The organism is Gilliamella sp. Nev5-1 (genome assembly GCF_001690895.1).
In the GTDB taxonomy this organism is placed as follows: Bacteria; Pseudomonadota; Gammaproteobacteria; order Enterobacterales; family Orbaceae; genus Gilliamella; species Gilliamella apicola_C.
On sequence record NZ_LZHO01000056.1, the window covers coordinates 57,672 to 104,002 of the forward strand.

General features: G+C 35.5%; 39 protein-coding genes, 5 pseudogenes and 1 CRISPR repeat array (1 of these 45 only partly in view). Of the genes and pseudogenes, 10 read left to right on the plus strand and 34 right to left on the minus strand.

The genetic code is table 11. From position 1 onward, the window contains the following. Positions 1 to 828: the 5' portion of an acetyl-CoA carboxylase, carboxyltransferase subunit beta gene (gene accD, locus A9G41_RS07615; protein ID WP_065582527.1), read on the minus strand. Its footprint begins 63 nt before the window's first position; 828 of the gene's 891 nt are visible here — the first part of the coding sequence; the start codon lies at positions 826 to 828; the stop codon falls past the left edge of the window. Between the two features lie 318 nt (positions 829 to 1,146). On the opposite strand from accD, the gene tmaR reads away from it, so the two are divergent. After that, on the plus strand, positions 1,147 to 1,467 hold the full coding sequence (gene tmaR, locus A9G41_RS07620) for a PTS system regulator TmaR (RefSeq protein WP_065566879.1): 321 nt from the start codon (positions 1,147 to 1,149) through the stop codon (positions 1,465 to 1,467). 61 nt (positions 1,468 to 1,528) lie between these two features. On the opposite strand, the gene yciH is transcribed toward tmaR, so the two are convergent. The 7 genes from yciH to tmk form a co-directional block, all read right to left on the minus strand. Further along, positions 1,529 to 1,849, minus strand: a complete 321-nt coding sequence (gene yciH / locus A9G41_RS07625) for a stress response translation initiation inhibitor YciH (protein ID WP_065582528.1) — start codon at positions 1,847 to 1,849, stop codon at positions 1,529 to 1,531. A gap of 7 nt (positions 1,850 to 1,856) precedes the next feature. Beyond that, positions 1,857 to 2,561, minus strand: a complete 705-nt coding sequence (gene pyrF, locus A9G41_RS07630) for an orotidine-5'-phosphate decarboxylase (RefSeq protein ID WP_065579681.1) — start codon at positions 2,559 to 2,561, stop codon at positions 1,857 to 1,859. A gap of 29 nt (positions 2,562 to 2,590) precedes the next feature. Beyond that, positions 2,591 to 3,754, minus strand: coding sequence for a GDSL-type esterase/lipase family protein (locus tag A9G41_RS07635; RefSeq protein WP_065582529.1), 1,164 nt, complete (start codon positions 3,752 to 3,754; stop codon positions 2,591 to 2,593). After that, positions 3,747 to 4,964, minus strand: a complete 1,218-nt coding sequence (locus A9G41_RS07640) for an SGNH/GDSL hydrolase family protein (protein WP_075539524.1) — start codon at positions 4,962 to 4,964, stop codon at positions 3,747 to 3,749. Before A9G41_RS07640 ends, A9G41_RS07635 begins: the two co-directional genes overlap by 8 nt. 12 nt (positions 4,965 to 4,976) lie before the next feature. Next, entirely contained in the window at positions 4,977 to 6,377 is a 1,401-nt protein-coding gene (locus tag A9G41_RS07645) for an MBOAT family O-acyltransferase (RefSeq protein ID WP_075539525.1), read from the minus strand. A 62-nt stretch (positions 6,378 to 6,439) separates the two neighbouring features. Continuing rightward, positions 6,440 to 7,435, minus strand: a complete 996-nt coding sequence (gene holB, locus A9G41_RS07650; RefSeq protein WP_081302188.1) for a DNA polymerase III subunit delta' — start codon at positions 7,433 to 7,435, stop codon at positions 6,440 to 6,442. Continuing rightward, a complete protein-coding gene (gene tmk / locus A9G41_RS07655) occupies positions 7,435 to 8,073 on the minus strand; it encodes a dTMP kinase (RefSeq protein ID WP_075539526.1) in 639 nt (212 codons plus the stop codon). The genes holB and tmk overlap by 1 nt, the downstream gene beginning before the upstream one ends. A gap of 560 nt (positions 8,074 to 8,633) precedes the next feature. On the opposite strand from tmk, the gene A9G41_RS07660 reads away from it, so the two are divergent. Further along, positions 8,634 to 8,891 carry a tail fiber assembly protein gene (locus A9G41_RS07660; protein WP_075539527.1) on the plus strand — a complete coding sequence of 86 codons (258 nt, stop codon included), beginning with the start codon at positions 8,634 to 8,636 and terminating at the stop codon, positions 8,889 to 8,891. Positions 8,892 to 8,893: 2 nt separating this feature from the next. On the opposite strand, the gene A9G41_RS07665 is transcribed toward A9G41_RS07660, so the two are convergent. The 9 genes from A9G41_RS07665 to casA form a co-directional block, all read right to left on the minus strand. Then, positions 8,894 to 9,187: a helix-turn-helix domain-containing protein gene (locus A9G41_RS07665; RefSeq protein WP_082259639.1), complete on the minus strand. Its 294-nt coding sequence runs from the start codon at positions 9,185 to 9,187 to the stop codon at positions 8,894 to 8,896. Further along, entirely contained in the window at positions 9,180 to 9,500 is a 321-nt protein-coding gene (locus tag A9G41_RS07670; protein WP_075539528.1) for a type II toxin-antitoxin system RelE/ParE family toxin, read from the minus strand. Before A9G41_RS07670 ends, A9G41_RS07665 begins: the two co-directional genes overlap by 8 nt. Before the next feature lie 69 nt (positions 9,501 to 9,569). Continuing rightward, positions 9,570 to 11,371: a CRISPR direct-repeat array (repeat unit 29 nt; unit sequence CGGTATATCCCTGTACATACAGGGAACAC). 84 nt (positions 11,372 to 11,455) lie between these two features. Next, entirely contained in the window at positions 11,456 to 11,749 is a 294-nt protein-coding gene (gene cas2e, locus A9G41_RS07675) for a type I-E CRISPR-associated endoribonuclease Cas2e (protein ID WP_065582533.1), read from the minus strand. Between the two features lie 2 nt (positions 11,750 to 11,751). After that, positions 11,752 to 12,669: a type I-E CRISPR-associated endonuclease Cas1e gene (gene cas1e, locus A9G41_RS07680; protein WP_065566910.1), complete on the minus strand. Its 918-nt coding sequence runs from the start codon at positions 12,667 to 12,669 to the stop codon at positions 11,752 to 11,754. Positions 12,670 to 12,680: 11 nt separating this feature from the next. Beyond that, positions 12,681 to 13,352, minus strand: coding sequence for a type I-E CRISPR-associated protein Cas6/Cse3/CasE (cas6e, locus tag A9G41_RS07685; protein WP_065582534.1), 672 nt, complete (start codon positions 13,350 to 13,352; stop codon positions 12,681 to 12,683). Beyond that, positions 13,353 to 14,096, minus strand: coding sequence for a type I-E CRISPR-associated protein Cas5/CasD (gene cas5e, locus A9G41_RS07690; RefSeq protein ID WP_065582535.1), 744 nt, complete (start codon positions 14,094 to 14,096; stop codon positions 13,353 to 13,355). Between the two features lie 13 nt (positions 14,097 to 14,109). Next, positions 14,110 to 15,174, minus strand: a complete 1,065-nt coding sequence (gene cas7e / locus A9G41_RS07695) for a type I-E CRISPR-associated protein Cas7/Cse4/CasC (RefSeq protein WP_065582536.1) — start codon at positions 15,172 to 15,174, stop codon at positions 14,110 to 14,112. A gap of 5 nt (positions 15,175 to 15,179) precedes the next feature. Next, positions 15,180 to 15,803, minus strand: coding sequence for a type I-E CRISPR-associated protein Cse2/CasB (gene casB, locus A9G41_RS07700; protein ID WP_065582537.1), 624 nt, complete (start codon positions 15,801 to 15,803; stop codon positions 15,180 to 15,182). Positions 15,804 to 15,824: 21 nt separating this feature from the next. Further along, positions 15,825 to 17,351 (minus strand): type I-E CRISPR-associated protein Cse1/CasA, encoded by a 1,527-nt coding sequence (casA, locus tag A9G41_RS07705; protein ID WP_065582538.1) that lies wholly within the window; start codon positions 17,349 to 17,351, stop codon positions 15,825 to 15,827. An 842-nt stretch (positions 17,352 to 18,193) separates the two neighbouring features. Between casA and A9G41_RS07710 the strand changes: the two genes are divergently transcribed. After that, a complete protein-coding gene (locus A9G41_RS07710; protein WP_065582539.1) occupies positions 18,194 to 18,604 on the plus strand; it encodes a hypothetical protein in 411 nt (136 codons plus the stop codon). 14 nt (positions 18,605 to 18,618) lie between these two features. Next, positions 18,619 to 18,975 (plus strand): fumarate reductase subunit FrdD, encoded by a 357-nt coding sequence (frdD, locus tag A9G41_RS07715; protein WP_065582540.1) that lies wholly within the window; start codon positions 18,619 to 18,621, stop codon positions 18,973 to 18,975. A 70-nt stretch (positions 18,976 to 19,045) separates the two neighbouring features. Here frdD and A9G41_RS07720 read toward each other — a convergent pair whose 3' ends face one another. The 5 genes and pseudogenes from A9G41_RS07720 to A9G41_RS07740 all read right to left on the minus strand — a co-directional run bounded on the left by A9G41_RS07720 (position 19,046) and on the right by A9G41_RS07740 (position 25,727). Beyond that, the gene (locus A9G41_RS07720; protein WP_065582541.1) at positions 19,046 to 19,900 is read right to left on the minus strand and encodes a hypothetical protein; all 855 of its coding nucleotides are present in this window, start codon (positions 19,898 to 19,900) and stop codon (positions 19,046 to 19,048) included. Between the two features lie 182 nt (positions 19,901 to 20,082). Next, positions 20,083 to 21,657 (minus strand): annotated as a pseudogene (yejF, locus tag A9G41_RS07725) (microcin C ABC transporter ATP-binding protein YejF); the annotation flags it as partial. Further along, complete coding sequence (locus A9G41_RS07730; protein ID WP_065582543.1) at positions 21,654 to 22,685, minus strand: ABC transporter permease; 1,032 nt, start codon at positions 22,683 to 22,685, stop codon at positions 21,654 to 21,656. The gene A9G41_RS07730 and the pseudogene yejF, both read right to left, overlap by 4 nt. Next, positions 22,685 to 23,773, minus strand: a complete 1,089-nt coding sequence (locus A9G41_RS07735; RefSeq protein WP_065582544.1) for a microcin C ABC transporter permease YejB — start codon at positions 23,771 to 23,773, stop codon at positions 22,685 to 22,687. Before A9G41_RS07735 ends, A9G41_RS07730 begins: the two co-directional genes overlap by 1 nt. Position 23,774: 1 nt before the next feature. Continuing rightward, entirely contained in the window at positions 23,775 to 25,727 is a 1,953-nt protein-coding gene (locus A9G41_RS07740; protein WP_081295761.1) for an extracellular solute-binding protein, read from the minus strand. 307 nt (positions 25,728 to 26,034) lie between these two features. Here A9G41_RS07740 and A9G41_RS07750 point away from each other — a divergent pair, with 307 nt between their 5' ends. Further along, complete coding sequence (locus A9G41_RS07750; RefSeq protein WP_065582546.1) at positions 26,035 to 28,752, plus strand: CRISPR-associated helicase/endonuclease Cas3; 2,718 nt, start codon at positions 26,035 to 26,037, stop codon at positions 28,750 to 28,752. A gap of 17 nt (positions 28,753 to 28,769) precedes the next feature. On the opposite strand, the gene A9G41_RS07755 is transcribed toward A9G41_RS07750, so the two are convergent. Together A9G41_RS07755 and A9G41_RS07760 are read right to left on the minus strand one after the other, a co-directional pair. Continuing rightward, positions 28,770 to 29,003, minus strand: coding sequence for a Pathogenicity locus (locus A9G41_RS07755; protein WP_065582547.1), 234 nt, complete (start codon positions 29,001 to 29,003; stop codon positions 28,770 to 28,772). Between the two features lie 76 nt (positions 29,004 to 29,079). Continuing rightward, positions 29,080 to 29,568 carry a hypothetical protein gene (locus A9G41_RS07760; RefSeq protein ID WP_065582548.1) on the minus strand — a complete coding sequence of 163 codons (489 nt, stop codon included), beginning with the start codon at positions 29,566 to 29,568 and terminating at the stop codon, positions 29,080 to 29,082. A 119-nt stretch (positions 29,569 to 29,687) separates the two neighbouring features. Between A9G41_RS07760 and A9G41_RS07770 the strand changes: the two are divergent. Together A9G41_RS07770 and A9G41_RS15055 are read left to right on the plus strand one after the other, a co-directional pair. Continuing rightward, positions 29,688 to 30,808: pseudogene (locus A9G41_RS07770) on the plus strand (IS3 family transposase). Between the two features lie 19 nt (positions 30,809 to 30,827). Beyond that, a pseudogene (locus tag A9G41_RS15055) lies at positions 30,828 to 31,096 on the plus strand (IS481 family transposase); the annotation flags it as partial. Between the two features lie 255 nt (positions 31,097 to 31,351). Here A9G41_RS15055 and A9G41_RS14750 read toward each other — a convergent pair. From A9G41_RS14750 to xerD, 8 genes and pseudogenes are all read right to left on the minus strand, one after another. Further along, a complete protein-coding gene (locus tag A9G41_RS14750) occupies positions 31,352 to 31,480 on the minus strand; it encodes a hypothetical protein (RefSeq protein WP_255307300.1) in 129 nt (42 codons plus the stop codon). A gap of 527 nt (positions 31,481 to 32,007) precedes the next feature. Further along, entirely contained in the window at positions 32,008 to 33,339 is a 1,332-nt protein-coding gene (locus A9G41_RS07775; protein WP_065582550.1) for a hypothetical protein, read from the minus strand. Between the two features lie 431 nt (positions 33,340 to 33,770). Next, a pseudogene (locus tag A9G41_RS07780) lies at positions 33,771 to 34,852 on the minus strand (IS3 family transposase). A gap of 67 nt (positions 34,853 to 34,919) precedes the next feature. Continuing rightward, entirely contained in the window at positions 34,920 to 35,219 is a 300-nt protein-coding gene (locus A9G41_RS07790) for a helix-turn-helix domain-containing protein (protein WP_075539530.1), read from the minus strand. Positions 35,220 to 35,270: 51 nt separating this feature from the next. Next, the gene (mpl, locus tag A9G41_RS07795) at positions 35,271 to 36,665 is read right to left on the minus strand and encodes a UDP-N-acetylmuramate:L-alanyl-gamma-D-glutamyl-meso-diaminopimelate ligase (RefSeq protein WP_065581707.1); all 1,395 of its coding nucleotides are present in this window, start codon (positions 36,663 to 36,665) and stop codon (positions 35,271 to 35,273) included. Positions 36,666 to 36,771: 106 nt separating this feature from the next. Next, positions 36,772 to 38,508, minus strand: a complete 1,737-nt coding sequence (gene recJ / locus A9G41_RS07800) for a single-stranded-DNA-specific exonuclease RecJ (RefSeq protein WP_065581708.1) — start codon at positions 38,506 to 38,508, stop codon at positions 36,772 to 36,774. A 70-nt stretch (positions 38,509 to 38,578) separates the two neighbouring features. Further along, positions 38,579 to 39,271 (minus strand): bifunctional protein-disulfide isomerase/oxidoreductase DsbC, encoded by a 693-nt coding sequence (dsbC, locus tag A9G41_RS07805; RefSeq protein ID WP_065581709.1) that lies wholly within the window; start codon positions 39,269 to 39,271, stop codon positions 38,579 to 38,581. 25 nt (positions 39,272 to 39,296) lie between these two features. After that, entirely contained in the window at positions 39,297 to 40,211 is a 915-nt protein-coding gene (gene xerD / locus A9G41_RS07810; RefSeq protein WP_075539531.1) for a site-specific tyrosine recombinase XerD, read from the minus strand. 170 nt (positions 40,212 to 40,381) lie between these two features. On the opposite strand from xerD, the gene A9G41_RS07815 reads away from it, so the two are divergent. Then, positions 40,382 to 41,026 carry a Pr6Pr family membrane protein gene (locus A9G41_RS07815; protein ID WP_065566518.1) on the plus strand — a complete coding sequence of 215 codons (645 nt, stop codon included), beginning with the start codon at positions 40,382 to 40,384 and terminating at the stop codon, positions 41,024 to 41,026. Beyond that, complete coding sequence (gene grxB, locus A9G41_RS07820) at positions 41,007 to 41,657, plus strand: glutaredoxin 2 (RefSeq protein ID WP_075539532.1); 651 nt, start codon at positions 41,007 to 41,009, stop codon at positions 41,655 to 41,657. Before A9G41_RS07815 ends, grxB begins: the two co-directional genes overlap by 20 nt. An 879-nt stretch (positions 41,658 to 42,536) precedes the next feature. Here the strand turns inward: grxB and A9G41_RS07825 are convergent. Further along, the gene (locus A9G41_RS07825; protein WP_065581713.1) at positions 42,537 to 43,577 is read right to left on the minus strand and encodes a tagatose 1,6-diphosphate aldolase; all 1,041 of its coding nucleotides are present in this window, start codon (positions 43,575 to 43,577) and stop codon (positions 42,537 to 42,539) included. Between the two features lie 412 nt (positions 43,578 to 43,989). Here A9G41_RS07825 and adhP point away from each other — a divergent pair, with 412 nt between their 5' ends. Next, positions 43,990 to 45,018 (plus strand): alcohol dehydrogenase AdhP, encoded by a 1,029-nt coding sequence (gene adhP, locus A9G41_RS07830; RefSeq protein WP_065579780.1) that lies wholly within the window; start codon positions 43,990 to 43,992, stop codon positions 45,016 to 45,018. 50 nt (positions 45,019 to 45,068) lie between these two features. Here adhP and A9G41_RS07835 read toward each other — a convergent pair. Then, positions 45,069 to 46,331, minus strand: a pseudogene (locus A9G41_RS07835) (IS1182 family transposase); the annotation flags it as partial.

A 46,331-nucleotide genomic window follows, 5' to 3' on the forward strand; every position in this document is an offset into this window, starting at 1 on the left:
TAAACTGGCAATCTTAGGTCGCATATCTTTACGATGAATAATCATATCAATGGCGCCTTTTTCAAGTAAAAACTCACTCCGTTGAAATCCTTCAGGCAATACTTCACGAACAGTTTGTTGGATCACTCGTGGCCCAGCAAAACCAATTAACGCTTTAGGTTCAGCTATATTAATATCGCCTAACATTGCCAAACTTGCCGATACCCCTCCCATTGTGGGGTCGGTCATGACTGAAATATAAGGTAAGCCTTCATCTTGCATTTTGGCAAGAATAGCACTGGTTTTTGCCATTTGCATTAATGAAAATAATGCCTCTTGCATTCGAGCTCCACCGCTTGTTGAAAAACAAATTAACGGGCATTTATCGGCAATAGCTTGTTCTGCTGCACGAGTAAATAATGCACCAACAACAGAGGACATCGATCCACCAATGAAAGAAAACTCAAAACAAGCGACAACGACAGGTGTACCAAACAATGTCCCCTTCATTACCACCATCGCTTCTTTTTCGTGAGTTTCTTTTTGTGCAGCAGTTAAGCGATCCTTATATTTTTTAGTATCTTTGAATTTTAAGATATCTTTAGGCATAAGATCTGTGCCAATTTCGACATCTGAACCATCGTCTAAAAAACGGTATAAGCGCACACGGGCGGGAATATGCATGTGGTGATCGCATTTTGGACAGACTTCTAAATTAAGATCCAGTTCAGCCTGATAAATAACTTGCTCACAGTTACTGCATTTTGTCCAAACCCCACCAGGAATATTCGCCTTTTTATGATCTGACGATATATTATTTTTACTAAGAATTTTTTCAATCCAGCTCATTATGATTCTCTCATTCTGGCACTCTTTACAAATTTCGGAGTATTGTACAATACTTTATACTAATTCTTAATAGTTGTTTTTGTTTTTATCTTATTTTGTAAATAAATTTTGCTAGAAGATATAACCTTTAAAGAAAAATGTGAAGCAAAATATGCCATCAAAGCCAAATTAAATGCAATTGATGTGCAAGTAGGCATTTATAGTTAATGTAAAAAATATCATTTATTGCTTAATAAATATAATAAATATGACCAAAAAAAAATATTAGTATATAATTAGTAGAAGTTTATTTTCCATTTTTCAGATAAGGGGTTATAGATGGACAAGGAAAAAGCAAGCGCATCGTCATTTCAAGATGTATTAGAATACATTCGTCTATCACGTCGTTTAAATAAATTAAAGCGTGAAATATCAGACAATGAAAAGAAAATTCGTGATAACCAAAAACGTGTACTCTTACTTGAAAACTTAAGTGAATATATTAAACCTGATATGACTTACGAAGAGCTTCAAGCAATTATTGCGAATATGAAAAGCGATTATGATGATCGTGTTGATGATTATATTATTAAAAATGCCGAAATATCTAAAGAACGCCGTGAAATAAGTAAAAAAATGCGTACTTATCGATCAAATTAATATCTATGTTTTTATAAGTAGCGTCCTTTTTAGTTGTGGACGCTATTTTTATAGCATGAAATTAGCCTCCAGCTAATTTTACTTTGAATCCTTTTTCTTCTAACAATGATTTTAGTAAATCTCGTTTATCACCTTGAATTTCAATAGCACTATCTTTAACTGAACCACCACAACCACAGCGCTTTTTTAATTCAGCAGCTAACTGTAATAATTGTGCATCGTCTATCTCAAATCCAGTAATTACACAAACACCTTTACCTTTACGGCCTGAAGTTTGTCGCTGAATTCGAATAATGCTATCTCCCTTTGGGCGTGAAATAGCTGGCTTTGTCGGTTTAATTCGACCTTGATCGGTTGAATAAATAATCGGGTTGTCAGACATAATTTAATTAACTCTTACTTGTATCAAGTGTGGCCAAAATTGTTTTTAACGCTTTAGCTGGATCTTCGGCTTGAGTAATTGGCCGTCCAATGACTAAGTAATCAGAGCCAGCAGCTTGAGCACGTTGAGGTGTCATAATACGGCGTTGGTCATCAGGGTTACTACCCGCTGGTCTAATACCTGGTGTCACTAATTTAAAGTCACTACCTAAACGCGTTCTAAAACTTTGTACTTCTTTTGCTGAACAAACTACCCCATCAAGTCCACAATTTTTAGCTAGCATAGCTAATTTAGTTGCTTGCTCTAAAGGCGATGCATTAATACCTATTTCTTGTAAATCAGTCGATTCCATGCTGGTTAATACTGTCACAGCGATTAATATTGGCGCATCTTTACCATATGAATAAAGAGCATCTTTAGCTGCTGTCATCATGCGCGCCCCACCACTCGCATGTACATTGGTCATCCATATACCTAAATCAGCCGCAGCAGTTACGGCTTTAGCAACCGTATTTGGGATATCATGAAATTTAAGATCTAAAAAAACGTCAAAACCTTTTTGCATAATTTGCTTAATAAATTCGGGACCTGCATGTGTAAAAAGCTCTTTACCTATTTTAAGACGACAATCTTTTGGTTCAACACGATCAATAAAATTCCACGCTGATTTTACATCTGCAAAATCAACAGCAATAATAATAGGTGATGGCATAACTTATTTATTCCTTTTAATCAAAATTTTTAGCTATTTTTTCTAACAAATTCATTCAAATCAGCATAAAAGATACGAGCACTTTCTTTATATCCTTTTAATGTTTGGTGAACTAAATCTGCACGCGCAAGCCCACGTTTTCGCCACTGTTTAATAGAAAACTGACCACCCATTGCCACTTGCCAATCCCAAAATAACGTTTTTTCAGATTTAGCAACTTGCTTTTGAATAGTCATTATCTTTGCAAAAGATTTAGGCATATTTTTTTCATTTGCCATAGTGTCTGGGGGTGTCATTATTAAAATAGCAGCATTAGGCAATGTTTCGCGAATCATTCTGATATTATTCACTAAATTTTTTCGATATTGATTACTGTCTAATGTTTCATCAAAACTTTCATTGGTACCATACGCTAGAATCACTAAATCACTTTGCGATACAGCAAGTTCTTTAAACCAGTTTTTTCCCCACTTTTGCCAAATGGTTTGTTTAGCGCCATTAGTCGCAATGGGTGAAACAACAACACCAGATTGTTGATTGCAAGTTAACCAAATACCACCCAGTTCCATCTCTTTTTGACCTTTGATAACTAAAGGCATTTTAGATAAAACCGATGCAGTTTGCCAAACCTTTGGGGTTGGTGTATAGCTGAAGTTAATTTTATTGTTATTAGCATCATAAAGCGATAGTAGGTTTGAGTTGTTTTTTAGTGTTTTAAAGGTCAATTTAACTTGCCAATTTTTATTGCAAGATCCTCTTGCTGTAATTTGGACAGTAGCAGAGTCTTTAATGGGTTTAGCAATAAAACCACCCATGGGAAAATCAAGATTACTTAAAGTTCGGCTACTTAACATATCCCAATCTCTAGCTCGCCATGTAACCGCTGCATGGCTTTGCCCTTTTATCGCTATAGGCGTTATCCAACCAATACCTGCGTTGCCATACTTTTTTTGCATTAATGTTCTAAATTCACCAGTAAAAAAGTCGGCTGCCACATGTGAATCGCCAAATTGAGTAATATTGATTACTCGGTTAGTTTTTTTATGATCCGCTAATGAGTTCAAATGCACTGCAAATTGTTTAGCGTTAGGATCCCCAAAATCAACAACAGTAGATGTTTTACTTTCAGCTACACTACATCCAGTAATCGTTATTGCAATGATGGCTATAATATATTTTAAAAATTTAATCACTATGGGTATCCTCTAATTCTTTATAAATTATTTTTTCCATAATGGCCTTTGCTAGAATTTTTTGGCCTGTTGGCGTAAAGTGAACACCATCATCAACCCTTACCTTAACTTTTGCTTTATTGCTTTCTACGAAATTACTAAATTTTTGATACGTACATCCCAATAAATCATTTGTCATTAAGAAATGTTGTTGGACTTTTTCTAATTCGGACTGATATAAATTATTTAGATAAACCATCGCATTATTTAATTTTGGTTTGCGCATACAAGGCGCTGCTAGCCAAAGTATTTGAACATCATGCTCTATGGCACTATTTAAAATAGATTCAATACGCAAACGGTAGTGTTCTTCCCACAAGTCGGATTGGAATTTAGCATATTTGACATAGCCTTTAACTGGAAAATCCCAAGGATCATTTGCGCCAAGAAAAACAACAAGCAATTTAATTGAAGGATCTGCAATTAGATTATCACTAATGGTTTTTGGCCAATCAAAAGCACTCGGATAAGCAAGCCCTGTGCTCTGTTTGCTCAAATCAAGGCTTTCTATTTTATACTGCTTGAATAGCATTTTTTTAACATATGGTGCAACACCTTGCATTAAAGAATCACCAGCAAAAAACACCTTATCATTGCTTGTTAATATAATGGGTTGTGGCTCAACTGGTACCGTATCTTTTTGTGCTTTTTGATTTTCATCTTGCTGTGCTAGGTCTGTTTCGGACACATTGTCAGTATTGACTCTTTGTCCGCTTTCAAGTTTTGTATTTTTTAAAGCATCAATTGTTTTATTTTCAGTATCTTTCACCGCAACATCAAGCAACTGAGAAAACGGAGGAAGTATTTTTATTGATATATATTTTTGAAAATCTTGTTCGTCATCTTTGCTTGTTTCAAGTTCTTGTATCAAACTTTCTTGGTTTGCAAGCGTATTACTATTCAACAAATCGGTATGATACACTTGCTCGCAATAAATCAATATTGATTTGTAGTAAATGGCTATTAACGCAATAGCGGTAACAAACATTATCAAAAATACATAACGAGTAGGCAAAAGATTGCTAGTAATAACAAGAGGTGAATTTGTTTTCTTATTTTTTTTACAATCTTTTTTAAGCGTATTTTTATGTTGTGATTTATTACGTTGCCGTTTCAAATTCGGTTTGGATTTTTTATTATTTTTTGAAAACGATTTTTTATATATTTTCATAATTAAGCATCATTAAAAATTAGCGTAAATAAAGTTTGGCATTCCTGATGGTGCAATATAAATCGTCAGCCATAAAATCAAAATAAAAACTAAAGGTAAATAGTAATTCGGTATTTTAGTCAACTGTAAAATAAACCACTCAGTCAAATTTTTACACATTGGGTAGGCAAGGTAGATGACACAAATAACCAAAAACGCCCCAGCATGATGCGGTTCTATCAATAAGTTATGCGTTAATGCTGTCAAATAATCTACAGCATCAGATAAACTTTCACTATTAAAAAACAGCCATGTAAAACAAATATAGTGCCATGTTAATAACCGTGCCATCAGTGGCGAACGCGCGGTTATCCAACCTTGCCCCAGATAACGGTCGCCAATATTAAGTACCACAATACCAATACCATGACATGCCCCCCAAATAATAAAATTAATGCCAGCACCATGCCACAATCCCGATAATAACATGGCTAACATGACATTAATTTGAGTGCGTATAAATCCTCGACGGCTTCCGCCTAAAGGAATATAAATATAGTCACGAATCCAACGTGATAAACTAATATGCCAACGTACCCAAAACTCTCTCAAATTTAATGACAAATAAGGAAGATTAAAGTTGATTGGTAAGCAAAAACCTAATAATAAAGCAATGCCAGTAACTAAATCGGTATATCCAGAAAAGTTTAAATAAATTTGTATTGCATACGCATAAAGGCCAACTAATAAATCAACCACACTAAATTCTAGTGGGTTAGCAAATATAGGTGTAACCCAATGCTCATTAACTAAACCACCTAAACAGTAAACTTTTATCACAGCTAAGATAAGTAGCGTAAAAGCGCGAAATGGCTCTAAAATTTCACGAGGTTGATTAACATTAATTTGAGGTAGAAAGTCTTTAGCTCGGTTAATAGGGCCAGCAATAATACTTGGAAAAAAGGACAAAAATAAGGCAAAATCCCAAAAATTAGCAACAGGCAACTCCTGCTTTTTTACTGAAACTAAATAACTTATTGAATGAAAGGTGTAAAATGAGATCCCAATAGGGATTAATACCGTGATAGCGGGAAGCAAAATCGGCAAATCTAATAAATTAAACAGATCTTGTAACTCGTAACGGAAAAAATCAAAATATTTAAATAATGCTAGATTAATTACAGATACACATAACCCTAAAATTAACCATCGCTTTGCATGACGTTCTGATGCTGCGATCATCACAGAAAAAAAATAGATCACACAGGTATAAATAAAAAGGATAAGTGAAAATCGCCAGCTGTAACTACCAACAATCAGGTAACTTACAACTAAAAGCAGAATATTTTGTGTTTTGGGTGATAAGCGACAACCCCAATACAAGGCAAAAAAAGCGATAAAAAGTAAACAAAATTCAATAGATAAATAACTCACTACGATCCTTTTAGCTTAAATGTGTGCTTTTTTGAAGCATTAATAAAATTTTTATAAACAGCTTAGCTTTTTGCCTCGCTAATTAATTCGGATTGAGCAAGTACATTATAAATAATCAGTTCCTTATTCAATCCTGTAATAGTCAATAACTGATTTCTTGCTTGTAACCATAAATGATAAAGAGCAGAAAGCTTTTCATTATTTTGAGTCGCAAGTAATCGAACTAACGGGACTTGATCACGATTAACAATAAAGCGCCCCGCTTTTTGCTTTGCTTTAAGCGCATCGCTTAATAAAGCGCAAAACCAAATAATTCGTTCAATAAAATCTTCATTATCAAAGGTCTTTGCTAATTGCCAATAATTATTTTGAGGAATAACCTCTAATAATTGGCTACAAAACACGTTTCTTTGTTGCCACTTTTCTGGTGCTAATAGTGCGATAGCTCTTAGTGGCGCATTTTCGCTCAATAATAACGCCGAAGCAAGCTCATTATCACTGTATTGTTGATCATGTTTGTTTTTTAACCACTCAATAGATTGTTCTAACTTTGGAGTTGGTAAAAAATAAGAAAAACAACGGCTATGAATCGTAGGCAATAATTGGCTATTATGCTCATCACTTAAAATAAAATATGTACTGTCTGGCGGTTCTTCTAACGTTTTTAGTAGTGCATTAGCCGCTGCTTCAGTCATTAAAGTGGCATGTTTAATCCAAATAACTTTATTACCACCTTGTTGGGATTTTTCGTAAATCTTGCTAGATATATTACGTATTTGATCAATACCTATTGATTGCTTACCTTGTTCATTAGTTATCGCATAATAATCAGGGTGATGATGAGACAAAAACAATTGGCAACTGTGACATTTAAAGCACGGCTCCAATTGCTGTGAATTTTGGCATAACAAACGGTTGACAAGATTTTCAATAAATTCATTTTCACCGCTACCTTGGACATAATTAATTAATAGCGCATGATGAGCACGCTTATGCATAATACCAAAAGCCAATTGCTGATAAGGTAGCAAAAGCCAAGGATAATCACTTAACATCATTAAATATTAACCTGTTTTGTTAACCAATCTATTAAAATTTGTTCAATTTGCTCAGCTACATTGTCAATTGATTTTGTAGCGTCAACCACCCTAATCGTTTCATCTTGTTTAGCTAGTTCTAAATAGCGTTGATGAACTCGCTTAAAAAAAGGTAGCGACTGTTGTTCAATACGATCGAGATCGCCTCGAGATCTTGCTCGCCACAAACCACTTTCAGGATCAATATCCAAATACAAAGTCAAATCAGGTTTAAAATCACCTAATACTTGTTCCTTTAGTGTCATCATAAAAACTTTATCTAACTGACGCCCTCCACCTTGATAAGCTTGCGTGGATAAATCATGACGATCGCCAATAACCCATTTACCCGCATGCAGTGCTGGTTTAATCACATTGTCAATCAACTGAATACGTGCGGCATATAGCATAAGTAATTCGGCTTTATCAGTCAAAGGCTCATTATCTAAACCATTTTTAATAATATTACGTAAAGCTTCAGCTATCGGCGTTCCACCTGGCTCACGTGTAAATTGCAAATCACCAATATCGTGTTGATTCAAAATGCGAGCAACAGTATTAATAGCCGTTGTTTTACCAGCCCCTTCAAGCCCTTCAATGGCAATAAATTTGCCTGTCATACTAATTTCCTAAATTATTTATAATATTTATATGCCATTATATTGTACGCCATTTTTGCTAATTATTTTAGACAGCATTATTAATAATTTCTTTTAGTTTTACAGTAAATATTATAATAACAACTATATTGTTAAACTTTCCGTTAATTGTAAGCTATTTATAATAAAGAGAATATTAAACTTATAATTAATACAATAACAACCAACCTATAGATATTTAATGTAGAAATAAAAATCATTCAGAAAAACCATTGATTTTATTGAAGTTTTTATTTTATTTAAATTTCTATAAAATAAATGAAACATATAACAAATACAGCTTTACCTCTGTGGGTACAAGGAACACAGCTTCAGAGGCTTTCTGAGTTAATTTCTCAACGGTTTATCCCTGTACCTACAGGGAACACACATTTTATAACGCAAACACCAACGGTTTTTATGATTCTAATATGAGTGAACCGCCGATAGATTCTATAGAAATCACTCGAGAATATCATTCTGAATTACTACAACAATAATATGCCGGTTTAGTTATACAACCTGATGTTTCTGGATATCCCGTGGCTGTAAAACGAGTATTAACAGCAACAGAGGTTACAGCAATAAATAAATCAAAAAAACAGCAATTAATTAATGACGCTAACGCTCACATAATATTGTTACAACAAGCTGTTAAATATAATAAAGCTACAGAGCCTGAAAAACAGTTATTAGAAAATTTAGAATTGTTTACGATTGATGTTGCACGCATTGATACAACAGATATTAACGTTATTTCCCCAGATTTGCCAAAAAGTAGTGCTGATGCACTACTTTAAATTTATAATGTAGATAAATTCATATCTATTTTTGCATTACACGCGTTTAAATATTTTAAAATCGTTTTTATGTTTGTGTTCAACGGAGCCCGTTCAATTCTGTTTATGTTAGACGGTGCAATATCTAAACGTTTTGCTAGCTCAGTTTGAGATAGTTTTGCTGTTTCTCTCGCTGTCAACAATAATTCACGTAATTTCCACTCGTCCTCTGCATCATCATATGCCGCACGCGCTACAGGATCTGCTAGCGCGATATCTTTGATTTCACTAAATGTTGTGCTGTGTTTTTTATTCATTTTCAATCATCTCCTTCAGTCGGGTTCTCGCTATTTGCATTGCGCCAACTGGTGTTTTTTGTGTTTTTTTAACAAACGCATGTAAAATAAAAATCGTTTGCTCTTTTTGATAAACATAAATAGTTCTAGCTATATTATTGCGCTCTAACGCTCTCAATTCAAACAACCCTCCCCCCAACGATTTACTATGTGGCATTTGCATTTGTCCAAATTGTTCTAGTTTTTCAATCAATTTAATTGTTCGACCTCTTAATTCTGCGGGTAAATCTAGAATTTCAGATTTAGCATCATCATGCGTTTTTATCGTAAACATTTAATCAATCTGTTTTGTTATTTTTAATAATTGTATCAAATTTGATAAAAACATCAATGAAATTTCTATCGGTTTATCCCTGTACCTACAGGGAACACTTATTTCGTTCTCGTCGTCATTTTTTTGTGCTCGGTTTATCCCTGTACCTACAGGGAACACTTTCGCCATCATGAACGGGGATAACATCGAAATCGGTTTATCCCTGTACCTACAGGGAACACATTAAGTCGCTCTCGTGCTGTTTGATAGCGTTCGGTTTATCCCTGTACCTACAGGGAACACATCTACATTTCTTATTGGTATTTTTATAAATACGGTATATCCCTGTACATACAGGGAACACGATTGATGGCTCGGTTACGTGCTAACGCTATTTGGTATATCCCTGTACATACAGGGAACACTGTAACTGGCGTGTACGGCAGAACCATTAGCACGGTATATCCCTGTACATACAGGGAACACCAATCTGTTAGTTCTGTTTTGATTACATTCTGCCGGTATATCCCTGTACATACAGGGAACACATTAAATTTGATTTTAATGGTCATCAAGTTGGCGGTATATCCCTGTACATACAGGGAACACGTTTTTAACTATAGCCAGCGTTTTAATTAAACCGGTATATCCCTGTACATACAGGGAACACCGAATCAATTTCATTCACATACTCATCAATAGCGGTATATCCCTGTACATACAGGGAACACTACAACGCAATCAGTAAGGGTTTCTGGCAACTCGGTATATCCCTGTACATACAGGGAACACGCATTTACCTAGTTTTCTACATAGAGCCAGTTCGGTATATCCCTGTACATACAGGGAACACTTATGTTGGATTAAAACTGATTGCTGAAAGAGCGGTATATCCCTGTACATACAGGGAACACATCAGTATTTTTTTATCCAGAGGCTTGGATTGCGGTATATCCCTGTACATACAGGGAACACAGTTTGATACAACACCAGCGATTAGCGCAAGACGGTATATCCCTGTACATACAGGGAACACGGCGATACGATTCTAGTTGTGTAGCCGATATTCCGGTATATCCCTGTACATACAGGGAACACAAGCTATTTTGGGATTCCTCAAACTATCAGGGCGGTATATCCCTGTACATACAGGGAACACAATGGTGCGCACGATTGGCGTTGTTGCTTTTACGGTATATCCCTGTACATACAGGGAACACTTGTGAGGAAAACTGCATTTGCAAACCTAATGCGGTATATCCCTGTACATACAGGGAACACTTGTTTAGAGCACATCAAGATTCAAGGCAATACGGTATATCCCTGTACATACAGGGAACACTATATTCAACGTTACAAAGTAAGCCATAAAGTCGGTATATCCCTGTACATACAGGGAACACTGTCCACGGCTGTACTGATTGTCTAGGTATTTCCGGTATATCCCTGTACATACAGGGAACACTTAAATTTAGAAACGCCGTTATAGCTATTGTGCGGTATATCCCTGTACATACAGGGAACACCGAACAATCGAACAGCGAAATATTTTGCATACCGGTATATCCCTGTACATACAGGGAACACGCTCAAATCAAAGCACTTATTCATAGAGTGTGCGGTATATCCCTGTACATACAGGGAACACTATCAATCGGTTTTCCTGCAACAATCTGACAGCGGTATATCCCTGTACATACAGGGAACACATATTGCCCAAGCATTGACCAGTAAATATTGACGGTATATCCCTGTACATACAGGGAACACTGGCTGAATTGGTTATATACAAAGCCAACGAACGGTATATCCCTGTACATACAGGGAACACGGTTACACCTGTGACAGCCACAAAAAGCCTAACGGTATATCCCTGTACATACAGGGAACACTCTAAATATAGATATTTGTTTTATTTAAACTTATATCTGCTATTAAATCCTACCAAATTTTTCTAATTTTTAAAGAAAATTAACTTATTGATTTTTAATAGGTAAAAATGATACTAAGCGTAGCCCATCAAGATCTACCGGAACTCTTCTATTTGTACCATAGGTTTGAAAATCAAATCCTGATTCAGTATTAGTTGCCCAAGCAAGGACAACATTACCGTCTTCTGCAAATTTAATAATTTGTTGCCATATCATTTCTCTTATCGGTCTTGATATATCACCAATATAAACCCCAGCCCTAATTTCAAGTAACCAAATGGCTAAACGGCCTCGTAATCGAGCCGGAACATTTTCAGTTACAACAACACACATGCTCATTATTAGCGACTCCTAAAACCGCTATCGGCAAGAGATTGAGGTTCGGGAATAGCGGGGGGTTGAACATTGTCTGGAGGTGGCGGTGGTTCAATGCCACCGGCTGATAAAACTTCTTCAATAAGAGGAATTAATGTTGCTAATGTTTTCTGGCTTCTAAAAATTTCGCGACACGCAATTCTAACTTCGCGATCAGGATCGCTCTTGTTCTTTGCGGCGATTTCGAAAGCTTTGGGAACGACAGTATCAAATTTAATAATATCAGCAATATCATAAACAAATGATAGTGGCTTGCCACTATGTACAAAACCAATTGCCGGAGCATAACCTGCTGCCAAGACAGCGGCTTCCGTAATGCCATATAAGCAAGAGGTGGCTGCACTTATACATTGATTAATGGTATCGCCTTTTTGCCAATCTTTGGGATCATACTTTCGCCCATGCCATTTTACGTTATAACGTTTAGCCAATAAAGAATAGGTTTCTCGCACTCGTGCGCCTTCAATTCCTCGTAATTGTTCAATCGAACGACGACTGGGTGCAAGTTCACCAAATCGCAATTCAAACATCTTTTTAACCACTTTTAAACGTAAATTATCATCTAAAGCCAATTTAGCTTGATAAAGCAGTTTGTCAGATCTTGCTCCACCGGGTTGACCTGACGAATACATTCTTACGCCAGCTTCACCGACCCAAACAAGCAAGGTTCCGACCGTTGCTGCTAACTTGACTGCGGCATGTGAAACCCTAGTTCCAGGCTCAAGCATTATGCATGCTATAGAGCCTACTGGAATATGTGTTCTAATACCTGTTTGATCAATTAATACAAATGCCCCATCTAAAACATCAATTTGTCCATATTGTAAAAAAATCATTGAGGTTCTATTTTTTAAAGGAATAGGATTAAGAGGAACATAAACCATAGCACCCCATCCTATTGATAATGTTTTATCAAGAATAAGCCACAACCAAATCCTTTACTTTTACCAATACCTCGATAAATTGTGTTTAAAAACAATTCTGCATCCGTCACCGTTAACACCCCTTGATAATCAACAGTACTATAAGTAATCGGTTTGAGATCACTTCTTTTACTAAATTGCTGTTGGTTATAACTAATTACAGTGCAATGTACTTGTTGATCATCCGTTGTTAATAATGAAAATCCTCTGGTTTCACTCTGTTTTATTAACCAGTTGATTGCTGCATCAATTTGTCGGATTTTTATCTCTTTTGAACTTAAACCTTGTTGTTTTGCTAGATATTTAGCATTCATCATTACATCACTACGTTTACCATTTTTAAATACCACAGGATTAGCTCGTAAGGAAAAAATCAATCTCATTCCAACAGTTAATTTGGGTTGATATGGTTTAGTTTCTATTGAAAATAAATCATGATTTGAGAGTGGCTCGGTTTCCGATAATAAATAGTATTGATAACCTTTACCTATTTGTTCCTCATGGAATAAAAAGGCGCGTTTATCTTGATTAGGGAAGAGTTGCCATAACCATTGATGAATTGCATAAGGTCCTGAATTTTGCATTTTCTGATGTAAAACATCATGAAACCGATTCAGTTTTAAAGTAACTCGAGAAAAATACATCTATTCACTCCCTTTCAAATGGCCTGAAAACTGCTGACGGTTAATAAATTGCCATCGATGACGATTTATTGGTTGATCTTGTCGGCACTGAATTTTAATGACATCAAATCGATCTTCTTGATTATTCTGTTCCCAATAATATTCATCCGCAGTGCCTTGTAATAATTTATTGATAACAGGATCTTGACGATGGCAATCTTGGTAATGTTTATCGGCAAAAATAAAAGCATCGCTCAATGTGCCTTGGCACAAGATAGGCGATAATGGCAGTGATAATGGTGAGTTTTTTCTGCCTGCATATAATGGAAAAACGGGCTCAAGTAATGCTTGTTGTATTTGCTCTAAACGATAGGGCGCCTTGTCGGTTTCAGACATGACAATTTGATAATAAACGTCATTATAATATTCACGCTGTGATAATAAGGTTTCTAGCTCAAGAGGGCTTTTTCGTATTTCGTCAAAACGGGTATGCCATACTTGCTTTTTGTTCGCTTTAGGTGCTTGTACCGTTTGAAAATCTCTAAACCAACTATTATTAGCAATAAAAGGACGAATAGCAAAATGATAATGCAAATTAAAGTTATCAATTTGTTTATCATCACGCCTTATACCAAGTGCGGCAGCCACTATTCCTAATAAAGCCGAACGTGAAGGGATGATATTGCTGTGGCGAACTTCACCAACAGCCGGTTCGCCCCATGAGGTAAAAGGGGCATAAATCTGAAAAATAAGATGGTTTATCATCTTGTCCGCTCTCCTATTTTTGCGCAACAAAATCTAATGCAGCACTCAGTGTTCCTTCTCCTGTTTCACTGTTGAGAATATAGCGGCTATCGGCACATTGCCCATAAACTTTATCAAATTTATCACGTTGCTCTTCTAAACGGGTAATCGCATCATTCACCATATCTTGGCCACGAATTGGGTTAAAATAGGCCACAGCTAAAGAGCGCGGTTGTTGGGAGCCTTTTTCTATTAATAGATAAGAGGTATATGCTCTTGAGGCAAAACTGTTTTGCATACCAGTTGGAGCCACTTTTGTTGCCGATTCGGTTAAAGCTTTTAAGGTTTTTTCTACTAATGCTTCATCACCATTTAAATTTTCTAGCAGTAAATCACGGCTGATACAAACATAGGTGTAAAATAGTGCTGAAGCAAATCCTCGCTCACCCAGATGAGCAGAACCAGCATCAACATCGTTATTATTTAAATCATCAACAGCAGTAAAGAAATCATCTTCTATCGTAACCGTACTTACACCTAATGCATGAGAAACTTGGCACGCGGCTTCAATATTAAATGCTGGGCTATCTGCTAGCATTCGTCCAAATAATGCCACATCAACACTACTATTTTCTTTACGTAGTAATTTCACTTCATCATCGCTAGGCTCACGTTTTTCATTAATCAATAATTCCACTAATTGATTGATTGCTTGTTGCTCATTACTGCTAATATGAACCAATTGTTCAATCTCTAAATTAGTTAATGGATCTTTAGGTGATTTTTCATTTTTTACTTTACCAAACTGGCTTGCTATTTTGATGGTACTGTCTTTGGCTATTTTTTCAGAAATACCACTCTCAATCATTGGCGTATATACCCAATCTCGAGCAAAACGACGTGAGCGAACACCAATATGATCGCTTAATGATTGATAAAAAAAGTCCGAGGTTCGCCAAGCTCGCTTTAAACTTTGTGATGAAATACGTAAACGATCGGTGTTGCCCATTTTGGCTGTTTTTGGTCGCCCTAAATCATCACGGTTTAAATTTGAAGGCGCATAAGCAGTTAATAAGTGTAATTGAATAAATGTAGTCATGATGATTATTCCTTAGAATTATTTTTTGTTGAAAAATAGTCCATTGCCCAACGAACAGAAAGGCGTTCAAACGGATTAGTTTTGGCTGATGAATTATGCTTATACTCTCGCTCATACCACTCTTGCATCCATAAAAAGATGCCGTCGGCAAGTGAAATAAGGTTAACACCTTTTTCGCCACGTATTTTTACCGCACGAATCAAGCGACGACAAAATTCTTCAGGCGTTTGACTTTCGCAAAGCTGTTCAAATCGTAACGGAGATAAAAAGCTACGTTCACCACCTTTTACTTTTTCACTTAATTGTGCGGCAAATGGGGCTTTGTCATTATTAGCTTGAGCAAAAGCAGCGGCATTGACAAATATCTGTAGTGCTTGATACTGAACATCCGTTTGCGGCAATTTGCTATCGTTATGAATAAGTGCCTTGGCTAAAATCATATAGCCTTCTTGTAAGATTATAAATTCAGATAGTGCATTCCGACGTAATTCAGCACGCAATTTACGTCCATTGTAGCTAATACCATTAAATGTACATTGCCTTAGCTGCAACATAGAAAACCACTCATCGATAATCTTTTTATGGTTATCATTTAAGATCATCAGCTTTTTTTGGATAGTGCCTGACATGTTGTTCTCCCCCACATGCAATCAAGACGATTTGTTATTTTTAATCTTTTTGATATTTCTCAATTTATTAAAAGCTTTAATTAAGTTTTCTCTTGCGGTGATTTTTTCAGAGCTAATCATGAGTTGATCTGGGTCAGCAAAAGCAGCTTTATCATAAACTTGTGTGATATATTTCAATAAGGTATTGGTCCAATCGAATAACAAAGGAAAGCGACCATTTGGGTTGTCTTTCTCTTCAATCAATTGTTTAATATATTGATAAAAAGGCGTTTCAGTTTCCTTCCAATAAGCGATATCAACGGTGCTTGATTGCTTGTTAATACTACTCATCGCTTTACGGAGTATTGGCAAGGTATCTTTGCTGAAATCTAGCGCAAGTGTTATTAGTTCTTTAATATCGCTATCCAAATCATCAAATATTGCATAAACAGGGAAAGTATGTTCATACCAACAACGAGCCTTCATATTGTCAAAATCATAGCCAAAACACCAAAGATGATATTTTTCTGAAGCTCTCAATCCACGCGAATAATGAACTGCAACTAATCGGGCTGACTGAGTTTCGTCATTGGTACTGACCATACCTAACCAATCACGATAAATTAATCCTCCCGGTTGGCCTTTAATCGCAATCGGTTCCCCCGTTTTACTGTCGGTTCGATAAGGTGATAACGGATGTCGCCAATTTTTATATTGAACACCGTAATTTTTTGTTTGATACTGACTAATAAGCTCGGGCGATTTTTCACCACAAAGGTCACAATCGCCTTGCGTGGTATTTTCAAAATCAAGCTCAATGCGGCGAGGCATCCCCCAATATGCTTGACAGCAATTAGCTTGCTCAGGGAATACACTTAAATTTTTGGGTGGTTCGCTAGTTACTGTTTTGTTTAACCACGGGAAGACGGTTTCATCATAATGTTGAGGTTTTTCGTCATCATCGAGAGGCATCACATTTAGCCATAACTTTTTCCATAATGGCGTTGATGTATCGAGTGCAGGCATCATTAAAGTGGTAATCGGCCCACCACCTCGCAAACTAACGCGATGCCCTTGTCCTCCCGATGGCGCATTAGTTTGCAAAGTAAACAGTGCCATAACAGCGCAATGCGGGCAGATCGCTTTGACAAAATCACGTTTGATAAAATGGTCAGTATTTTTCTTTAATGCGTTTTCACCCGGTGCTTCAACCAATAAGCCCGATATTGGTACTTTATTACCATCTAATGGCGTAAAATCTTGCATAAATGCCGGTTTATGTTCACCAAATTGCATGGCCTGTTTAGCTGGTTTGAATGCTTCATCTAATTGTGATTGAGTAATACCTTCATGCCAATATTCTAACCATTCATCATTATCTTCAGGAGAAAAAGTGGTTTGTAGCAAACCGATAAGAAATTGGTATGCAGCACCTTGGAAGTCAGGTCTAAAATAGGCCAAATCGGAGAGGGTTTCGTCAGCAATTTGGCTAGGCTTAATTTTACTTATTTGACCATTAAAATGTCTCACGGGGATCCATTCTTCGTCTAGAAGAGATAAACAGAACAAAACTCACTCCTTCTTATTGACAATAAGCGATACACTATTATACCGCTTATCTTTTTTATATTAAATTAAAGTTTTAATGAATTTGTTTTTTTATAGTTAAGCTACAAGATCTAATTTCTTGTTCATTTATCTTTTGTTTAACTTCAAATATCAATGTTTTTTTTAATTTATTATTACGTTGCATTCTAGATTTAAAAATTAAAAAATATTTTATTAATCTCATTTTTTTACCTTCAAAATAATTCATTGAAAATATTAGCAACGTATGTATACTCAAAGTTCCTACACTTAGGCTATTACATACTGTGCTAATAATATACGGCTAGTTTGTTCTAGCCTGAACTAATTTAGCATACTCGTCATAGCAAATCAAGAAAACAACAAAGTAGTTAGCAATTATTATATTATACTTGTTCATAAACATAAAACATCTTTACGTTATATGTTACAATGGAATTTCAGAATAAACGTTCCTTATATTAATAGGGATAAACCGTAGTTAGCAATAATTGCGATCCGTTCCCCACTTTTGTGGGGATTTTTATTTTATCGTCAGTGAGTTAAGCGGGTGTTATTAGTCTAACGAAAATTAACCTAAAAAAATGTGATCTTAGCTTCTTTTTTAAAAAACTTATTTGTTTGAACTTGGTTGGATATTGACCATAAAAATAATATATCGATTAAACCAACGCACTTTCTGCATAGGCTATTACATGAAAAACCGATATCATGCATGACTTTAATTTGACTGCTTCAATGGCTTAGTGTTTATAATATTGCATAAAATACTAACCACTCGAAACATCAATTACATAATAATGTTACACACATTGAGAAATGTTATGATTAAAAAAAATAATGATCTAGATAACAGCAACAGTCCATCTGAGCGCCTTGATTCACCTAAAGAACAGTCTTCAATTCTGTCAATCCTTAATAAATTAGTTCCCTTTTCAATGATTTGGGTCAGTTTAGTTTTAATGTTTGGTGTTATTTGTATGTACACCAATGCCATGGGGCAAGACGAGTTTTATCGTTTTATCTTCTTTTTACGTAGTCCTTTTGTTATTGTGCTCAATAGCATTGCATTGTTGGTCGCTATTTTTCATTCAATCAGTTGGTTTAATTCCATTCCTAAAACGATATTTTTATATCGTACTGCTAAAAAATCACAAGCTTATTTAATTATTATAGGGTTGTGGATAGCGACAATTTTTGTGTCAGCCTATTTGCTGTTATTTATCTTAAGATAAGTGGTATTTAATCAATGAAAAATCAAGAAATCCAAGCTAGAAGCACCAATGGAAAAGTTGTAAAAGGGCTATTTGTGCTAGGGGGTACATGGGCGGCTGTTTTTTCTCCCATTGTGCTAATAACTATGATATTTATCCTCCCTTTTGGTGATGCAGCAACACGTTCTTATATTCTTAAAATAGCCAATACGGAATTTGGCAAAATCTTTTTATTTTTGATGATTTCACTACCTATCTGGTGTGGATTACAACAAATTTTAACCATTTTGCACAAGTATAATATTCACCCAAAACGCGAAAAACTACTTACTTTTGGTTTAGCATTGGCATGGACAGTTCATGCCATTTATGTCTTGTTTATTCGGATATAGCAAACATTTGAAAATTGCGACAAAATAAAAAGCGTTATTAATCAATTAACGCTTTTTTTATTTTTGGAAACTAATAATAAGTAATTTCGCGAATAATATTAGTTTGTTTGTTATTTTTAGATTTTTTGGCTGTAAGCCAATCGTTTTTTTCATTAAATGTTAAAAATTGAGTGACATAATGTGCTAATTCTTTACCAGCAGATAAATAAGATGTTTCTATAGTTGTTAAACGATGAAGGTTGTTATCATACTGATACAAAAAATCACTCTCGTTTTGCATATTATTACTAAATTGATAGCGCACTTTAGCTAATTGGTGTGTTTGGTATTCAAATGTGTAGGTTGAAGCTCCTTTTTGCTCTTTCCCTGTATATTTGCCATTCTCATCAATTTCTTTGAGTTGCCATTGGACATTTTTATTGATAAGGCAATTATTATTATCGTAAACGTAGTTATCGGTTTCAAAAAAAATGAAATCAACCGCTTTTTTAGTCTGTTGTGATACAATAATTTTACCTTGTTCATCAGTATTAAATTGGGTAATGCTATTAGTTTTATCTTCGACATCTTCAATAATATTTTCCCAACCCGATTTATTTTTTTGTAGGTGTTCAGAATAGATTCGAACGTTTTTATCTAAATAAAGAGCATAATGGCTTTTTATTATTTCTCCGTTAGTATCATATTCTAATGCATGTTTAGCGTTCGTACTGTTAGTTTCAGTAGTTAATTTAGTGGTTAATGTTCTCACCTCGTGTCTAATGCCTTGTATAGGGGAATCAATATAATCAAGGATCTGAAAAATATAGTTATTGGCATTCGCTGTATTTTGAGTAGGATTATCACTACAAGTTAACGCCATGGCGTCTATTGATGTGAGTGATAAACAGAGCGTTAATAAAAAAAATCGTATTTGTTTTTGCATCGTGTTCCTGCTGAATAATTTATTGTATGCTTTTACCTTTTGCCCATTAATAATGCATCATCCCAATTCACTTTTTTACCTTGTTTTTTATTTGATTGGCTGTCATCTTGATGAGTAAATTTTTCTTCTTTGTTTTCATCTATCAACGTGTTACTCGCTCTACGAGGTGGTTTATCTAAAAAAGAAAGTAACTCTTTGGTGTATTCTTCTTCAGGAGAATAGAAAATCTTTTCTCGCGAGCCTTGCTCTATAATTCTACCCTCTTTCATAACAACAACTTGATGACACATTGAGTAAACCAGCGCTAAGTCATGGCTAATAAACAGGTAACTGAGCTGATGTTTTTCTTGCAATGATTTCAGTAAATTAATAATTTGTTTTTGAATTGTATGATCTAAAGATGAAGTTGGCTCATCTAAAATTAACAATTCTGGCTTTAAAATTAAAGCTCTAGCAATAGCTATTCGTTGGCGCTGCCCACCAGAAAACTCTGTTGGATAGCGATAACGCATATCGGGATCTAGACCCACTTCTTGCATAATATCAATAACGGCCTGCTCACGTTGTTTCTTACTTTGTTTTTTGTGCGTCATTAATCCTTCACTAATAATCTGTTCAATATTAAAACGAGGATTAAGTGACGAAAACGGATCTTGGAATACGACTTGGATACGACTTCGGAATGGCAATAATTTTTTGCCAGTTAGATTTTGTATCGGGTGGCTATCAAATACAATATTACCTTGTGATTTAATCAACCGCAAAATAGCTAGTGCCGTTGTGCTTTTACCGGAGCCCGATTCCCCCACAATACCGACCGTCTCGCCTTGATGTACAGCAAAACCAACATTATTGACAATTTTCTTTTTAGTTTTTTGAAAAAATCCCTTTCTAGCGATTACCTCAACATCCAAATGGTTAACATTAAGCAGTATTCCTGGCGTATTAGGCAATGGCGCGGGATCGCCACTCGGTGCTGAATTTAATAAGGTGCGAGTATATTCATGTTCAGGACGTAAAAAAATGCGTTGCCTATTGTTATACTCAACGATTTTTCCTTGCTGCATAACAGCAACTTTATCCGCTAGTTTTTTGACAATGCCAAGATTGTGTGAAATAAATAATAGACTCATATTTAATTCATTTTTTAGCTCTTTAAGCAGGCGAATAATTTGTGCTTGTACCGATACATCTAGGGCTGTAGTTGGCTCATCGGCAATTAACAATTTGGGATGAGTTAGAATGGCCATGGCAATCATAACTCGTTGCCGTTCTCCGCCCGACAGTTGATGAGGGTAAGAGGATAATTTGCTTTTTGGCTCTTTAATGCCCACTCGATCAAGATATTGCAAAATTTCATTACGTGCGACATTTCGGCGCATACCTCGATGTAATGACAGCACTTCATAAAGCTGTTTTTCAACCGTGTGTAGTGGATTAAGTGACACCATCGGTTCTTGGAAGATCATGCTAATTTGATTACCACGCACATTTTGCAGTGTTTTGTCTGTTGCATGTAATAACGATTTTTCTTCAAACAAAATATCCCCTGTGGGATAAGTCACTTGATCTTTACACAGTAAACGTAAAATAGACAACGCTGTTACACTTTTACCCGAACCAGATTCACCAACTAAGGCTAACGTTTCTTGTTCATGGATATCAAAACTAACATTGCTTACTACTTGGGATACAGCTTGAATGTTACGTTTAAAAGCGATACTTAAATCCTGAACGGATAATAAAGGAGAACTCATCGATACACTCCTTTGTTTGGATCAAATGCATCCCTGACTGCCTCACCAATAAAAATAAGCAGCGAAAGCAAAGTTGCAATGATTAAAAATGAACTAATACCAAGCCAAGGTGCTTGCAAATTATTTTTACCTTGTAGCAATAAACGACCAAGAGACGGTGAATCAATAGGCAAACCAAAACCCAAAAAATCTAGCGACGTTAAGGTGGTAATTGATCCACAAAGAATAAATGGTAAAAAGGTTAATGTTGCCACCATCGCATTAGGTAATATGTGGCGGAACATAATTTTAATGTCACTAACCCCCATAGCTTTAGCTGCACGAATATAATCAAAATTGCGGGTACGTAAAAATTCAGTACGTACAATTCCCGCTAACCCCATCCAACCAAATAAAACGGTAATACCAAGCAACCACCAAAAATTAAGCGGTAAAATACTAGCTAATAGAATAATCACAAATAATCCAGGTAAACCACACCAAATTTCAATAAATCGCTGACCTATCAGATCAACGATACCACCATAATAACCTTGAATCGCACCAATAATAACACCAATGACAGAAGTAAATACTGTCAAAAAAATGGCAAAAAACATTGAGAGACGAAAACCATACAAGATATTGGCAAACACATCAAAACCCGCATCAGTAGTGCCTAACCAATGTGATGATGAGGGCGGCGTTGGAAAGGTGCTTGCCGTATCATAAATTAATGTACTATAGCTGTAGCGAAACGGTGCCCATAAAATCCAACCATTAGCTTCTATTTTCTTTTGTACAACAGGATCAAGATAATTGGCTTGTGTTTCTAATTGACCACCAAACTGTGTTTCTGGATAAAAATGAAAAATCGGTGAATAATAATTATCCTGATATTTAATAAAAATAGGTCTATCGTTAGTAATAAAATCAGCAAATATACTAACCACAAATAAAATTGAAAATAACCAGAGTGAATAATAACCACGACGATTATGTTTAAACCGTTGCCAACGTTGCTGATTAATAGAATAGTTTTTGGTCATTATTTGTGTGCCTCAAAGTCAATGCGTGGATCAATCATCATATAAGATAAATCCGATAAGAGTTGAGTGATGAGCCCTATTAACGTAAAAATATACAAAGAACCAAAAATGACTGGATAGTCACGTTGAATAATAGCTTCATAACCCAATAAACCAAGCCCATTGAGCGAAAAGATAATTTCAATGAGTAACGACCCAGTAAATAGAATACCAACAAAAGCAGCAGGAAAGCCCGATATAATCAGTAACGTTGCATTACGAAAAACATGTTTATATATAATTTTTCGTTCACTTAAACCTTTAGCTCGTGCAGTGATGACATACTGTTTACGAATTTCATCTAAAAATGAGTTTTTAGTCAACATAGTGAGCGAAGCAAAACCACCAATGACCATTGCAATGGTGGGCAAGCAAATATGCCATGCGTAGTCTTTCACTTTGCCCCAAAAATCAAGTTGTTCAAAATGATTTGAAATAAGCCCTCGTAGAGGGAAAATATCCCAATAACTACCGCCCGCAAACACCACGATTAGCAATACAGCTAATAAGAAAGGAGGTATAGCATAACCAATAATAATTAGTGTGCTTGACCAAAAGTCAAATATAGAACCCTCTTTCACCGCTTTACGAATGCCTAAAGGGATTGAAATTAGGTAAACAATTAGTGTGCTCCACAGCCCCAACGAAATCGAAACAGGTAAGCTTTTAACAATTAACCCTACTACCGATTCACTTTTAAAAAAACTATTGCCAAAATCGAATGAAATATACTTTTTGAGCGTTTCAATATAACGTTCAAATATTGGTTTATCAAAACCATACTGTTTTTCAATCATTGCGACAATTTGTGGATCGAGCCCTCGTGATCCTCGATAGCTAGATTCATTCTTATACTGTTCAATTGATGTCGATGAACTAATGCTTCCGGGCAATAGTCCTTGTCCTGCTTGCGATCCATTTTCAATCATAGCAAGCGCCTGATCGACAGGCCCACCAGGGGCTACTTGCACAATAAAAAAATTGATAGTTAAAATCACAAATAATGTTGGAATAATCAATAGAAGTCGACGAATAAGATAATTGAGCATATTAATGTTTCCGATTTTTAGGCAGGCTAGCTGCTTTGTTAGCATCATACCACCAGCTATCAACGCCTATTGCATAAGTCGGTTGTATGGCTGGTTGCCCAAATTTGTTCCAGTATGCATAATACGTTTTACTGTTATACCACATTGGAATCATGGGGTACTCTTGCGTTAGAATTCGGTCAAGAGCTCGCCCTAGAGGGATTAATGCTTCTTGATTATCTACATTTTTGGTAATTTCAGCAATAATGCCATCAATCGCCTTGTTATGCAAACCCGATGCGTTCCACGATGAATTAAGATACTCGCTCCCCCAAAGTATCTGCAAATTAGAGTTTGGGTAATTGACGGCATAATAATCACGAGCAACCATATCATAATCACGCTCACGAACACGGCGTAATTGTTGTACTGAATCTAATAAGGTAATTTTCATGGTGATCCCTAAGCGCGCTAAATTTTGTTGGAAGGGAATTGCATACTTAATATCACTACCAAGATAACTAATCAGTTCAAATTCAAAAGGTTGCTGTGTTTTAGTGTTAATCAGTTTACCTTTTTTAATTACCCATCCAGCTTGTTTTAGTAATTCAGCAGCTATTAATAAATTATCACGATTAAAACCCAATCCATCACTTTTAGGTACATAATAAGCATTACCAAAAGCACGCTTTGGAATAATATCTTTATAAGCATTTAACCATTTTAGCTCTTGTTCGCTAGGCTTGCCGATTGCTGCATAGATTGTGTTTTCAAAAAAACTATAAGGCCTTTTGTAACTGTCATAATAAAATGCATGATTTAACCATTCAAAATCAAATGCCAGTGTGATTGCTTCACGCACTTTAACATCGTGAAACAGATCTTTTTGCAAATTAAACGCTAACCACTTAGTATCAGTTGCCGTTTGAACGGGTTTTTCTTGTTTAACAATGTGGTTAGCATCAAAATATTTTCCTTGATATTGAGTAAACCAGTTTTTAGGTTGATCTTCAGCTCGTAAATCATATTCACCTGCTTTAAAGGCCTCTAACGAGATATTATCATCCATATAATAGTCAATTCGTTTTTCGTCAAAATTATCTAACCCTTTATTAATCGGCAAATTACGTGCCCAATAATTGGGATTACGTCGATAAACAACATATTGCCCTAATTTATATTCGCTAATATAGTAAGGACCACTACCAATAGGTGGGGTGTTTAAAGGTTCAGCAAGATCATGATTCTGCCAAAAATGTTTTGGCATAACTCGCATGCTACCGACAAATGAAAATAATTTTTCACGATCAGAATTAGGGATATCAACACGCAAACGATAATTATCTATCACTTTAACGGTAATGCCTTTATTATAAACACGATATTGAGGCACACCTTCGGTCATAAATTTGTGAAAAGTAAACGCAACATCCTGTGCAGTAATTGGCTGATCATCTTGAAAACGAGCATTTGGGTTAATTGAAACTTCAGCCCAGCGATAACTATCAGAATAAGTTATTGAAGTAGCAATAAGTGGATAAAAACTGGTAATATCATCGGCAGTATTGGTAAAAAGTGTGTCATATAACGATCCCGAACTCCGCTCAGGAGCTCCTCGGCTAGCAAAACGATTAAAATTATCAAAAGAGCCAACTTCAGCTAGCTTAATCGCACCACCTTTAGGCGCATTTGGATTGACATAATCAAGATGTTGAAAATTAGCTGAATATTTAGGTTGACCTGAAAGTGAAAAAATCGTTTTATGATAAATTTTCTCAGTTATTTGGCTAGGACCAATAATATCAATTCGTTCATCCTCAGTTAATTGAACTGGGGCATTAACATCCTCGTTTAGATCAGTTTGAGGCTCTCGTTGTTCTTCATCGGCAAAAGCAGGCGCAGAACAAATAACTAGACTAGTTAGGCAACTCAAGATGAATAATGTTTTTATAGGTTGTTTAATTCGAATAATCATCCCAAATCCATTAGTAATTTATTTAACAATAGCGTGTTTATGCTACTTTTTTATTTTTAACATATCTAAATCATCTAAGGTGATAACACTCCCCTTAACTCAGGCTGTCTATTTTGCCAAACTTCAACTAAATGAGCAAAACCTAATTAATAAAGTTGATATAAAATGATAATGTTAGGTAAAAAGATACCTTTATTTTTAAATAAAACAAGTTATATTAAATCAATTATTAAAAAATAAATATCATAAAAAAAGATAAATATTATTAAACATATCTATTGTCAAACGTAATGAAGGGATAATATCAATGATTGAATCGTTTTATCAATATTGGGGAAAATGTCGACAAAGGGACAATAGCGATGATAGCGATGATTATCACCTACTGGCTTATCACAATTTAGATGTCGCTGCTTGTGGATACCATATTGTTAAAAAGAATTATTTTTATTCTGCTGAATTATTTGAGCAACTTGGCTTCTCATCAGATGAGATGGAAAACGCAGCCCTTTGGTTTGCCTACTTTTTAGCTTGGCATGATATTGGTAAATTTGCTAATGGGTTCCAGCAATTATTCAAGCATAATAATCCCAAGCTCGTCGCCGCCGATCCAGCAAAAAGTTACACTACCCGACATGATTCGCTTGGACACTGGTTATGGCAGAACTATTTAATTGAAAAATCAGAAATACAGCTAGAATCATACAATTATAATATTGAACAGGTATATAATATCTGGTTATTAATCATGACAGGCCATCATGGTAAACCGCCTATATTGGATGCCAATGGTAACTCATCATTTAACACACAAGATAAGCAAGCTTCATTAGGTTATATTAAAGCAATTAATCAACTGTTTATTGTGGATAATAATTTAGCCAGTTACCACACCCGCTTTTTTGACAAAACATTCCGTAAAAATCTTAACAAACTAAGTTGGCTATTAGCGGCAATAACCGTTATTAGTGATTGGTTAGGTTCCAACCAACAATTTTTCCCCTTTTCTTCAAATGTGATGGAATTGTCAGAATATTGGTTAAACTACGCTCTAGTTAGAGCTGAAAAAGCCGTAGCGGCTTTACCTCAACAATCCCCTATTATGCCTTTCAATGGTATCCAAAACTTATTTCCATTTATTGAAAAACCAACCCCCTTACAACAGCAAGCATTATCTTGCCAACTATCAGATAATGGCCCAGAGTTATTTATTATGGAAGATGTTACTGGAGCGGGTAAAACAGAAGCTTCAATGATTTTGGCACATCGATTAATGGCAGCAGGGAAAGCACAAGGGATTTATATTGGCTTACCAACTCAAGCTACCGCAAATGCAATATATCAACGCACAGCACAGGTATATGGGCAATTATATCGATCTAACAGCCATCCATCGCTTGTTCTAGCTCATGGTGCAAGTTATATGAATCCCAATTTTACCCAAACAGTCATTAATTTGGATAATCTTAGTCAACCCAAATACCTCACAAATGAAAATTCAGCGAGTAGCGAGTGTAATGAGTGGTTTGTTGACACACGAAAAAAATCATTGCTTGCTGAAGTTGGAGTTGGAACGCTAGATCAAGCTTTAATGGCAGTTATGCCGTTTAAACATCAATCGTTGCGGCTATTAGGACTACGACATAAGTTACTGATTTTAGATGAAGTTCATGCTTATGATAGTTATATGGCGAAATTATTAGAATCACTGTTACAGTATCATTTTTCACAAGGAGGGAGTGCGATTATACTTACCGCAACTTTACCCTTTTTTCTACGTGAAAAATTACTTAATGCTTTTTATAAAGGATTAAATTCAAATCAATCGCCTTTAACGCTAAATTCAGATTTACCTTTTCCTTTATTGACAAAACTCAATCAACAAGGCTTAGTCGAACAAGCAATAGAGACAAGAGATGAAGTAAAGCGGCAAGTTGATATTGACTGGATTGATAATATTGATTCTGGTATAGAAAAAATTAAGATTGCCATCCAGCAAGGGAAAATTATTTGCTGGATAAAAAACAGTGTGGCTGACGCAATTAGTTTATATCAACAACTACAACAAAATTTGAATCTTGATAGTAAGCAAATTTTACTATTTCATAGTCGCTTTGCATATTGTGATCGCTTGGATATCGAACAAAAAACGTTAGCATGGGCAGGAAAAACCTCAAATCATGCAATTCGCTCAGGAAAGATCATCATTGCAACTCAAGTCATTGAGCAATCATTAGATCTCGATTTTGACGAAATGATTAGTGATATTGCCCCAATTGATTTATTGATACAACGTGCAGGTCGTTTACAACGACATGTACGAGATAAACAAGGAAATATCAAACTATCCACAAACCAAAATCAACCTTGTGATGATAGAAATAAACCGATATTAACTATATTTGCGCCAACTTGGAATAATAATCCAAGCCAAGATTGGCTAGATTACCCAGAATTTGGCAATACTAAATATGTTTACGCCAATCATGCTTATTTATGGTTAACGCAACGAATCTTACGTCAAAAAGGCGTCATAAAAATGCCCGAAGATGCCAGATTACTCATTGAATCAGTTTATCATAGCAATCTTGAGCCACCTGAAGGTTTACAAGAGGTTTTTTATAAAGAATTAGGACAACAACTTGGGCAAAGTTCACAGGCTAAAAGTATGATATTGAATTTTAAAAATTGTTATAGCCGAGCGCAATTCAATGCTGAATGGGATCATGAAATTGAAGTATCTACCCGTTTATCAAGAGATAATATTGATCTTTATTTAGCTTATCAGCAAGATGATAAAATCGTTCCTTACTGTAGTAGTAGTGAATATGCTTGGGAACAAAGCCATCTTACAATTAATGTATCAAAATGGAATAGAATAAAAAGTGCGATTCCACAACTAGAACAGCATCATCTAGAAAAATTAAGGCAAAAGATACATAGACCTAATGCAATAATTGTTTTAATTGAAAAGGAAAAAGTATCTTGTTTTTACACTAGAGAATTAGGCTTTTATCTCAATTAATTAATGCTGTAGATTAATCATATTTGATTAACCAAAGCTAAAATATTTTGGATGGCAGTTTTTGCTTGGTGGCTATTTTTCCAACATGATGATCCAGTTAACAAAGCGCCTTTGTTTAATATTTCATCTAATGTGGTGTTACGTAGTTTTTCGAAAGAGTCTAATTCCATTTGTTGCAATCTTTCAATAATTTTATCACCAACAAATTTTAGTTCTAAAAGCTGTTTCTTTTCAAATTCTGAAAAAGCCATATGTGTCTTTAGTTATTTTAAAATAGTTGCGATGAGTTTACTATTCTAGATTCAGTTTGTCACTAGACGACCAAAACTATTTTATAGTAACTAAACCACATAATATAAAAGAAACCGCTAGAATAATAAGATAATAATAAACAGGTTCGGAAGAAGGAAATAGCGACACCATAAATAAAGATACAACAGCGGCCAATCTAGAATATATAGCCACGCAACTTGAAATAAATGATATATCGTTTTCGTATTCTTTTTTTAACAAAAAAGTGTAATATCCACTCGTACTAATAGATAAAAAAGAGGTAGTACCATGAATAAGTGAGTATATAAAAATACCTATAAAACCGACTGTTTCATTTTGAATTATCAATAAAAGTAAAATACAAAATAACCCACCCGAAATACCACAAATAGTTGTACTAATCATATATTCTTTAGTAAAAATACCAAATTTAGGCAGGATATGATTCATTATAAAGTGAAATAAGAAAGCACCAATGTGGCAAAGTACGAGAATAAAGACTTTATCTTTAGATATAGTACTTATATTTATACCGTATTTCATAATTGGTTACCAAAAATGAAAAATAACTTGTATAATGGATAGGCTACACTAATTGGTACCAGTTTTATAAGATCATTGTTATGATAAACTAAAAATAAAAGAAAGTGACAACAATAACAATCGATTCAGCGCGAAGAGCAAAACGTAGCTTTACTAACGAGTTCAAAAACAAATGGTCATGCTATATCAAAATGGTAAAAAACGTGCGGATATCGTCGCAGAGTATGACCTCACCAAATCAGCATTAGATAAGTGGATAACGCAGTACCAAACTACCGGCTCGTTCATCGCAAAAGATAATCGCTGGGCTGAAGAGAACGAACTTATCGCGCTACGCAAAGAGAATAAACGCTTGTTAATGGAGAATGATATCCTAAAGCAAGCGGCGTTGATAATGGGAAGAAAATCGCGTTAATTTTACATAATAAGCATCGATACAGTTTACGTGCATTATGTCGATGTTTAAATGTAACGCGAAATCGTTTCTATTATCAGCGAAAATTGACGCAGCAACCACAAGATATATCGCTAGGTGAAATTTTTAATAATCATTATCGAGATTATGGCACTAGGCGTCTGCAAGCAGAGCTGAGAAAGCAAGGCATAACCGTATCTCGACGCCAAATAGGTCGAGTTATGGCGAAAAATGGCTGGGTTTCGAAGTACACCAGTAAAAAATAGGGTATTCATGCAGAAAAAAGCAATGAATCGTCTGCGGGGGAATGAACTTAATCGAGAATTTGATATAGGTCAACTACGAAAAATATTGGTGAGCGATTTAACCTATGTGAGGGTTAAGCAACGTTGGCACTACCTTTGTGTAATTGTTGATATCCGTAATCGAGAAATAGTGAGGCGAAGTGCTGGCAGGCATAAAACAGCGGCACTAGTCATGCAAGCTATGAGTCAAATACCCATGAACTTACAGATGATTGAGTTTTTTCATTCTGATAGAGGAAAAGCGTTTGATAATCATTTAATTGATGAGTGCTTAACCGCATTTGGAATTAAACGGTCGTTAAGTCGCAAAGGCTGTCCTTATGATAACGCAATTGCAGAAAGCACATTTAAAGCCGTGAAAACAGAATTTGTGTCAAATACGATTTTTGATTCACTGGCGCAACTTAAATTGGAATTTAATCACTATGTGGATTGGTTTAATTATAACAGGCTTCATTCGTCTTTAAATTACCAGTGGCCGATTGAATACAAAAGAAAGGCCTTATCTTTTTGGTACTAAAAAGTGTGGGCACACCAGTATAGAGGAAATATACCAACAAACAGTCGTTGATAGCTATTCCAGACTCGCTTTTACTAAAGTCTATACCGAGAAAAATAGCCTCATTATTGCCGATATGCTTAATGATAAAGTGCTGCTTTTTTTGATAGTGAGCAGGTTCCACTATTACGCATACTGACTGACCGAGGTATGGAACATAATGGCCATAAAGAACGTCATGCTTATGAACCTTATCTTAATTTAGAAGATATTGAACACACCAAAACCAAAGCCTACAGTCCACAAACAATGGGATTTGTGAGCAATTTTATAAGACGATGAAAACAGAATGTTATGATGTCTTATTTCGACGTAAGGTGTACACGCAATTGAGTGACATACAAAACGATATTAACTAATGGCTTGAATTTTACAACCGAGAAAGAACACATTCTGGAAAATATTGTTATGGAAAAACACCATGGCAAACTTGGATAAGTGCAAAAGGGTTGGTTATGGAAAAACAACTGGAGAATTTATTTTACTCATCGGGCACTCATTTTGTTAAAATAAATTCCGATAAGTATATTGTTGTTCATATTGTTCTGGCAATACCCAGTCCTTAGCTGAACGACCACGCATACAATAATAATAGATTTCAATATATTCAAATAGTGCTTTGTTGGTTAGCATCCTCGGTCACTGCGAACGAGCATATTTTTAAGAAAGTAACGCCGAAACAAAGCTTGCTTTAATGTATTACAGACTAAATGACGGTCTAGGTAACGATTCGTTTGCCTAGCTTTTCGATATTATGAGAGTTGATATTCCCCCCATAAAATCGTTCAGGTATAGTATTGATTTTATTTAGTTTTTTTGATTTAATAATTTTTATAAAATCAAGTGCTTATAGTTTAATTTATGTTTTTATTGTGATGTTTTTTTTGAGTTTTTCCACCATTACAAAGTGCTGACAACTGAGACAGGATAGCCAAAAAACCTCTTTATCCTATCTAAAGCAAAAAATTGCTAAGAAAATCGCTCTATTTTCTTAGCTCATACATTGCTATTAAAGCTATTTATTTAACTCATTTAACCAAAAGCCTAAAGCGTTCAAAACCATAATGAATAAAAATAATCATTGAAGTTTACTCTTTTAATAAAGAGCCAACTATTGAAAATATAATTCCTCTAGTAGTCAAGAATTAAACTATAAAAGGTTAAAGCGAAGCACAAAGACCATATCTACTAATGCTTGAACCATCTCCGAGAACATCACCGTCATCCGAATCGACACCAAACTGAAGGCTGCCCGCTGTATCACTAGTCCAGTAGTTACGGTCGGCAAAGTCCGCATTGGTATAATGAAGCATGTCGCCCCACTCGGTAAAAAAACCTGCGCCAATTCGACGCTGGTAATGATTACCAGATGATGATGGTATGGCACCGACAGAACCTTGACACCAGTGACCTGACCACTTACCCGAACAAACCGCATTAGTTAAATCCCTTACCTGTGGAAAACGATAACCTAAATGACTACACCAAGAGGCTTGATTAGAAGCGTCATTAGATCGAGATCCACGATTAACGAACCACTGCTTCAACTCAAACCCATACTTAACGACCACACTACCTTGACTATCTCTCCCCACTAACTCAAATGTTTGAGGCAAGGTTGGCTTGCTAAGTGGACTTGGGGAATCTGAGCTTTTTTGGTTATCACTTGCCCTAGGACCCGTTAGCGTAACGCGTATTACCTCTACTGAATGATTGGATATCCAATCATCGCTTGCATTTGGTAATGTCCTTGTTACAGTAGCTGTTATTCCCCCATGCGTAACAGAAGCCCAAGTCAACTGGCGACCTCCTCCTATGTCTAAATCAAAGTACAAGCCATCTGCACCTGTTGTCGGAAAATTTAATTCGTAAAATGTTGGATTAGTTGATTGAACTAGAAATCCTTTAGTTGGATTCCAAATATTAGGTGGACCAGCGTAATCACCTGTACCATAGGTTAGATTGGGTCTTACATAACAGATTTTAGGAGGTAAATTTGGGCTGATGTAGTACTCCACCGATTGACGGTGGAAATAATTTGTATCTGGTACACCGTACTGTGTTTTTAAAAATCCCGCTGTACTACTTAACATCACCTTATAAGGTGCTTTACAAATATCTAAAATATCATTACGACTAACAGCATTACCATTTTTATCGAAAAAATAAGCAGATAGATTTCCTTTTGCGGTTACGCCATTTACTCCCTGACCATCACCATCATCATCGCCCCAATAATGATAAGTGTTCACTATATCATTTAAACTGACTGAATCAACTGATGAGGGAATCAACATGTGAATATCGCTTAAAGTACTTCCTTTAGGTAAAGTTATTGGATTTGTTACGCTTGATGTATTGGTTGATGGAGTAACTATTGTTCCATCCGATAGAGTGATATTCAATAAATCCTCGGTTGTGATCACTTTAGTTTTACCACCATCAAATGTTAAATATGGTGCACTACCTTGTATAACATTACTAGTATGCACCGTTAATGCCTGCGAATTGGGCGAATACGACAATAACAACAATGGTCCTAATACCAACGGGATTTTTGTAAATAATTCTATGGATAATTTCGATGATAAAAATGAGGCAAGTGTAAAAACTCGTCTAACGTAGTTATTTGATAAATTTAAGACATAGGTTTGCCATGTCTGGTGTCTGGTGTCTGGTGTCGATAAGTATACTGCATAACATCCTTCTTGTAAAGTAATATGTTGTTTTATTTTGCTTTTTTGATGATTTATAACCTATAAAATATAGCTAAATTAATTCTAATTTTTAAAATTATAATGTTTAAAAAAAATTTGGCGACATTTTTTACTAAAAATTTTGTAAAGATTTGTTAAGGAACTTGATTCTGTTTTTGGGCGTGCTTATAAATACCCCAAACTTAGTACACAACTTACGTAGAAAATTAAGCAGCCTGTTTTAGTGTTTTGTATTCAATCGGTGTCATGTTATTTAATGCCTCATGCGGTCTTTCGGTGTTATAAATGGTTAGCCATTCTTCGGTTACCTTTCTTGCTTGTTCTAGATTATTAAATAGATATAAATCGAGTACTTCAGTACGATAGGTACGATTAAACCGTTCAATATAGCCATTTTGATAAGGGCTACCGGGCTGGATATAATCAATGGTTATACCATGTAATTTAGCCCAGTTGGTAAAGGTTTTTCCTGTAAATTCTGGCCCATTATCGACCCGTATTTTTAATGGATACCCATGATATTCAGCCAGTTTATCTAAGTAACGGGTAATCCTTCCTGCTGGTAAGCTTACTGCAATATCAATACCTAACGCCTCACGATTAAAGTCATCGATGACATTGAATGTTCTAAAGCGACGTTGATTACGGCTACTGTCACTCATAAAATCCATTGACCAACAGTCACTTTGTTTATTGGGGACTAATAATCTTTCTGAGCATCGTGGAGGAATGCGTTTTTTACGCTTTACCCTGAGATTAAGCTTTAATTCACAATACACCCGATATACCCGTTTATGATTCCATTGATAGCCGAGCTTTCTGATACGATTAAAACATTTAGGAAAACCCCAGCGTAAATGCCTATCTGTGATAGCATTCAATACCGAAACAATCGCCGAATCATCCAGTAACTTAGGTTGATAATAGTAAGCACAACGGCTTAAACCAACAATGGCACAACTCATAACAATAGTAACCAAATGATTTTGTTTTAGTTGCTGTGCCCACATTTTACGTGCCTTTGTGGGCACTAAAGCTTTTTTATGATTTCTTCCTGAAGCTGGGATTTTAAGCTCAGTTTGGCAAACATCTGCTTAAGCTTACGGTTTTCAGCCTCCAGCTCCTTTAAGCGTTTGATATCCGACGTTTCCATTCCGCCGTATTTTTCTCGCCATTTATAGACAGTTGAATTGCCCATGCCCTATTTACGGCACAGTTCTTTAACAGGAATACCCGCTTCAGCTTCTTTTAAAATAGCTACGATTTGATGTTCAGTCATTTTTTTCATAATTAAATCCCCCTTTCTTTTATCATAGAGAATTTTCTACTTTTTTGCTGTACTATTTTAGGGGGAGTTACAAACATAGCCAGTACTGTTTTTTGGTGCGATACTTTCGCTTAGGTTGTTCCATTGATGTTTTATGAATCACTTCATTATAGGCAAGCAAATTATTCAGTTGATCGAGCTCATCTAATCCACGAAGAACCGCAATTAATGTTTGTAATGTAATGGATTCGCCTTGTTCAATACGTTTTATTGTCGCAATACCGATTTGAGATTTGTCAGCCAATTCTTGCTGAGATAAATTTTTTTCAATTCTTGCTATTTTTATTCTGCGACATAACATAGCAATCATTTCGGCAGTTTCATTCATAAAATATCTTTTAGGTATGATATGCCACAGTATGTGACATATCATCTACTGTTATTGAATTAATTGTTCGTTTTCATGAGCTTTGATTTGTTGCTTTTCTAAGCTCTCTAAGATCTTTTTATGGATGCTATTAAAGCCACCATTACTCATAATTAAAATGGCATCGGTTGGGCGAGCTGTTTTGGTTATCATTTCAACAAGTAAATCAATATCACCCGTCCAGTGAGCTGGTTGGATACAAGCATCAACAACATCGGCAACTAACCAAGGCAATTGTTCCGGTTGAAAAATAAAGATTTCGTCAGCACGACCTAGTGATGGCGCTAGTTCATCTTTAGATACGCCTAGCTTCATTGTATTTGAGCGAGGTTCAAGAACAGCTAAAATGCGACGATTTGCACCAATTTTACTACGTAATGCCTCTAATGTTGCTAAAATTGCAGTTGGATGATGAGCAAAGTCGTCGTAGATTTCGATGTTATTTATTTCACCATAGAGTTCTAGCCGCCTTTTTGCATTGATAAATGAATTTAATGCTAAACAAGCATCGGCTGGATCAATGCCTACATTATGTGCTGCGGCGATTGCCATTAATGCATTATGCATATTATGTTCGCCCACTAAGGAATATTTCACTTCGCCTACTTTTGCATTGTTATAGTAAACTGCAAAATGGCTTGCGTCGTTATTTATGCGCTGCGCTAACCAACCTGTTTCAGACTCAGTAAAGACTTGCTCGCTCCAGCAACCTTTCGCCAATACTTGTTTTAAATTTACATCATCTTGTGGTGAAATAATTAACCCTTTGCTTGGCACTAAACGAACCAAATGGTGGAATTGTTTTTGAATTGAGCTAAGATCATCAAAAATATCGGCATGATCAAATTCTAAATTGTTCATAATAAGTGTTTTAGGGCAGTAGTGCATGAACTTGGAACGTTTATCGAAGAATGAACAATCGTATTCATCAGCTTCAATCACAAAAAAATTCCCTTCCCCTAATCGGGCTGATACATCAAAATTACCCGGTACACCACCAATAACAAAACCTTGTTTATAATTTAGTTTTTCTAAAATCCAATTGATCATACCTGCGGTTGTGGTTTTACCATGTGTTCCAGCAACAGCAATAACCCAGCGATCGCGCAAAACGTTATCATGTAACCATTGTGGCGCAGAAATATAAGGGATGTTATTATCTAAGACATATTCAACGCAAGGGTTACCTCTTGATAAGGCATTGCCGATGATGACTAAATCAGGTGTAGAGGTGAGTTGTGATGGATCATATCCTTCAATAATATCAATGTGCTCTTTTTGTAACAGTGTACTCATTGGTGGATAAACATTTTTATCTGAACCTGTTACTTTATGACCTAGCGAGCGAGCTATTAATGCAATCCCTGCCATAAATGTACCACAAATTCCAAGAATATGAATATGCATTTTGAATCCTTAACGTTGCGTAAATTTTATGTTGATGATGTTAGATAACCATCGTAATTAGATGTAACTTAAGCATAATTGTCAAATTATAATCCATTCTAATTGCTTAGGCGATAGGCCATAGATATTTTATCAGTAATTGTGGAGCTTGGTTACCCCGAAATTCATCTACATCCAGATGATAAACTAATTCTACTTTTTTTATCGACTGATCAGGCCATTGTTGTCGATTGACATTAAAACAGATGCCTTCAATAAATGGGCCACCATTTTGTGGCTCTAATACTAATTTAAGGTGTTTGTCTGCAATTAACCGTTGCTGATGAATAACAAATACACCATCAAAAATAGGCATATCAAACCCTTCGCCCCAAGGACCAGATTTTTTTAGCAATTTGGCGGTTGCGTAAGTAAAGTCTTGGCTATCTATTTCACCGTCTGTTTCAATAATATGTTCTAGTAAATCAGAATCGACTTGTGTATTTAAAAGTGCTTGAAAACAACTTGTAAAATGCGCTAAATCTTTTTCGTGAATAGTTAAACCAACCGCCATTGAGTGTCCACCAAAGCTAACGATTAAATCAGGATGTCGCTGATTTAATTCATCAAGTAGATCGCGTAAATGAACGCCTTTAATTGAGCGTCCAGAGCCTTTTAAAAAACCATCTTGGGTTGAAGCAAAAGATATAACTGGTCGATGATATTTATCTTTTAAACGAGAAGATAATATACCAATAATGCCTTGATGCCACTGTTGATGATAAAACACCAGTGCGTTAGGAATTGGTATATTTTGCTCTTCAATTTCTTGAATAAACAATAAAGCTTCTTTATGCATTGTTTGTTCAATCAATTTTCTATCACGATTGAGATTATCAAGATCTACTGCTTTATTGATGGCTAAATCATAATTATCACAAAGTAATAATTCAACGCCTAATGTCATATTATCCATTCTTCCCGCAGCATTTAATCGAGGTGCTATATAATAAGCTAAATCAGTTGATGTAATCGAAGCAGGATCTTTCTTAGCTATATGCAATAAGGCTTTAATACCTTCGCTACAATAGCCAGATCGAATTCTATTTATACCTTGGTGAACTAAAATACGATTGTTATGATCAAGTTTAACCACATCAGCAACCGTACCTAAAGCAACTAAATCCAATAAATTCGTCACATTATATTCGGTTAACTTATTGTCCATGAACCAATTTTCTTGCCGTAATTTGGCTCGTAAAGCAAGCATGAAATAAAAAGCCACACCCACTCCAGCTAAATGCTTAGAAGGAAACACGCAATTAGGTAAATTAGGATTGATTATAGCATCTGCATCAGGTAACCGTTCTGGACATAAATGGTGATCGGTAATAATCACTGACAAGTTTGACTGCTTGGCAAAATCGACAGCTTCAACAGCAGAAATACCGTTGTCAACAGTAATAATGAGTTGCGCATTTTTTAATAGCGCTTTTTTTACAATTGAAATACTTAGCCCATATCCATCATCAAAACGATCAGGAATGATATAATCAACAAATTGGCACCCCATATTTTTAAGGGCTTTAACGGTTAAAGCAGTACTAGTAGCACCATCAGTGTCAAAATCGCCAACAATCATGATCCGTTGATTATTCTTCATTGCTAAATAAAGAATTTCAACTGCTTTGTTAATGCCATCTAATGTGTCGTAATTGTGCAAATTGCGTGTGGTATAGTCGAGCTCTTGCATACTAGTCACCCCACGTAATGCATAAACTCGCTGTAATAATAATGGAATATCCTCGGAAAATTTTGGATATCCATCAGGTAATTTACGATGTCTTAATTTATTTTTTTTCATATTTTGTATGCTAGCGCATTAGCGCTAACATTGAGTTTAATATTATATTTCAACAGCGGTAATCAGTTATTTACTTGTTTTTATCTAAAATTTCAAGCAATTTATCTGCTGGTACATAACCAGAAACAAGCTCGCCATTAGGTAAAATAATTGCTGGTGTACCACTAATTCCAAGTCGCTTCCCAACATTAAATTGTTGTGTAATGTAAGGAATCATACTACTAGCTGGTGAAATTTTATTGCCTTTATAGGCGTTTTCAAACGCGGCTTTGCGATCCTTCATGCTCCAAATAGATTGCATATTTTTACCAACATCGCTTTTATCTCCTGCTCGAGGAAAGGCAAAATAGTGTACCGAAATACCTGCTTCTAAATATTTATCAATATTTTCGTGTAGCAATTTACAGTAATGGCAAGTGTAATCAGTAAAGACGGAAATAATGTATTTTTCATCTTTAGCTTTATAAACAATGGCATCTTTTGCAATTGTTTGCATTAGTTTAAGGTTATTACTGTTGGCAATATTTTCAGGATAGTTACCTTGAACATTATAAATAGGACCTTGAGTTAAATATTTGCCATCTTCTGTAACATAAAAAATACCATCAGGCGTAGAAACGCTTTTAAGCCCTTGTATTGGGCTATTAGTAATTTTTAACGCCTTACTGTCGTAACCTAATTTATTTAAAGCTTTTGTTATATCAGCATTACTCGCTAATACTGAGGTTGAAATTAAAGCTAAAGCTAAACCTAATTTTTTCATTCAATTACCCTTATTTTTTTGAGTATTATGCTCGAGGATGATGTTTACTATGTAACTGTTTTAATCTTTCAGTTGCCACATGCGTATAAATTTGCGTCGTTGATAAACTACTGTGCCCAAGCAACATTTGCACAACACGCAAATCTGCACCGTGATTAAGCAGATGCGTTGCAAAGGCATGACGAAGCACATGAGGTGAAAGTGCTTCAATATTGATACCTGTTAATACGGCATAATATTTAATTCTATGCCAAAAGGTCTGACGTGTCATTTTTTTTCCTAATCGACTAGGAAAAAGAACATCAACAGGCCCTGTTTTTAGAAGATCATTTCTGCCATATTTAAAATAATATTCAAGCCAATAAACCGCTTCTTCACCCAGCGGTACTAAACGTTCCTTATTGCCTTTACCTATCACTCTTACAACACCTTGCCGTAGGCTAACATCACTAATTTCTAAATTCACTAATTCAGATACACGTAAACCGGTTGCATAAAGTACTTCAAGCATTGCTTTATCTCGAAGTTCAATCGGATCGTCTATGCTTGGCGATTCAAGTAATGCATCAACTTGTGATTCGGTTAAATCTTTAGGTAATTTTTTGGGAAGCTTGGGGGATGATAATACCGCTGAAGGATCATCTGTACGATAGTTTTCTTGATATAAATATTGAAAAAAACGTTTAGTTGCACTAAGTAATCTTGCAGAACTACTTGCTTTATACCCATCTTGCACCCGTTGCATTAAAAATGCTTGTAGATTAACTGTTTGAGCAGACAAAAATGTGACATTTTGTTGTTGTAAAAACTGACTTAATGCCAGCAAATCTAACTTATAAGACGCAATGGTATTTTCAGCTAAGTTCCTTTCTAACCATAAAGAATCTAAAAATTGTTCTATTAATATTTTATTTTGGGGCGGGGTGTCGTGATTCGACATCAATATCATCTCTACATTACATTTATTCTGACATTATATACTAACTGTCAATAAGTTGTAGATTTTGTCTATTTGTTATCTTTTAAACAGAGGTAGTTTATGATTTTTTTATTAATTACTATATACTGCACTTTTAGTTGTTTTTTGTACTATTTATATTAAAAGGCATTATGTTAAAACGAACTATTAATATTTTTATTGCGCTATTTGCTATTTCGATTATTGCCATGGAAACTTACATTTATTGGCATACTAAATTTCGTCCTTGGCAACCCGAATCTTCAATAGGGCGATTAATTTATTATTATAGTTTCTTTACAGTTTTATCAAATTTAATGTTAGCATTGAGTTGTTTTTGGCTAGCTATCAATCCTAACTGTCATCGATACAGTTTTAAAGTTATTCGTTTGAATGGATTGGCGGGTGTGATGATAACGACTATTGTATATAACCTAGTGTTAAGAAGCATCCATACACCACCACCTAATGTATTATTGAAAATTGCGAATGAAAGTTTACATGTGATTATTCCTGTTTTGGGATTATTGAGCTGGTTTATTTTTGGACCATTTCGACGAATTAATTTAAAAGTCATTATGGGGGCGTCATTGTCAATGATTGGCTATGGTGTTTATATTTTTATTCGAGGTTACTATACCAATCTGTATCCATATCCTTTTATTAATGTTGTAAAGATTGGTTATTCCCAAGCACTATTTGCTGTAAGTAAGTTTTTTTTATTATTTTTGGGAATTGCCTTTTTATGTTGGTTGATTGATTACTTAAGGAGTAAAAATGAAACTGTATATTTATGAACATTGCCCTTTTTGTGTAAGAGCTAGAATGATTTTTGGTTTAAAAAACGTGCCAGTTGAATTGCAGGTATTGCTTAGTGATGATTTTCAATCGCCAGAGCGTATGATTGGTGAAAAGATGGCGCCGATTTTACAGAAAGAGGATGGTAGCTATATGCCTGAAAGTTTAGATATTGTTGATTATATTGATAATAATTATGGTGGTGAGCCAATTTTAATTGGATCTAAATCTCCAAATATTGCAGAGTTAATCAAACAGTTACAACAATATGATTATAAGTTAGAGTGTCCTCGTTATATAAAACTCGGCTTAGCTGAATTTGCAACACAAAGCGCGATTGATTATTTTGTCACCAGTAAAGTCGAAAAATTAGGGTCGTTTGATGAATGTTTAGCGCAAACTGATTCGTTAGTGTCTGCTGTATCTGCGGTATTAAATAAGCTTGAATTATTGATTGTTTCGCCAGATGCGTGTAATGAACAATTATCTTTAGATGATATCTGTTTGTTTCCCGTTTTACGGAATTTGACGTGTGTTAAAAGCTTAACGTTTCCGCCTAAAATTAAAGCTTATATACAATCCATGTCAAAACAGAGTAAAGTTAATTTGTTTTTTGATAAAGCCATTTGATGATCAGCAAGTGGATCTGGCGTTTTTATTTATCGTAAAACTCAGGTGTAACAAAACGCCAGATTGTTTACACTTCATGATTAAAATAATCCGCTAACAACGTAAAACGTGACACATAAAGCGATTTTACTTAAAATCGCTTTATGTGGCTTAACCGTATTATAAACGTGAATCAATCATTTTCTATTATTTGCATTGGTAACTATTTGTTGATTAAGCCATATTGCTATTAAAGTACGTCTTTCTTTCGGCTTTCCCATTCGTTTGTTAGCAGATAGGTTCGTAAGTTATTCGATTAATAAGATGGTGATCACATGTTTTAGCAATTAGATACTACAAATCCTCAATTAATCACCAAACGGTATAGAATCCTGAATATTTTTTACAAAAAATAATCTAAAAAGCGAACATTTGTATAAATATTCCATAGTGAGACACAACTGACGTAGAAAATTATGCTGTCTGTTTTCGTGTTTATATGCAATGAGGATTAGGTTATGTCATACCTGATGAGGCCTTTCGGCGTTATAAATGGAATGTTCAGGGTAGATGTTTGGTGTCAACATGAAGCATTTTGCCTAGATAGGTTTTGTTATTGCCTTTAGTTTGTAGTCTTAATTTACCTTGAATGGATTTTTAATTTTGACTAAACGTTTAATACCATAACGGAGGGGTATTTTTCTTTATGATATCAGCGCTATATGCTTTTCTGTAATAAGGCGTTACTTTTGTTTTTTTCATGTATAACTATTACAGTCGTTTCTCAAAATTATTGTAAATAACACAAGCAATTCCGATAACTAAGGTCATAAACAGGATATCATGGTAAGAGAGAACAGGAAAATAGGAACAAAACCTGTTCTCTGTTTGGTTTGCTAATTAATTACCTAATTTAACATCAATCACTTCAATATTATCTTTACCACCATAAATATCATACCAAGGAGTGGCATATTGTTTTAATATCTTATTAAGGTGCTCAACATTTTCACGGCCAGTTTGATCTAACCAACGTTTTAATCCCTCTTTTCCACCTTTTGCATAGGCGGCAACGCCTTCAAACCATGTAGCTCGTCCACCAAGGATGCCACTATATTTAGCCCCATTTTCACCAGCAAAAATGAGTTCTTGGTGGAAGGTTTTTGTTGGCACGCCCGCACTTAAATAAATGAAAGGACGCGTTGCGGCATCGCTGGCTTGTTTAAAGTAGTCAGCAGCTTGTTTTTGCGTGTAGACAACGACGTTGTTGTCGTTAAAGCCTTCGACATTTTTAAAAAGTACAGGAACTTCGACTTTTAAAATATCAATGTAATATTGCTCTTTAGTAAATTCTTTAATGGTATTAATGACTTTTTGTGGTTTGATTTTTGCAAATTCTGGGCTTTTATCGTCAGTTATCGCATTATCATATACTATAGGTTCAACAAAAACGGGAATATCGGCAGCTCTTGCCTCATTACCTAAACGTTCTAAAAAAGCGTGCTTTTTATCTAAAATATCTTGAGGATCATCAGGATTATAATAAACCAATACTTTTGCGGCATCCGCGCCTTTTTTTATTAAACGTTGTAATGAATCTTCTGGCAAAATATCGGGCAATCGTCCTGGCGTATTGGCGTCATAGCCCGTCTTTTCGTATGACATGATTAATCCAGCATTGCTATTTTTTGCCGCCATACCTTTAAAACCATATTCTTCATCTAACAAAATTGCGCTAACATATTTAGTTAATTCTTGAGAAACAAGCTCCTTAAATTCATACACCATATCAATATGATAACGATCTTTACCAACCGCAGATTCCATCATCTTAACCATTGAACCACGTTGATCAATCGCTAATGCAGCAATCACGCCATCTTGGTTTGATAGTTGTTGCATACGTGTGAATTTACCACGAGAAATACATTTTCTAGCCATTTTATAGCCTCCATTTAGTTAGTTTCTTTATTATATTGCTTTTTTTTGGTTGTTTATTAATCATTTGTGCTAGTTACAGCGATATCCTCAATTTAAGCCAATACCATTGTTATCTAATGGCATTATGATTGAACTTAAGTTACCACTTTAGTAATTATCGCCTTTAAAAAATAGTTGACTTATTTTCAGCCTATATCAGTATGCTGCATATGTTTATAACAACCCCTTTTTATAACAACACCACAAATTTATTTTTTTCAAATTTCAATGAAAGGCTATGTTCATAGTATAAATTATTAAACAATGAATATTATTTAATAGAATTGTGAAACCACTCATATTTTTCAAAAATAATTCGTTTAGAATAAAAAGCAATTATGTTTTAACTTTAAAATTTATTTAGGAGAAAAAAATGAAGGCAGCAGTGATTAAGCAAGAATGCGATGGTCAAGTTGAAATTAAAGATATTCCAGTTCGCCCATTAGAAGCGGGAGAAGCATTAGTTGACGTTGAATATTGTGGTCTTTGTCATACTGATATCCATGTAGCATCGGGTGATTTTGGCAAAAAGCCAGGCCGAGTTATTGGTCATGAAGGTGTGGGAATAGTGACTAAAATTGCTCCTGATGTAAAGAGCCTTAAAATTGGTGATAGAGTTAGTATTGCTTGGTTTCATGCTGGATGTGGTACTTGTGAATATTGTATTTCTGGTCATGAAACATTTTGTCGTAATGCGTTAAATTCTGGATACAGTGTTGATGGCGGTATGGCAGAGCAGTGTATTGTTAAAGCAGATTATGCGGTTAAAGTACCGGAAGGATTAGATCCCGCACAGGCAACAAGTATTACTTGCGCCGGCGTTACAACCTACAAAGGCATTAAAGTTGCCGATACCAAACCGGGGCAATGGCTTGCTGTATTTGGCATTGGAGGTTTAGGAACACTGGCTATTGAGTATGGTAAAAAAGTGTTTAACAATAAAGTGGTTGCAATTAGTAATAGCGATAGTCAATTAGAATTGTGTAAAAAGTTGGGGGCAGATTTAGTCGTTAATCCTAAAAAAGTGGATGATGTAGGTGCTTATATTAAAGCGCACACTGAAGGCGGTGTACATGGTGCTGTTGTGACCTCAGTGACGAAAACAGCTTTCAATCAGGCTATTCATTCAGTACGCCCTTTAGGACGTGTTGTTGCCTTAGGTTTGCCTTCGGAAACTATGGACTTGAGTATTCCAAAAACAGTGCTTGATGGTATTCAAGTTTTAGGTTCACTGGTTGGTACTCGTGAAGATTTAGCCGAGGCATTTCGTTTCAGTGCTGAGGGTAAAGTAATACCAATGGTTGAAAAAAGACCATTGGAAGATATCAATGACATGATCGACGAAATGAAAGCAGGTAAAATTCGTGGACGTATGGTTGTGGATATGAAAATGAAGAAATAGAAATCACTTTTCAGTAATCTAAAGAATAAGAAGCCAGCTTCTAGCTGGCTTCAGATTGATGACAAACCTCGATATAATTCGGGGTTTATTTTTTTATTTAAACCATAAATAGGCTTTTTAATTTGGATTTTATTAAATAAATTAAAAAATAGCTTAAAAAAACGTAACAAAAATAGCTTTATCGCTATTTTCTTGATATTTTGAGCCGTTGCGGCCAATAAACACTGCATTTGAACCTGCGCTCTTCCTCTAAATCGTGCATAGCGATGTCCGTGATGTTGTTTAGCATCAGCAAAGCTGCGCTCTATCGTTTCTTTTCGCCGAGCATAGACTTTTTTACCCCACTGACTTAAACGAATCTCGTTGGCTTTCTCTTTATCTGCTTCCCAGATATGCCGTGTGATGACTTTCTGTGTATTTTTACTCTATGTACACTGTGACAATAACGGACAGATTTTGCAGGTTGTTGCATCAGAATGATAATGACGATAACCTTCTCTGCTGGTAGTTTTATATATTAATGTTTGCCCGTTTGGGCAAGTATAAGTATCGTTTTGACTGTTATAGATAAACTGCTTTTTTCTGATGGGATTCGCACCATGGGTGGGACGACGATAACCCAACACCGGATATATCTGCTCTGCCAGCAGTAAATGGCAAATGGGAGCCGTAAAATAACCCGCATCAAGGCCGACACCAACCGGATTAAAGCCAAACCGCTCTAACTGGCGTTTTAATCGAGCCATGTAAGGCTGGGAATCATGGATATTTCCAGCTGTGACATAGGTATCGGTAATTAAATTATGTTTGCCATCAACCGTTCGGTGCTCTAAGTAGAAGAACCCTTTAGGCTTGCCTTCCCGATGCATAAAGCCACTGTCCGGAACTGTTGTACTGACTTTAACATCCTTGTATTTCTCTACCGTCGATGGCTTTAAGGCTTTTTTCCGTTTAATTCTCTTTCTGTGTTGATGGCTTGATTAAGGGCATCAATATATTGACTGGGCTCAACAATACGCTGCTCATTACGTGCTTTGCCTTTATTGGCATTTACTTTTAGGTGAGTACTGTCCGTATATAATACTCGACCACTTATCAACTCTTTGGCAATGGCCTGCTCAACAATATTATCAAAAATCTGTTGATAGATTTCACTGTCATTAAACCGACGGCGACGATTTTGGCTGAGTGTTGAGGCGTCAATCACTTTTTCGGTTAATCCCATTCCCAGAAACCAGCGGTAAGCTAAATTGACCTGAATTTCCTGAACCAGACGACGTTCACTGGGGATACCGAAAAGATACCCCAATAGC

Bases quoted from the DNA above. Each gene is read 5' to 3' on its own strand.
- tmaR (WP_065566879.1), top strand. From the start codon at position 1,147: ATGGACAAGGAAAAAGCAAGCGCATCGTCATTTCAAGATGTATTAGAA.
- yciH (WP_065582528.1), bottom strand. From the start codon at position 1,849: ATGTCTGACAACCCGATTATTTATTCAACCGATCAAGGTCGAATTAAA.
- pyrF (WP_065579681.1), bottom strand. From the start codon at position 2,561: ATGCCATCACCTATTATTATTGCTGTTGATTTTGCAGATGTAAAATCA.
- A9G41_RS07640 (WP_075539524.1), bottom strand. From the start codon at position 4,964: ATGAAAATATATAAAAAATCGTTTTCAAAAAATAATAAAAAATCCAAA.
- holB (WP_081302188.1), bottom strand. From the start codon at position 7,435: ATGATGTTAAGTGATTATCCTTGGCTTTTGCTACCTTATCAGCAATTG.
- tmk (WP_075539526.1), bottom strand. From the start codon at position 8,073: ATGACAGGCAAATTTATTGCCATTGAAGGGCTTGAAGGGGCTGGTAAA.
- A9G41_RS07665 (WP_082259639.1), bottom strand. From the start codon at position 9,187: ATGAATAAAAAACACAGCACAACATTTAGTGAAATCAAAGATATCGCG.
- A9G41_RS07670 (WP_075539528.1), bottom strand. From the start codon at position 9,500: ATGTTTACGATAAAAACGCATGATGATGCTAAATCTGAAATTCTAGAT.
- cas2e (WP_065582533.1), bottom strand. From the start codon at position 11,749: ATGAGCATGTGTGTTGTTGTAACTGAAAATGTTCCGGCTCGATTACGA.
- cas1e (WP_065566910.1), bottom strand. From the start codon at position 12,669: ATGGTTTATGTTCCTCTTAATCCTATTCCTTTAAAAAATAGAACCTCA.
- cas6e (WP_065582534.1), bottom strand. From the start codon at position 13,352: ATGTATTTTTCTCGAGTTACTTTAAAACTGAATCGGTTTCATGATGTT.
- cas5e (WP_065582535.1), bottom strand. From the start codon at position 14,096: ATGATAAACCATCTTATTTTTCAGATTTATGCCCCTTTTACCTCATGG.
- cas7e (WP_065582536.1), bottom strand. From the start codon at position 15,174: ATGACTACATTTATTCAATTACACTTATTAACTGCTTATGCGCCTTCA.
- casB (WP_065582537.1), bottom strand. From the start codon at position 15,803: ATGTCAGGCACTATCCAAAAAAAGCTGATGATCTTAAATGATAACCAT.
- A9G41_RS07710 (WP_065582539.1), top strand. From the start codon at position 18,194: ATGATTAAAAAAAATAATGATCTAGATAACAGCAACAGTCCATCTGAG.
- frdD (WP_065582540.1), top strand. From the start codon at position 18,619: ATGAAAAATCAAGAAATCCAAGCTAGAAGCACCAATGGAAAAGTTGTA.
- A9G41_RS07720 (WP_065582541.1), bottom strand. From the start codon at position 19,900: ATGCAAAAACAAATACGATTTTTTTTATTAACGCTCTGTTTATCACTC.
- A9G41_RS07730 (WP_065582543.1), bottom strand. From the start codon at position 22,685: ATGACCAAAAACTATTCTATTAATCAGCAACGTTGGCAACGGTTTAAA.
- A9G41_RS07735 (WP_065582544.1), bottom strand. From the start codon at position 23,773: ATGCTCAATTATCTTATTCGTCGACTTCTATTGATTATTCCAACATTA.
- A9G41_RS07740 (WP_081295761.1), bottom strand. From the start codon at position 25,727: ATGATTATTCGAATTAAACAACCTATAAAAACATTATTCATCTTGAGT.
- A9G41_RS07750 (WP_065582546.1), top strand. From the start codon at position 26,035: ATGATTGAATCGTTTTATCAATATTGGGGAAAATGTCGACAAAGGGAC.
- A9G41_RS07755 (WP_065582547.1), bottom strand. From the start codon at position 29,003: ATGGCTTTTTCAGAATTTGAAAAGAAACAGCTTTTAGAACTAAAATTT.
- A9G41_RS07760 (WP_065582548.1), bottom strand. From the start codon at position 29,568: ATGAAATACGGTATAAATATAAGTACTATATCTAAAGATAAAGTCTTT.
- A9G41_RS14750 (WP_255307300.1), bottom strand. From the start codon at position 31,480: ATGCTAACCAACAAAGCACTATTTGAATATATTGAAATCTATTATTAT.
- A9G41_RS07790 (WP_075539530.1), bottom strand. From the start codon at position 35,219: ATGAATGAAACTGCCGAAATGATTGCTATGTTATGTCGCAGAATAAAA.
- mpl (WP_065581707.1), bottom strand. From the start codon at position 36,665: ATGCATATTCATATTCTTGGAATTTGTGGTACATTTATGGCAGGGATT.
- recJ (WP_065581708.1), bottom strand. From the start codon at position 38,508: ATGAAAAAAAATAAATTAAGACATCGTAAATTACCTGATGGATATCCA.
- dsbC (WP_065581709.1), bottom strand. From the start codon at position 39,271: ATGAAAAAATTAGGTTTAGCTTTAGCTTTAATTTCAACCTCAGTATTA.
- xerD (WP_075539531.1), bottom strand. From the start codon at position 40,211: ATGTCGAATCACGACACCCCGCCCCAAAATAAAATATTAATAGAACAA.
- A9G41_RS07815 (WP_065566518.1), top strand. From the start codon at position 40,382: ATGTTAAAACGAACTATTAATATTTTTATTGCGCTATTTGCTATTTCG.
- grxB (WP_075539532.1), top strand. From the start codon at position 41,007: ATGAAACTGTATATTTATGAACATTGCCCTTTTTGTGTAAGAGCTAGA.
- A9G41_RS07825 (WP_065581713.1), bottom strand. From the start codon at position 43,577: ATGGCTAGAAAATGTATTTCTCGTGGTAAATTCACACGTATGCAACAA.
- adhP (WP_065579780.1), top strand. From the start codon at position 43,990: ATGAAGGCAGCAGTGATTAAGCAAGAATGCGATGGTCAAGTTGAAATT.